This window comes from Sorlinia euscelidii, assembly GCF_036452135.1.
In the GTDB taxonomy this organism is placed as follows: domain Bacteria; phylum Pseudomonadota; class Alphaproteobacteria; order Acetobacterales; family Acetobacteraceae; genus Sorlinia; species Sorlinia euscelidii.
This window is the reverse complement of sequence record NZ_JAWJZZ010000001.1, coordinates 172,829-230,499: the sequence shown is the minus strand read 5'-3', so window position 1 is coordinate 230,499 and position 57,671 is coordinate 172,829. Positions and strand designations below refer to the sequence as shown.

Sequence of the window (57,671 nt, the reverse complement as noted above, 5' to 3'; positions counted from 1 at the left end):
ATCCTATCTCCGGCTACTCTGCCGCTGGCTTTGATAAGTGCTGCGACGAATGTTGTTCAGATCGCGCAGGGTGTCTGGAATGCGGTCGCGGGCAACACGGCCCCTTTAAGCGTGCGTGATGCGGCGGCACCAGCTTTGTCAACGCTCAATGAAGGGATCGCGATCCCGGCGCATAATAATGAGACGGAATTTGCGGATCGCCTGGCGACGCTTCTCGTTGATGTTCCCGCATCCATCGCCAGCTCGGTTTCAGGTAGTGGCCGCCCGGCGATTGCCTCGGCTGAGGAGGTCGTGGGTGAGACCAATAATGTGCTGGACGCACGGCAGGTCACGCCGCTTCTCATTTCAGCCGCGTCGGCCTTACGAGAGAAAAGCCGAACTGCTGAGAGTGCGGCGGCCGATGTCAATGCTGTGCGTGGCCTGTCACTTGTCAATGAAGCCATGCTCGCCGCCCAAATCGTGGCTGCGGCGGCGGCGCTGATCTACCAAAGCCAGGAAGATGCGATCACCTGGCGAGACCGTCTGGTTAAAATGCTGGACGAGATTGCCGCCGACATCGACCGCATAAACGCACGTTCATCGGCGACCGTCCCTACAAACGGCGTGGCACAGGCCATCAGTGATTTGAGGGCAGCGGTCACGGCCGATATTTCTGAAAGGCTCGGCCGCTTGCCTACTGTCTCTTCCGTGACTTTACCGCGCGCGATGAGCAGCTGGCTCATCGCTTACAGTGTGGGTGGGGACCGTCCAGAAAAAGTTGAGGATTTATGGCGGGATATGATTTCCCGCAATCATATCCGGCATCCGGCTCTATCGGGGCCGGGCAAATTGAAGCTGCTGCAAGAGGTAACGTCAGATGGCTGACGCTTTGGCTTCAGCTCCAGCCTCATCAACGATCCATGTGTCTGGCGCAGGCATGGTGGCATTCATCAATGGCAAGCGTCTGAAGAGTGCAGAGGCCATCGAAGCCGGGCGCGATCTGGCGGAGATCGCAGGGGCCTTCCGCATCTCCTATCTCGATACGGCACGCGCCTTTGATGCGCTGGGCGGCGACAAGCCGGAATTCGCCATGATTAAAGAGCATGATCACGCGGAAATCCGCATCGGGGATGAGACGGTGCTCAAGGGCTTCGTGGATGCTGTCCAATTGCGTATCGCCGATGGACAGGTTGAGGCCATCATTTCAGGCCGTGATGTCACGGGTGATCTCGTTGATTGCTGCGCCAATCCTCTGGGACCGGGTGAATACCGCCAGGTCGATCTGACGACGATTGTCGGACGATTGACCAAGCCTTTCGGGATACCGGTGAAGTCCGATATCGATCCCGGCGCACCTTTCACACTGGTTGCGGTTGAGCCGAGCGATCGGGTTTTAAGTGCTGTGGAGAAGCTCTCACGTCAGCGTGGCGCGCTCGTCGTGTCCGACGGTGTCGGAGGACTGCGATTGACGCGTGCGGGAACGACCCGCGCACCGGGTGCGCTGCGCGTCGGCGACAACATAATCGAGGCGGAAACGCAGATCGACGCGCGTGGGCATTTCTCTGACATCTACGTTAAGGGCGCGTTCAAAAGTGTTTTGCGGCCGCCAAAAGCCCCGCTTCATGCGGGTATGAAACCGGGCAAAAGCAATCCCGCACCATCATCCACCTTGAGTGCGAGTGAGATCGAACGCCGTGCCGTGCTGCGTTACGGCCACGCGATTGACCCGTCATTGAATCGCTATCGCCCCGCCGTCTTTCTCGCCGCCACGCAATCAGGCGGCTCGGAACCGACTCAGATGGCGCAGGACGTCAAGCTCGATTCAACGGCGGAGGGCCTCAGCGCGCATTATGGTCCTGCGCCTAAAGCCTATCACGGGCAAAAACGCCATAAGAAACGCAAAGCGCGCCCGCCGCGTCAGCCGAGCAGTCCCTGGACATTACAGGATCAAGCCGACTGGCGCATGCGCACCACCCGCGCCCATGGCACGATCCGCCTCTACACTGTGCAGGGCTACGGCGTGCATGGCGTGCTCTGGCGGCCGAACACGATTGTCTATGTTAGTGACCCCTATGCCGGTATCGACCAGGACATGCTAATTGGCGCAGTCACCTATGTGGCAGATGCGAGCGGATATCGGACCCGCATCAGCGTCGTGCCCCTCGACACATATGATTTGACTGGCGCGCAGGATCGCGTGCAGCGCGGTATGCGCCGAAGCGGCAAGATCAGGGCGCGGGCGCGATGAGCGATGATTTGACAGGTTTAGTAATGGGGCTGCGCGGCTTATTTGCGCGTGCGGTGATCCATGACCTTGATGATGAGGCAGGGGACCAGACGCTCACGCTCGCCACGCATCTCGGCCATGTAAAAAGCAGGGTGCCGGTGCATTATCCTTTTGGCTTCACCAGCCACGCTCCGATTGATGGTGCCGTGACGATGGTGCTGCACGCGGGAGGTGATCACGCGGACCCGGTCGCCCTGCCGCCTGCGAACCCGATGACGGCCCGCATGGGCGGATTGAAGGAAGGCGAAACGGCGCTTTACGACGCGGCGGGGCAAAAACTTCATTTCCGCGACGGTCGCCTGGTGCAGGTCGATGCGCTGGAAGAGCTAAACGTCGCCATTGCCGGAAAGACCGTTTTGCGTGTTACGGAAGGCAAAGTGTCAATTGACGGTGTGCTGCACGTTAATGGGGATGTTGAAGTGCAGGGTGACGCGAGACTTGACGGCACGTTGACGGCACAGCAGGATGTCAAATCTGCCGGGATCAGCCTGAAAAACCACGCGCATCTTTCAGCGCAGCCTGGTCAACCGACGAGCCCCCCGCAGGAATAATTCCCCCTCCGCGTTGAAATCATGCAGCCTGAATATAAGTGCTGCGTAAGAGCATCATGGTCGCATGGATATTACCTCGACCCTTTTGATGCGGCCGGATCAGGATGGTCTTCTGGACCTCATCATATCGCCCACGCGTGCGGGTCGCGGCACGCTGGCAGTCGATAAAACCCTCGCAACTTCGGCGCTGATCGCATTTCAAAGTGATCGACGCGCCCAAGAGGATGACGAACTTCCGAACTCTTTGGATGGTTTGCTGAGCCAGGTGGATGCGCTGCGCGCCAGGCGGGGTTGGGTCGGTGATGTCCTGCTGGACGGCACGCGGCTGGGCTCACGGCTTTGGCTTTTGTCGCGCGGCAAATATGATGAGCTCGACCGTCGCCTTGGTGCTGCTTACGCAGAAGAGGCGCTTGACCCGATCTGTGATTGGCACGGCGTCGATAAAAGCGTGTCCGCCTCGCTTGAGAACGGCAACCGCCTAAGTGTCAGAGCGGTGATCGGCCGAGTGACGCTTTCCTACCATTTGGGGGGCGGCGTATGAGCTGGCCGATCCCGTCGCCCTCAACACTTGCACAACGCATTGCCGCCGCCATGTTGACGCAGCAATTCACGGCGTCTGACGGTTCAACCGTGCGGCTCGACCCCAATGCGCCCCAGACGCTGGAGCAGGTTTTGAGCACGGTCTGGGCTCTGGCATTGAGCGAGGTATACGGCCACATCCGAGACTCACTGCTCGAAATGATGGTCACGACCGCCACGGAAAACGGCCTGCTGCCCGAACATGCGGAAATGTGGTCAACGCCGCGCCGCCCTGCCGCTGCCGCAATAGGCAATGTGCTTGTGACAGCGTCAGATACAGTGACACTGCCGATCAACATGGCCTTTGTTTCAGACGGTGCCGTCCAATGGCTTGTAACAAAATCGACCACGCTGGCGCCAGACAGTGCGACCGCCGTGCCGGTCAAGGCTTCCGTGACGGGAACGGCCGGTAATCTCGCAGGCGGCGTCGCTTTGACACTCGTCTCACCCGTTTCGTCGGTGAAGAGCGCCGTCACGGATCATGAGGGCATCGCAGGCGGCGCGGAGGTGGAAGCGGTTGAGGCGTGGCGCGCGCGCATTATCACCGCGATCCGCGCGCCAATCGGCGGCGGGACAGCATCCGATTACACGCGTTGGGCGCAGGATGCCGGAGCGGCCTATGTCAATGTGATTCCCAGATGGATGGGTGATGGCACTGTAGGTGTCATCGTTGCAATGCCAGGTGCGGTAATTCCGTCACCCGCGCAGGTTCAGCAGATACAGGCAGAGATCGATCTGAAACGGCCGATCCGCGGCAATGTGACCGTGGCTGCGGCATCGGTCGCGCCTCAAAACCTCATTATCGCGCTCAATCCAGATACGACGCAGGCGCGGCAGCAGATCACGGCTGAATTGAAAGCCTATTTCCCGTCCAAATCGATCGGGGGGAAAATCCATGCAGCGGAGATCGCTGCTGTGATCAGCACGATCAACGGCACGGCCAATGATCTCATTGAGCCGCGGGCTGACATTCAACTCGCTCCGACCGAGGTTGCCGTGCTCGGCGCGATACAATGGCAGGGCGCGTCATGAGTCGGTCTGCCGAACAGATCCGCGACGAGTGGGTCACCGACCTGCTGCCGACAGGGAAGTGGGCGCGCGGGGAGGGCAGCAACCTCTCACGTTTTCTCCTCGCATTTGCCGTGCCTTTGGCGGGGCTGGAGGAGGATATCGAAGGGCTTCGCGCCGAGATTTCTCCGCGTGATGCGTCAGCGCTCTTATCGGATTACGAGGCCGTTCTCGGGCCGGACCCGTGTGGGCGGGATGTTGGCGATCTTTCAATCGCCCAACGCCGGTCGCTCGCATTTCAGCGCTGGGTCGCGTCCTCCGGCGTGAGCCGTGCTTTTTTCAAGCGCCTCGCGGAGGCGGCCGGTGTGACGATTGAGATCGTTGAGCCGGAACTGCCGGTGCACGGGCCGAGCCGCTGCGGCGTGCAACGATGCGGCACGACTTCACTCCGCTTCACCTGGATCGTCCGATTACCCAATCACAGCACCGGGCTGGAATGCCCGATGCGTCGTCTCGCCCCGGCCGATACGACGCTCGTTTTTGACTATGAGGATGACGCCTGATGGTGGATTACACCCAAGCTTCCGGCCATATCGTGGATGCGGAAGGTCGTCGGCAGTACATTGATCAGGATCCTACGAAAGGCGTGCAGGGCACGGTCCTGGAAGCGGCTGACCATAATGAAATGCGTAACGAACTGGTCTACCTTGTCCGTAAAGCGGGGCTCGATCCGTCTAATGATGTGCTGACGCAGGTCTATGACGCGATCAGAAAAATCGTTGACGCCGCGGCCACGTCCGTAGATGTCGGCTTCACGCCCATCGAGCAAGGCGGCGTGGACGGCCAGACGACTGACAAAATCAACATTGGCAATGGGCCGACCGGTGTTTCACTCTACGTCAACGGCCGGAAAATCGGTGAGATTGCCTACACCAACACCTACCTGCCTCTGACAGGCGGGACGGTCCAATATCTTATCGCCAAGGATGATATCACGGCCGGGGCAAGTTCGACGCCTTATGGCGGTACAGGGCCGGACGCAGCACCGCAGAAAAACGACATTGTTCATTTTCCCGGCCTTAAGGCGCTGGGATACGGGAAAATGGCGCTCTCGCTCGAAATCACCGATGCAGTTCAGGTCGGCGGGGATAAAACAGCGGCGCGGCTGGTTTTCACGGATTATGGCGGTGTCGATCATGTGTGGTATTTCGGCGCGCGCAATCGCGTGCTGGACCCATCGGGATGCTATCTTGACGCGCTTCCGCGCGGTGCGATCATCATCTGGTACGGTGAGAAAAATGCTGTCCCGCTTGGATGGGTGATTTGTGACGGCACGAACGGCACGCCGGACCTGCGGGACCAGGTCGTGGTGGGTGCAGGCAATAATCCGATCGGCAAGCGCGCGGGGGATTGGACGACATCCGCCTCGACGGATGTCCAAGGCAATCACGTGCATGGTGGAAACACGCTTGGGCATCAATTGACGATTGAAGAAATGCCGAGTCACAGCCACGAATTTCGTTATCACAACGTCGATTATGAGGGCCATAAAGGCCAGGCGATGAGCCCCATCGCGCAGGATAACGATAAATTCCCGATGAGGACTGAGGCGGTCGGCAATAATCTCCCGCATACCCATGGTCTCAGTTTCGATGGAAAGCATTCCCATTCGGTGCAGGTGAGCACGCAGCAGCCCAGCGTTTATCTTCACTATATTATGAAAACGGGGCAGTGAGATGGCAGACTTCGTCCTCAAGCGCGGCGCGTCTTTCGCGCTCACCTGCCGAAATCTAAACGCGGATGGATCGCCGCGAGACTGTCACGGCGTAAAAATCGCGGCGCAATTGAAGGATACGAGAGGCGCGCTCATTGCCGATCTCGACGTTGGTAAAATTGAAAATGACCCGGCAGGCTTTACCCTGAGTTTCCCGGGCTCGACGGCCTCCTGGCCGGTCGGGCTCATGCAGGTCGATGTCAGATTCACCGAGGCAGATGGCCTCGTCTCCTACTCGGAGACGTTACGCATCGCCTGCGTCGAGCGCGTGACGGATTAATGACGGTGGCAGTGGACCCTGCCCGTTCAAACGGGCGACGCAACATCCTGATCAGCGCCACCGCACCAGGCGCGGAGGGTCAGCCGGGACCGCAGGGGGTCGGGCTCGAAAAGATATCCATCACGAAGGATGGAGCCACGCTCGAATTAACGCTCTCTGACCGATCTATCCAATCCGTGCCGCTCGCACCCTTATTGGCTCTCGTGCTTGCGCACGCCAAAGGCGTTGTCGCGACTGAAACGGCAGATTTGCAGGAGCAGATTGGACAAAAACTCGGCGTCGATCAGATTTATGAGGACGCTTCCGGCCGGTTGAGGCCCGTTAAATCGCGAGGCGTCCTGCCCGAGGATTTCACACGAAATGGTCCGGTATTTATCGCGGGCGACGCTTATGTGTCGCGCGCCAAACCCATGCCTGCCGGGCTCTATCTCATCAGCTCAAGCCCCGTCGTGATGACGGATGGCTCGGTCCATTACCCTTACACCATCAGTAATTCCGGCCTGCTCGTGGCCGAGGGAGGCAACCTATGACTGACATTCCGTATCCGGCAGCGCCTAAGGGCCTCGTCCTGGATGACTGCACTGTTTCTGGCGATGGTGGTCGGACTCGGCCGACCCTGGCAGATTTTGTTGCAGACACGTCAGGCTTCGGTGGGAGTGTCGCGTCTGCCGTGCAAGCCGCTGCCGAAGCCATTCAGAAAGCGCAGGAAGCCTTTAATGGAGCATTGGATGCGGCGAAAGCGGCCGAGGCTGCGCAGAGTGCAGCCAGTGGTGCTGTCGCTAAAACGGATGTTGCGCTGCCGGATTTTGACCAGGTCGCGGGGATGAGGAAAGGTGTCCTTGCAGCGGCTTCCGCCTCTTACTCCGGTGCCCTGCTCGGTCAGGGCGCGCAGGTGAGTTGGAATGACCCACCCGGAAGTGCCGGGACGAGCTTCACCAACATCTCGCCGCCCGGCACGATCGGTGGGCATAAATTTTTCAATGTTTATTCCGGGACGACGGCACTTGATAGCAACCGATGGGGCTTTAGGCTCTATACGGATTGGGGATTTTCTAATCTCGGTTTGCCGGGTAGCACGGCTTGTCAATGGATCGGGCGGCCGGATAGTGGCAACTGGCAATTCCTCAATTTCTTCTGCGCCGCGAAGTCCTACATCATCAATGAGAACGATGCTACAAACGTCAATTCAGCGGACGCATCCATCATCGCGCGCGGGGGCACCGGCAATGGCTACGATGCGGAGATAAGCATCCGAGCGGCATATCTCGATTCTGAGCAGGATGGCGTCACAAATCTGGGCGGCGCAGGAAATCGGTTCAACAATCTATTCCTCGCAGGCACCGTCAACCAGGTCTCGGACGCCAACGAGAAGGACGTTTTACAGGCGCTGCTGGAGCCGGAATACGCGGATCGCGCGAAGCTCCTCGCATTTTATGACGCCCTCAGTCCCGTTTTATATCGATATAAGACGGCCGTGTCGGATAAGGCCGGAGATGCCCGGACGCATGTCGGCGTTATCGCGCAGGCTGTGGAAGCCGCATTGAAGGATTCAGGGCTCGACCCAGCAGACTGGTCGCTATGGTCTCAAGAGCCGCTGATGAAGAAAGATCAGATCGCCGTTGAGACCAATGAGGAAAAGAAGATTGTCGATCCGAAAACCGGTCTTGAGACGACGCTCAAAATTCCAAAAATCGACTATCGTTATGAGACAAAGCCGCTTCTGGATGAGAATGGTCAGCCACGTGTCCGCCAATCTCTTAATTATATCGAGCTGCTGATGCTGATGAGCACATGTCAGATGATGAAGCAGCGGGATTTCGAAACCCGTCTCGCAGCGCTGGAGGCGGCGCAACATGGCAGCTAAATGGGAGCATGGCGTCCCCGTTAAGACGCATCTGGCTGTTTCCGGTGTCTATTCTCTGCAACAGCCAATCTTCGGCGATATCATTTATCGCCTTTTGCTGGCTGACGATGCGATGATCGAAGTCGAAGTCGGCAAGGCGGCCGAGCGTCAATCCATGACGGTCGTCATCCAGCAGCCCCTGGACGGAGGATGCGAAGTGGCGTGGCCGTCCGGCGTGAAGTGGCAGGAGGGCCGCGCCCCTTTTGTCGATAGCCGCCCCGCAGCCATCACAGTCGCCACGTTCACGCGGATTGACGATTCTGACTTACTCTTCGGGAGGGTTGGATTTTGAGCAACGATGTCAAAATCCCGACGACGGGTTTTATCAATAATGGCGGCGTCCTGACGCTTGGCCCGAAAGCGGTCGAAGAATTCAAGACGGTCACAATTGATCGGCCGTCGCGCGTCATGCGCATCCTCATTGACGGGGAGCTGTCAAATCCGAGTGCATCAAACGTGTCGATCTCGGTCTCATTTTATGACGGAACAATGCCGCTTTTCAGCGCGGTGGGCGTACGCAACGTGCAGGGTCAATCAAGTCAGGGGGCACTGAAAAAGAATTATAATCTCAAGCTGCGGCGTCCCTCTGACGGCAAGAAGCTCTACGTGAAAATGGGGGATTGGTCGCCGACCTCGACGATCACGCTGAAGGGTTACGGCACGGATCGGACCCTTATTCGGGAGACAACGGCGACCGCACTGTGGCGGCAAATTCATGCCCACCCTGATGGGCTTCTGGCCCCAACGTCAGCCTACCGATATTGGGATAGACGTAACTGTGGGATGCATCTTCGTGCAGCCTTCAGCACGGACGGGCTGCCCTGCGAGTTGTGGTGGAACGGTGCATTTCAGGAACTCGTCGTGTGGCGCTCCCGCACGACCAATGACGACTACCTGATGGATGACAGCAACCGTGATCACATTCTGATCCAGGCGCAGCATACGTGGAACGTCTGGGATCGTGACTTCGACAGCCGTGACTGGACCGTCCAGTCCCCTGCGATTGACGGATACGAAGATCAGGAAGACATCTCGCAGAAAGCTGCTGACGTCCAGGCGGCGTGCGAGAGACTGTTTAAGTGGTTTCAAGCCTGTCGCGCCGATGAGACCCAATTGCGGAAGGGCATGCATCAATATCTGCACCTGCGGTCGTGGCTTGATTACCTGATCATGATCAACGTCACAGGTTCGTACGACTCGATGCAGAATAATTTATTCCTCGGCACGTGGGACGCTGAGCGGTGGAGTGTATGGCCGTTTGACCACGACCGGACGTTTGGCGTCACGGCCTGGCAGGATCGGGCCGCCGCCGCGCCGGATAAAATTGGCTGGATTACCCTGCGCGGCGGCACGGCGGACCAGGATCCGGGTATCTTCGACATCATTCAGCGGAACCTGCGGCCGGAGCTCCGGGCACGCTGGGCCGAGCTGAGGCAGGCAGGCGTGATTTCAGCCGAAAACCTCACCAGGATTATCCGGCGACAGATCGCGCTCATTGATGGCGCTTCCATGACAGACGACCTCGAAAACTGGAGTCGGGGCGGCGAGAATACAGTGCGGCCGGACCTGGCTTATGATGGGCGTTGGTCGATCTCTTACATTCAGGAATGGTTTCGCGGCCGGGTGGCGTGGATGGATCAGCAGTGGGGCTTCGATGCTGCTTTCTAACCTCGGTGCGCTCTGGCAATCTTACGGGTCGTTTGTGGGCGACCTGGTCGCGGGTGTAGCGGGCTGGTATGGGAAAGCCGCCGCCGCACGTGTGTCTGCCCGGCGCGACAGGCTTGAGGCAGGGGCACAGGCGCTTCGGCTCAATGAGGACCTCATGAGGCGGAATAAGGTCGTGGCTGATGAAAATGAGCAGCTTCGGCGACGGCAATGGCGGCTGATGGATTGCGTTCAAGACCTCTATGCCGAGGCGATTGCCGCGCGGCTCGTCGTGTTTGATAGAGATGCGACGGCGAGGAAGCGCCCAACACGGTTTCAACCTCTGCCGCCTTACCCGTTTCCGCTAGAGGTGGGGGAGGGGAAGGGGGCATTGAGTCGTTGAAAGCCAAAGATCGGGCGGTGATGATTTAGACGAAACTAAAAGTATCGAAAGCATGGACTCTCGTGTGGGAAGGCCTCACTGATCACGGAGATCAAGGGTCTGGCTGTTTTTGTTCTCAGAAAAAATCTCATCATCTCCAAGCTGATGGTCATGCCTCTTGAACGCCGTGGAGGAAGTCAAGATGCCTGATATTAGTCCCATCACATCTCTCGCGTTCTCCATTCGCTCCAAACCCGGAGCCTACGCTATGCTCCTTGGATCAGGAATTTCGAGTGCTGCCGGTATTCCAACCGGTTGGGGCGTCGTCATCGAACTCATCAAGCATTTAGCGGCTGCGGAAGGGCAAGACTGCGGTAATGAACCTGATGAGTGGTATAAATCAGCGTTCGGGAGTCCGCCGAGTTACTCCAAGCTTCTGGAAAAGCTCTTCAAAACAGAAATTGATCGTCAGCAATTTTTGAGAAGGCTTTTTGAGGCATCGCCAGAGGAGCGAAAACAAGGTAAAAAATTGCCGACTGACGCCCATCATGTCATCGCTAAACTTATGGAAAAAGGCCTCGTCAAGGTTGTCGTCACGACGAACTTTGATCGCCTCCTAGAGCAAGCCTTGGCGGCGAGAGGAGTGCCTCATGTCGTAATCGATAGTCCGAGTAAAGCGAAGGGAATGATGCCACTTCGTTTCGAAAGGAGCTGCATCATCAAAGTCCACGGTGATTATCTTGATCCGCGGATTCTCAATACCGAAGAAGAGTTGGGTTCTTATGATCCCGCGATGTTGGAACTGATCAAACAAGTTTTTGAGGATTACGGCGTGGTCGTGTGCGGTTGGTCGGCGACTTACGACACTGCTTTGCGAGAAGCCATATTTGCCACAGTGAATCGTCGCTTCTCCTGGTATTGGACGACGCTCGGACCTTTGAGTGAGGTTGCGCAATCCGTTATCGATGACAGAAGAGGTACGCTGATTACCATCGAGTCGGCGAATGAATTTTTCGCTGACCTCATGAGCCGTATCCATGGACTGGAGGAATTCGATCGACCGCATCCGCTTGACGTCACCGCCGCAGTAGGGGCCGCGAAACGGTATGTTGGTGACAATTCTAAACGGGTCCAATTATACGATCTTTATCATGACGCTCTGACCGATGCTTTGACGAAATGGTTCAACTGTCCTCCTCAAGAACCCGTAATACTTTCCCCGCAAACGATGTGCGATCGCATAAAAGCTTATGATGCTAGTGCTGAGACAATCGTTTCTCTGACTGCGACTGTGGGGCGATGGACTTCAGGAGAATTCGATTCCTTCCTGTTAGATGCGGTGAGCGAGTCCGTCCGGAACGAACCTTACCATTTCGACTCGCCTTATTCATCTTGGGCACGTGTATGCGAGTATCCGGCGCGACTTCTCTTTTATACCACCGGGATGGTAAGCCTTCTCAGCAACCGTCCTTCTCTCTTCGCCAAGCTAATGTTGACGCCCACGCCTTCAAAGCTTAAGTCGGATAGCGTTGCTGCTGAGCGTTTCGCATTGGTTTTGCAAACAGAACCGAAGATGTTTTCTCCCCTTTCCGAGAAAATAGGCCGAGCAGTCCCAATGAGCAATTGGTTGTATTCTCGGCTGAGAGAACCGTTTCGCTCTCTCGTCCGATTGGACGAACACTACGAACTCCTTTTCGACACATTTGAATTTTATCACGCAATCCTTCGTCGAGCTTTGAATCCATATAGCTCTTCGATAAGGCCACTCGGTAAGTGGTGCGTCGCTCAACAAGATCGCGAAGCTATGATCCATAGCTTAGGAGACGAGCCACCCAGATATGGCGGCAGAGCTTTCGTGCAAGAATGTATGAAAAATATGGGCACGACGCGGGATTTGGAGTTACTTCTTCATCAGGTTCAGAAGATTTGTAATGAAACGACATTCTAAATTTGGTCCTACTTTCAACGTCTTTTTCTTGTTTTGCTCCCTTCGGTTCAACCCGTCATCAACGATGACAGTTGGGTGATCGTTAGAGACGCGTGAACTAATCTTTTGGGAGCTACTTCGCCTCGAGACAAAACGGCTGATCGATCAGAAACTGGTCGAATGATATGTTTGACTTGAGGTTGATGACGCTTTTTTGCCAAAAACTTATGTGATGGTTTCGACGAACACGCTTTTTCAAGGGTGAAAAACGTCTTGCCGCGCATGAAAAAAGTGGTCGCCCGCTACAGCCCGAGATCCGAACGCACTGGGCCGAGCTACGGCAGGCAGGCGTTATTTCAGCCAAAAACCTCACCAGGATTATCCGGCGACAGATCGCGCTTGCGGGGCGATCCCGGGAGTTGCGCCTCTTATTACATGTCAAAGGCCGTAACCTGGCGGCCAATCGAGGCATTAATGACCTATTGGACCTCGGACAAGGTCGTATCCGCGACCACAATATCCTGTGTGAAAGCTATACTGAAGCTTCAATATAACGCTAAAACCATATTACGGATTTTTCATTTGCAGCAACACAAGTAAGAGTATAGAGTAAATAACTTCGGCACATCATTTGAAAAAAGTGCCGTTTTGCACATAAGGATATAACGCGTCTTAATTAAGTTATTCAAATAATAGATGCCGACTTTCGAGTTAAGAAAAAAGTAATAAATCAATTAGACTCTGAAAGAATTTTTTAAAATGAACGATATTACACAAATTAATCCTGATAAGCTTTTTGTTTATAAAACAGAAAGTGAGATTTTAGAATGCCTAAAGAAATATGATGGTTCGGGCGCCGTTCCTCGGTTGCCACTTTCGATTCTAGACAAGTATAAAATCACTCTGAAACAGGCAGCGCACCAATCTTATAAAATTCTGCAGAGAAATAGATATAATAAGATTGAATTGAAAAAAACGCATCGGGACAATCTTTCCGAAAGTTCTTGCGCAGAAGCCATCGTCATCGTCGCCGTCGATTGTATCGCTCTGGTTTTCGACGTTATGGGATTTCTTGATCATGATGTTGTCGATGAGGTCGCGCACAAAATAGTGGATCGACTGAGTGAAGATCAGATCCGCGGATTATACGAATATGTCGGCGCGATTTATGATGCTGATGGCGCTTTACAATCAGCTGAAGCCATCGTCGAATTAGTTCTGGTGCTGTTGAACCTCGTAGGTGGTCTGTCCTCTGTCATCTCAATCATCGAAGATTGCATGACTTTCTGGGATTGGGTTGAGTATGGCGTGATCGTCACATTGCAGCTTGCCGCTCTTATTTCTACCGGTGGAGCTTCCGAAATCGCGGAGGTTGCTCTTTTGGCAGCATCCTTGGTGGTTATCGCTGAAGACGCAGCAGATGCGATCGAGGCATGTCGGGCCGCAAAGGAATGCGCAAACAAATGAAATCGGTAAGTAGAGAGGTCAGCGCGACGTAAGGCTCTGACAATGTGGCCGTTTACGACGTGATGCGGGACGTGGAGGAAGAGCGCCGCGATTGTTATCGGAAGGCCGTAGAGCGTTGATGAAGTCGCGCTCTATCGCCGCCGGCGTGAGAAATCCGTGCAGGTCGAGGCTGCACAGCGTAAACGGTCGCCGTCATCTCGGATAAGCTGACGACAAAATTCAATGGCATTGGAAGGCTCTGCCTAATGGCGCGATGGCGCCGGGTCTTATTCCAGTTCGATAGGAGATGCAGGGTGTGCGATCTGTCGCGGACGCCGCGCATAAATTGCCCTTTCCCATATTAATGGCGCGCTCATTTCTGCCTGGTTGGTCACGCGCGCCGATGCGCGTTTGAAGATATGTTTGGAATGTGCCAATGTTTGACGCGTGCTTCGGCTGCGGGATGGCCGCGCAGCTCATCGAATGAGATGACGCGCGGCGCAGGAAGGAAGAGGGAGGGGTCATTATGGGGCGCGTGTATGCGAGTATCCGGCGCGACTTCTCTTTTATACCACCGGGATGGTAAGCCTTCTCACCAACCGTCCTTCTCTCTTCGCCAAGCTAATGTTGACGCCCACGCCTTTGAAGCTTAAGTCGGATAGCGTTGCTGCTGAGCGTTTCGCATTGGTTTTGCAAACAGAACCGAAGATGTTTTCTCCCCTTTCCGAGAAAATAGGCCGAGCAGTCCCAATGAGCAATTGGTTGTATTCTCGGCTGAGAGAACCGTTTCGCTCTCTCGTCCGATTGGACGAACACTACGAACTCCTTTTCGACACATTTGAATTTTATCACGCAATCCTTCGTCGAGCTTTGAATCCATATAGCTCTTCGATAAGGCCACTCGGTAAGTGGTGCGTCGCTCAACAAGATCGCGAAGCTATGATCCATAGCTTAGGAGACGAGCCACCCAGATATGGCGGCAGAGCTTTCGTGCAGGAGTGCATGAAAAATATGGGCAAGACGTGGAACTTGGAGTTTCTTCTCGAACGGATTCAGAACATTTGTGCTCAAATAAATTTCTGAATTTGATCCTACTTTCAACGTCTTTTCTTTTTTTGCTCCCTTCGGTTCAGCCCGTCATCAACGATGACAGTTGGGTGCTCGTTAGAGACGCGTGAACTAACCTTTTGGGAGCTACTTCGCCTCGAGACAAAACGGCTGATCGATCAGAAACTGGTCGAATGATATGTTTGACTTGAGGTTGATGACGCTTTTTTGCCAAAAACTTATGTGATGGTTTCGACGAACACGCTTTTTCAAGGGTGAAAAACGTCTTGCCGCGCATGAAAAAAGTGGTCGCCCGCTACACTGAAGATGATCCCGGGTGATCATCCCGCAAACCGGATTAGAAAAGACAATGCGACCAGCCCGCCAAATATGAAGGCGGAGATAAAGGCTATGCGACTGCGAAGAAAAGCGTCCATGGTAACCCTCCTGAACTCATCGGGCTTGCGCCCGACGCCCTCATTTTAAAGAATTATAAATCGTTGTGATGACGTCACCATCTAAGGCGATGATCGTAACTGGAACCTCAATCGCTTCCGTTCGGGCTTGCGCCTGCTTAAGAGCCGTGTCCTAACACTGATAATCAATCAAAGGAAAGGGGTGCTTGTCACAGCGGCTCTGTTCGCAAAATTCTGGATGATCTGCCCGCGAGGATAACGGATGACAAGCTCAGCTCCGAAGCGCGGCAGATCAACGTGCCTTACCCCTCAACGCGCAACACCGTGCGCGTGCGAGCACGATGGCTAACAGTCAATCACAATTCAGAATGAAACACGCACCCGAAGCAATTCAACAAGGTTGAAGGGGTGGCGGTGGGGAGAGGCCAGTTATTGCCGGGTTGTTCTGTGTCGACGTTTGTCATGCTTGCGCCTAACGTTCGGATAGGGCCACTTGTGATCGGATATTGGCCCGCCGACGGGTAGGGGTCATCATTTGAATGCGTGTCACCAGGCACGTAGCGATCATTATCCATCGTGGTTTCATGGATGACGCCGTCGACCCGTGTGTAAATCGTTACAGACTGAATTTGCTCGGGCGGAATGTGGTGGGGCACAAACCATTCCTGTTCCCGCGCCATGGTGGCTCTCATCTGGTCGGAAACACGCCGCGGCGGCGTCGCGTGCTCGTAAATATTATAGATCGACGTCGATGCTGAGTAAAAATTCGCGTCAGGCCGGATATTATAAATGTAACTTGTCGCGCCAGATGCGACATTCAGCAGATCAATGGCAAATCTATGGGCAATATCGGGGTTGGAGGTCGTGGGGATGAAGGCTGAATCGCGACTGCCCCGCCCGCCACTCAACCCCAATACATGTGCATTGACATTGATATTATCGCCCCAGGAGGTGAAGCCTGAAGCGAATACGTCAGAAGGCGGTCTCGACTCAGCGCGAAACACTTTTTTGACCGGCAACGCGTTCGCGCAGGAGAAGCTGAAAAAGACCAGTGCGGCGATGATGAGCCGGTTGATGAATAATGTGCGGCTCATGCGTGTTCTCTCGACGGGGTCGACTCGGATAACCTGATGCCGACAAGCTCATCAATACTCGGGTCGAGCGTGCTTGTGGCGACGCAGATATCGGTTTTGACACCTGTCAGATATGCCATTTTCGCGACGTCATAAGTCCAGGGATCATCATTTTTGACGGTATAATGCCAGTAATTCGTGCCGAGATCGCCGCCGCCTATTTTAAATGTCGCTCCCCAACTCGGGCCGAGTTTTGCGCCAATGACGTCGGTGACGTTTGTGCCCTTATATAAAGTGGTTTGCCCGTGATCATGTTTTCCAGATAACGCAGCGCATAATTGTTCAAGATCATCGCCGGCATGAGCGGAAGAAGAGATCGCGCACACGCACATCGTGACCGCCATTATGATTTTCATGAATTTATGCCTTGTTATTATTGTTCTGTAATCTTATAATTCGCTAACTATACCGTAAATATCAGTAAATAGCAAGTTTATGAGGGGAGTTATGTTATAAAAAAACGGTCACGTAACCCTTAATGCGTCAGGCTTTTCCGACTTGTGCCGCTTATGCGGGGGAGGGGGCAGGTTTCAAGTGGCTCAGCGCAATGGGGGCTCATGCCTAGCAAAAAGGAAAAAAGCACGGACGAGATGCGCATTCCTGAAGGTGCGAAAATTTTGTCCATCTATAAGTCACCCCTCTTTAAAAGCGGCTCCGAAACGTTTTGCCTCAGGGCCGCAAGCGATATGACTGTTACGCGGAGTTCAGATTTTGCTCACAAAAACGGAAATCGCCATAGAGACTGCATCTCAAACCGAGATTGAGGGTGACATCCTCCCGTCAAAAACTTGGCATACTGAGGTGACTTCGGCCCTTGACCGCCAAACGTACCTGGCCGGCACCATGATTCGCACCCTTTCAGGTGAGAAACGCATTGAGGATATCCTGATTGGGGACAGGATCGCAGCGCTCGTCGAAGGAAGAATGACCGGTTGCGACGTCATAAATACAGGTCATTACACGGTGACCGCCAGTCCCGGGGTAGATGACGATTTTTCACGTTTCCCGATCCGGATCCTGCGCGGTGCTATTGCTGATAACGTCCCTTGCTGTGACCTACTTGTCGGGGCGGCGCATTTTATAGCTTTCGGCGACTATCTTGTACCGACTCACAGGCTTGAGAATGGCGCGACCATTTATTACGATCACGGCATTTCCCTGAGCACGCATCATCATTTTGCAACGGTTGAAAATGCCGTTATCTGGGCTAATAATTTGCCATGCCGATCGGCCATTTCGTCAGACAAGGCAATATTTAGCGTTTCCGAAGTCTCGGATGGGAGCGCACCGCCGTACGGGTTGCAGCATACAGCGACGACGCCGTTGCAAATCGCGTCCTCGGATTTTATTGAGCCAATTGCGCGCGGCATTCTGGCGCGCGCGGCGCATATGGGCTTCCGGCAGGAGGGTGAGCTCGACATGAAGCCATCACAGGAAGTCAGTTGCCAGGTGGTGGACGCACGCGGGAGGGCCGTCGCGCCGATCCGGCATCATGGCAGAACCTTACTGTTTAACGTCGAAACGCTCCAAGGACTTATATCCATCCGGAGTCCTGCCGCGAGGCCATGTGATGTTGTTGGCCCCTTCATTGATGACCGGCGAAATCTGGGCCTATTGATCGGCGAGATCACGGTCATCTTCCCGGATCACGTGGAGACGGTGACCCGACATCTTTCGGAGCCGAATCTTTTTGGCTGGCATGGCGTTGAGGCGGGCCAGGCAATGCGATGGACAGCAGGGCAGGCCGTGCTACCGATGGCGGAGTTATTGGACGGTCAGGCACGCATCCTGGCGATTGAGATCAAAGCGTTTGGTCCCTATGTCGTGGAGGATGATATTGAGTCGACCCTGGCGCAGCTGATGCTTCGGATTGATCAGTCAAAATAGTGGACGCACTGATATCACCGCTCGCTGGGGCCATCAGGTGAACGGCGCCGATAAGATCGATGACAGGTGCACGGCATGATCTCCATCCTCGCGACAAAAAAGGCGCCTGGTGGGGCGCCTTGATGATGTCGTGCTTGCAGCGCGTTTCAGGCATTCCCTTCCGTCTGCGGAAATTGCTGCGCGCGTTTGCTCTGCCAGAGTCCAACGAAATCGATGGGATGCAAAACAACCGGTGCAAAGCCGCCATCCCGCGTGACGTCAGTGATAATACTGCGTACGAAGGGGAAGAGAAGGCGTGGCACTTCGATCAGAAGAATAGGTTCAATCGCCTCTTCCGGCACGTCGGCGATGGTCACGACGGATGCGTAGGTCAGTTCAAGGATGAAAATCGGTTTACCTGCCATGCCGCTTTCTTTTTCCGGGGCTTCCTGCGCCTCGGCCTTAACGGTAATCGCGACTTCATAGACGGGTTGTTTCTCATCGAGTTTATGCGCCTGCACATCGATATTGACGCCGATTTGCGGTGCCGCCTTAATCGAGGCGAAGGTCGCCGCACCGCCCGGAATCTCGAAGGATAGATCTTTAATGAATTGAACATTGACAGAGAGCGAAGAGGCCGATGGCGCTGCGCCTGAATTCTCGTTCTGTTCGTTGCTTGCTTTAGTCATTCTCAATTCCCGGGCTTTGGTCTGATCACTGTCGTCGTCATGACGGTGATTGATCGGTTGATCTTAGCACGGGGGAGGGGCCGGGGCCTAGACTCTCCTGCTGGTTTCACGGCGTTTAGCGTCAATTTTATCCGTGCCTGAGCGCTGAATGACGGCACAATAAGACGAGATTTATTGACGGGTCGGCGCCGCCTAAAATATTGCTTAACCTGTCTCATCCCGGCCTCTGCCGCGTTAAGCCTTGGGGATGGGGGTTGAAAACACGTCTCAAAGCGCCATTTTTCCGGGTAACGTCAGGATTGACGCCGTGACGGCCGGGGGGAGGATGATCTCATTTCGGCAGGGAGGGGGAGATTGCGTATTTAAAGGTTGTTCCTGTCCGGTAAGCGATCTAATTTTACGTTTCCACTTTTGTGAAAGAGATTAACCGCCTATGTCAGGCTTGCCTATCCCGCTCGATATCGTTTTCTTTGTGCTGGTTGCCCTGGTTCTGGGTTGGCGGCTTTTTGTCGTACTCGGTCGGCGCGTCAGGGTGGAAGCCGTCGTGACATTCCAGAAGAAACCCCTGCCGTCGAGCAAGCTGGCGTCCGGCCTTGATATGGGTGAGGTCAAGGCGGCGACACGCTGCGACATCCCGCAGCCTAATACGCGCGTCGGCCAGGTTCTGCAGGAAATCGGGCGTCGCATCAGTAAGTTTGAACCGACAAGCTTTGTGGAAGAGGCTCAGCAGACATTTCGGGATGTCGTGACGGCCTTTGCAGCCGGCGATATCGTTCGCTTGAAAGCCTGCCTCACTGAGGATGCTTTCAATACGTTCAACGCTGTCATTGAGGCCCGCCAGAAAGATCAGACAACCCAGAAGGCGGAGATCAAGGCGATTGACGAGGTTGCGCTTGAGGACGCTGCGATATCGGGCGCCGAGGCGCAAGCAGGTCTGGCGTCCATTGATGTCAAATTTGTCTCAAGGCAGATCAGCGCTGTCTATAATGCCGACAAGGATTTCGTCTCCGGGACGGAATCTGTTACGGAATTTTCTGAACTTTGGCGCTTTATCAAGCCGACCGGGCCAGATAACACGCAGGAAAAGTGGCAGGTCGCTGCGATCAGAGCGGCATAAGCTGACTGAAATGCACTTAACGGGCTGCCGGATATCGGCGCTGTGCCAGACTGACAAAAGCATCAAGGCTGATGATCAATGAAAATAAATCGTGCAGGGCGTTTTGTTGTTTTAGTGGTGGCCCTGATCATCAATGGGTGCGCGCCCCAGCTCCCGTCCGGTCAGGGATCCCACCAACCTGTCCCTTACGGTTCCCTGCGCAGCTGGGGGAATGAGTCTTTCAGCCAGATCGCCCCGATCGTCCAGGAAGAATGCCGCCGCATCCTGACTCTGCCTGGCGATGCACGCATCAGCGGTGGAACGCCGCTTCCTTCCGGAAATTTCGCGCGTGAATGGCAGCCTGCCTGTCGCGCCTTCAGCGCGGCGCCTCCGGCGGATGACCGGTCGATGCAGTCTTTCTTCGAAAAATGGTTTACGCCTTATTACGTGAATGGTGATGACCTCATTGAAGGTTTCAGTGAAATCATCGTCCCGGCATCGCTTCACGAAACATCAAATTATCACATCCCAGTCTATGCCAGACCTCAGGACCTCGTTCGCGCACAACGTGGCGGCGGCAGTTGGGTCACAGGGCGCTGGATCGGGACGCGCTTCGTTCCGTTTTATACAAGGGCGGAAATTGATGCGGGTGCTTTGAAAGGTAAAGGGCTTGAAATCGCCTGGGTGCAAAGCCCGGCCGATCTTTTCATGCTGCAATTCCAGGGGGCGGGGCGGCTTCGCCTCCCGGATGGCCATGTACTCCATATCGCCTATGCAGCACGGAATGGACGCCCTTACACGCCGATCGGCCGCATCCTGCGGGACAGAAATTATATTTTGGATGGGAACATCACAATCGCAGCCATTCGTGACTGGATGAAACATTACCCCCAACAGGCGCGTCAGTTAATGGCGCAAAATCAGGACTATGTGTTTTTCAAGCTTCTGCCGTCGCAATCTCTTTCGTCAGGCTCACCCGGCGCGATGGGGATCGGCCTAACGCCTTACCGCGCCCTGCGTGCCAATGCGAAATCCATTCCGTTCGGCGCACCGGTCTGGGTTGAGACATCCATGAAGCTGCCGAATGGGGGGTCCCAGTCATGGCGCCACCTGGCATTCATGCAGGATGCGAATCTGGCGGCGCCGCTGGGCCATGTCGCACTCTTCACAGGTTGGGGCCCGGATGCGGATCACGTCGCCGCGGACCAGCATGAGACAGGTCGCCTCTTTATTTTGTTGCCGCGTGCGACGCCGGAATGACGGTGCCGAAGCGCCGCGCGCGGCGTGAGAAATTAGGGCGACATGTGCTGATCAACGGGGACGCGATGACCGTCCTCCGGCGCATGAAGGCGGCCTCTATCGATGTGATTGTGACCTCGCCACCTTATAATATCGGTCTGCCCTATAATTCATATAAAGATGCGATGGCGGATGCTGATTATCTCGACTGGATGATGCGGATCTGCCAGCAATTAAAACGTGTCCTGCGTCCTGAGGGGTCGTTCTTCCTCAATATTTCCGGCACGTCGCGTCGACCCTGGCTGCCTTTCGAACTCGCGATGAAATTACAGCCCCTGTTTTCATTACAGAACCACATTATCTGGGTGAAATCTCTCGCAATCGGGGACGTGACTCACGGACATTTCAAGCCGCTTAATTCGACCCGTTTCCTCAATCACAATCATGAGCACGTGTTTCACTTTACGCATGAGGGGGCCGTTGTCATTGATCGCCTCGCCATCGGTGTGCCCTTTAAGGATAAGAGCAATATAGCGCGCCGCAACCACGCGCGGGACATACGCTGCCGCGGCAACACCTGGTATATTCCTTACGAGACCGTGCGCACGAAGCGGCAGAAATTCATGCATCCCGGTACCTTTCCTGTCGGGTTGCCTGGCGACTGCCTGGCTCTGCATGGCGTTGATGAAAAATCGATTGTGCTTGACCCTTTTCTTGGTTCCGGCTCCACGTTGGTCGCCGCGGAAGAAGCCGGTGCAAACGGGATCGGTATCGAGCTGGACCCGACTTATTTCCGCACGGCGCGCGCCCGGCTTCGCGCCGTGATGCCGATCGGTGAGGGGGAAATGCACATTCATGACGGTATCTTCATTGTGTAAAATCACTTTTACCTTCACATCATCTCTTGCTATACAGCCCGCGCCGGACAAAGGGAGTTATGATGTCGGTCAAACAAGGTAAAGCGCGACTTATTCGCCAAGTCGTCATTATTGCGGGAGTCATCGGGCTGGGCGCTTATGGCGTGACCATCGCCTGGCTGACGCATTTTGACCGCTCATCCGCACCACCATTATCCGCCGCAAGCCCCACGCGCAAAGATCCGATTGCTCTTGTAGCATTTAACGCACTGAGGGGCGCGCGATGCGATTATTGTCATACAGAAAACGCGCAACTGCCATTTTACTTCAAAATTCCGGTCGCCAGGCAATTAATGGCGAAGGATCTCCGTCAGGGCCTCCGTCATTTCCGTTATGAGCCGGTCTTGAAGGCGTTCGATGCCGGGTTGCCCCCTTCGGTGGAGCAATTATCACGTATTGAGGAAGTGGTGACGCAGAACCGCATGCCGCCCTCGCTTTTCCTGCTGATGCATTGGCACGCTTACCTTATGCCTTCAGAACGTGCGGCGATCCTGACCTGGATACGTCAGACACGCCGCAATTATTACGCCACGCCGGATGTCGCCCCGCAACATGCGGAGGAGGTCATCCAGCCGATCCCTGAGGAAATACAAGTCAATTGGGATCGCGCGGCGCTCGGCAAAAAGCTGTTTTTTGAACGGCGTCTCTCCGGCGATGGGAAATTGAATTGCGCCAGCTGCCACGGTCTCGATAAAGCGGGTGTTGATAATCTGAAGACAGCGACAGGTATTCATGGGCAGAAAGGCCCGATCAATTCACCAACCGTTTATAATGCGGTTTTCAATATCGCGCAGTTCTGGGATGGGCGCGCGGTGGATCTCGCGGCGCAGGCGGCAGGGCCTGTGACCAATCCGCTTGAGATGGGCGCGCATGATTGGGACACGGTCGTCGCTACTCTTAAAAGCGATCCGGAATATGTCGCGGATTTTCAACGTGTTTACGGATCAGATGCCCTGACGAAGGAAAATATCACCAATGCGATCGCGGAATATGAGCGCACCCTCATTACGCCCGATAGTCCGTTTGACCTCTATCTAAAAGGTGATGATAACGCGATCACGACGCAGGAAAAACATGGTTACGCGTTGTTCAAGCAGGTCGGATGTTCCGGTTGTCACAGTGGTGTTGCCCTTGGTGGGGACGCTTATGAGGTGATGGGGCTGGAGGGGCCTTATTTCTCAGACCGCAACACGCCTTTGACCCAGGCGGATATTGGTCGGCAGTCTTTTACCAAAGCATTAAGTGACTTTCATCGTTTCAAGGTGCCAAATCTTCGGAATGTCGCTTTGACGGCCCCTTATTTTCATGATGGCAGCGCGCCGACGCTGGATGACGCTGTCAAAAAAATGGTGCGATACCAGACGCCTGCTGGCACCTTGTCGCAGGGAGATATTGATGACATTGTCGCTTTCCTGAAAACCCTGACAGGGAAATTTCAAGGTGTGCCGCTGCAGGAAACACCGGAAAACCCGCCCCTCCGCAGTCCCGCGGATTCAGATGTCGATGAACATTGACGCGCACTGAACGTTTCACCATCAGTCTGACAATTTTGGGGCGATTGAGGAAAGGCGAGCTGTTACATGCGGCGACGAGAGCTCGCGCCCGATGAGCGCACATTATGGGACATGTTCACCCGGGACATTGCGCCTCTCAAGTCATTAAGTCGCAGGCCGCGCAAAAAGCCGATCATTCCTGCGTCGCAGCTTGAGGGCGCTTTACACGCTGACATGCGCGCCCCGCGAGAACCGCGTCTGAAGGCTGCGCCCCGTCAGGATATGACGCCCCGCCGCGTGACCGCGCCCTCGCCGAAAATTGAGATCGGCGCGCGTTTGCCGGGGCTGGATAATAGCTCCTGGCGCGCATTGCTTCGGGGGAAAAAGGCGGCGCAACGGAAATTGGATCTGCACGGTTTCCCCGCGCAGAATGCCTACCACGCACTTCATGATTTCCTCATCCAGTCGCATCGGGATGAGATTCGCTATGTCGAGGTCATCACCGGCCTTGGCGGAGGTGGGGAAGGCGGTGTTCTGCGCCGTGAACTGCCGCACTGGCTTGAAGGGCGTCAGCTTCGGCCGTTGATCCTCGGCGTTGTTTACACAAATCGGGCCAATAAAGGGGCTGTTCGCATTTTACTGCGTGCGGCGCGCCGAGGACGCGCAACGCCGTAACCGGGTGTATCCAAATGCTGAAACGCGCCGCTAGAAAGACCGCTTTGTTTCCTGACCAAGTCGCCAGCGCGGAAGATTAATATTCAGCCAGCGTCTGAGCGCCAATAACGCGGATAATTCAGGCGTGAAACGCGCCATGACGCCGGAGGCGGCAACGCCCGTGCTGGGGTGAAGCGCATGCGCAGCAAGCCACGATTTGACCTGTTCATTATCCATAACGGACCCGATCGCATATCGCCAGCGCGCGACGGAAACGGGCGATGTCAACATGGGCAGTGCGATCAGGATCGGCGTCGCGGCCGCTGCGCTTAAAGCGCGCCAGCCCGCATAAAGCGCGGACCCCGGTGCCCGGCTGAAAGCCTGCCGAAACGTCTCTTCAAAACTGGGCACGCCGGCCGCGTCGGCGCCGACGTAAAAGAGGGGGGCCGTTCCTTCAGGGAGTTGATGCAGAATGGAGAGATCATCTTTATGTGTCAGGGTCAGCTGGATCGCGTCAACCTCATTATTGGCAAGCGCGGCGAGCGCCTTTTTCGGGCTGACAATGCCGGAAACGGGCAGGGGGTGCAGACCGAGTACGGAAAGCCCGAGCACAGTGGCGAGTTCAACGCCGATAGGCTGTGCAACAGCCACGCGCGAGGGTTTATCGTGCAAAAACCCCGAGACCCGCGCGCGGAATGAGCGATGAAGCTCCGCCCGCGCAATGGTCATGACCGTTTGCTGCGCCGCCAGAACGCTGATCCAGCGCGAGTAATCGAAATGCACGCGGGCATCATCACATAATGATGCGATTACGGCTGAGCCCTTCGAGACCAGCGCCATTTCACGATTATCTTCCGGCGGGTTTCGGTCAAAAAGATTGGCGGCCGTGACGCCGTCATGCCCAAGGTCGAAGGCGAGATCGAGGTCGCTCTGCATTCCCAGCCCGCTGGAAAGGGACGGGGCGATGAGGCGCGCAAAAGCACCGCTCTCAGACGTTTCATTGCCGCTGACGATCAGTCGGGTTGGGGGAACTGAAGGGTTAGGCGCGCCGGTCAAAGGCGTCTGTCCCATCACGCGTGAAGACGCGAAACAAGCAGACCCTAAAATTGCGGAGAGAAGCCGACGTCGAGAGAGTACGGCGTGATTTCTGGCGCTTTCACTCATATAATTTTATTATACACATCCATGCCGTCCATGTCCTTAAACTTTAACGGTGGCACGGAGTTCCACGGGGAAATTTGACCTGAATCAAGAAGATGAGGCCCTATCCTCAGAAGCGCAACTTCAGGGCCATTTCACCTCCGGCGGCATACTCATCAAAATAGCCTCAGTGTTGCCGCCCGTTTTGAGGCCAAAAATCGTCCCCCGATCATGGATCAGATTGAACTCGACGTAACGCCCCCGACGGATCAGCTGCGCGTCGCGGTCCTGATCCGTCCAGGGCGTCATCATGCGTTTACGAACGATGGAAGGGTAGATCCCGGCGAAGGCCGTGCCGACATCCCGCGTGAAGGCAAAATCATCTTCCGGATTTTCCGTGCGATGATGATCAAAAAAAATCCCCCCGAGCCCGCGCGGTTCATTTCGGTGCGGAAGAAAGAAATACTGGTCACACCACGCCTTGAAGCGCGGATAATAAGTGTCGTCATGCGCGTCACAGGCTCTTCTGAGCGCTTCATGGAAGGTCGCGGCATCCTCCTGTGCGGCTTCGCTTTGCGGAAACATGGGCGTGATGTCGCCGCCTCCGCCAAACCATCCTTTGCTGGTGATAATGAGCCGCGTATTGAAGTGCGCAGCGGGAACATGCGGATTACAGGGATGCGCCACGAGGGAGATGCCTGTCGCAAAAAATCGCGGATCAGAATCCGCGCCGGGAATGGCACGTCGAAATTCCGGTGAGAATTCACCCCAGACGGCGGAAATGTTGACCCCGACTTTTTCAAAAACCCGGCCCCGCATGACGGACACAACGCCGCCGCCATTCAAGGAGGCGCCCTCACTGACATGCCGCTTCCAGGCCTCCCGATGGAATCTGCCCGCTTGGACGCGGTCGCCCAGAACGGGACTTCCCGCGGTGACAGCGTCGGCCTCAATCGCTTCGTAGGACGCACAGATCTGGTCCCGCAACGCTTTAAACCACGTTTGCGCCCGCTCCTTGAAAGAATCATGTACGATATCGGGCCGTAAAACCTCATTGAAAAATTCAGGTCGAGATAGATCTTTATCGGTGCGGCTCATCTCAAAGTCTCCGAGAGCGCAGGGCCAGCGCTCTTGAGGGTAAGGTTTGACCTGTGACATATAGTCGGCGGCACCCTCTTATATCGATGAGGGGCAGATTCAGGCAGGTCGCCGCGCAGAACGGCAACGCGGTTGTCCGGACTTACAACATTTTCTGGAAGGCTGCATTGATCCATGTCTTCATCTCAAATGATTCAACCGGTTATCGGTATCATAGGTGGTTCCGGCCTTTACGATATTGACGGGCTTGAAAACAAAAACTGGTGCGAGGTCGAAACACCTTGGGGCCAACCTTCCGACGCCTTATTATGCGGTGAACTGGGCGGCGTGCGGTGCGTCTTCCTGCCGCGCCATGGGCGTGATCACCGTATACCACCATCAGAATTGAACTTCAGAGCCAATATCGACGCGCTCAAGCGCCTTGGCGTGACCGATGTGCTCTCACTTTCGGCGGTGGGTTCACTGCGGGAGGTTTTGTCTCCAGGCACGTTCGTTATCGTGGATCAGTTCATAGACCGGACACTCGCCCGGAAGAAAAGTTTCTTCAGCACGGGTTGTGTCGCCCATGTCGGGATGGGCCACCCGACGGCGCAGCGCATCAATGATGTGATTGAGACGGAAGCTGCGGCTTTGCAATTACCCATCACCCGCGGCGGCACATATCTTGTCATGGAGGGGCCACAATTCTCCACTCACGCGGAAAGCAGGCTTTATCAGTCCTGGGGCTGTGATGTGATCGGCATGACCAACATGCCGGAGGCCAAGCTTATTCGTGAAGCTGAAATGTGCTATGCCAGCATCGCCATGGTGACGGATTATGATTGCTGGCATGAGGACCATGACTCTGTCACGGTGACAGATGTCGTGAAAGTGATGAAAAACAACGCCGCCGCCGCCCGCACCTTGTTGCAACGGGTCATCCCGAAACTTGGTGAGAAGCGGGGCCTGTGTCCCTCCGGCGCCGAGCGTGCGCTGGATCACGCGATCATCACGCCGCATCAAAAGCGCGACCCGGAACTTGTGCGCAAGCTCGATGCGGTTGCCGGACGGGTTCTACGCGCGGAAACCGCGTCCTGACGTTTTTTGGGCAGTCATCGACACACCCTCCCGTGGCGAATATGAGGGGGGCGGTGCGTCAGATGTTTTGGCTAAGGAAATCAACTGAACGTTGCCATGCCAGGCTGGCCGCGTCCTCATTGTAGCTGCTGCGATCAAAGCAGCCGAAACCGTGACCAGCCTGGTCATAGACGAAAAGCTCAAGATCAGGTTGGTTCTGGCGAATTGTCAGTATATCCGTATGCGGGATATGCGTATCCTGCCCCCCGAAATGGAGCTGCACAGGGCAATGTGGTGCCGCGTGGCTTTCTGCTGCTATGCCGCCGCCATACCATGAGACGGCCGCCTGTAATTTCTGCGTTTGAGTCGCCATGCGCCAGGAGAGGAGGCCGCCCCAGCAAAAGCCGATTGCGCCCACGCGCTTATGCCCGGCCTGCTGGAGATAATCCGCGGCGGCTGAGACATCCAGCAGGGCGTCAGCCTGATCACATGAGGCGTATGTCTCAATGCCTTTTTTATACGCCTCTCCCTCATAGCCGAAGATGAGGTCCCGCTTGACGCGGTCATAGAGCGCGGGGGCGACGGCGTGATAGCCCAGTTCCGCCAGCCGATCGCAGACGGTTCGAATATAAGGGGTGACGCCAAAAGCCTCCTGAATGACGACGATGGCGCGCTCCGCACCCGCATCACCCGCAATATAGGCGCTGAGATGATGGCCGTCCGACGCCGTTAACGTTTCAATTCTGCTCATAAACTGTCTCCCTTGATGTGGCCTTTTTAGACCCTTGTCGCGGGAAGCGTCCAGCGGCAATCCGCTTGTGACCCTTTGTTGATCACGGTGTTTTGACCTCTGACGGGCAAAAAAAACAAGGGCGGGAACATGTCTGGACAGGAGGCCCGAACAGGGGAGAAACGCGGCATTTCAGTGGGTCGTTGCGGCGCCTCTGACATTCAGTTCACGGGTGATTAACCGCCTTCTTACGTGCTCTTGACGGAAAAAAAATTAAACCTTATCTAGTTTGGCACTCCCGATAAGAGAGTGCTAACGCGCTGCGGCTTTGCGGGCGCGCAAACCGGTTGTGCTGCTTATCAATCGAGGGCACGACCCCTAATTTTGGAGCGATCCATGGTAAATAATTTCAGACCTTTACATGACCGTGTGGTGGTCGAGCGTCTTAATGGTGAAGAAAAAACCGCTGGCGGCATCATCATCCCCGACACGGCGAAGGAAAAACCGATGGAAGGCGTGGTGATCTCGGTCGGTCCGGGCGCGCGCAATGAGCAGGGGCAGATCGTCGCCCTGGACGTCAAGAAGGGTGATCGCGTCCTCTTCGGAAAATGGTCCGGGACGGAAGTAAAGATTGACGGTAAAGAGCTGCTGATCATGAAAGAAAGCGACATCATGGGCGTGATCAGCTGAGCGGCCTCATCTGACTGAACCTGACTGTAAAACTGGAGATTTATTATGGCTGCCAAAGACGTTAAATTCGGCGGTGAAGCGCGTGAGCGCCTGCTTCGTGGTGTTGATATTCTTGCCAATGCCGTCAAGGTGACTTTGGGCCCCAAAGGCCGCAACGTTGTTCTTGATAAGAGCTTCGGCGCACCGCGCATCACGAAGGACGGTGTCTCTGTCGCGAAAGATATCGAGCTTGCGGACAAGTTCGAGAATATGGGCGCGCAGATGGTGCGTGAAGTCGCTTCCAAGACCAATGACATTGCGGGTGACGGCACGACGACGGCAACAGTGCTGGCGCAGGCCATTATCAAAAATGGCGCCAAGGCTGTCGCCGCGGGCATGAACCCGATGGACCTCAAGCGCGGTATCGACAAGGCGGTCGAAGCTGTCGTTGAAGAGCTGAAGCAGAAAAGCAGCAAGATCTCTTCCAAGGAAGAGACCGCACAGGTCGGCAAGATTTCTGCAAATGGTGAGGGCGAAATCGGAGAGATGATCTCCGACGCGATGCAGAAAGTCGGCTCTACCGGTGTCATCACCGTGGAAGAGGCAAAAGGCCTGCATACGGAGCTGGATGTCGTTGAAGGCATGCAGTTCGATCGCGGTTACATCTCCCCCTACTTCGTGACAAATCCGGAGAAGATGACGGCGGATCTCGAAAATCCGTATATCCTGATCCATGAAAAGAAAATCTCCTCACTTCAGCCGATGCTGCCCCTCCTTGAAAAGGTCGTGCAGTCCGGTCGTCCGCTGTTGATCATTGCCGAGGATGTTGATGGGGAAGCTTTGGCGACCCTCGTCGTTAACAAGCTTCGTGGTGGCCTCAAGATCGCCGCTGTCAAGGCTCCTGGCTTCGGTGACCGCCGTCGCGCCATGCTTGAGGACATCGCGACACTGACAAACGCTGAGGTGATCAGCGAAGATCTCGGCATCAAGCTGGAAGCGGTTGAGATTTCATCGCTCGGGACCGCGAAGAAAGTCCATATCGATAAAGAGAACACCACGATCGTCGAAGGTGTCGGCGAGAAGGTGAAAATTGAGAAGCGTTGCCTGCAACTGAAGAGCCAGATTTCTGAAACGTCTTCTGACTACGACAAAGAGAAACTGCAGGAGCGTCTCGCGAAGCTCTCGGGCGGTGTCGCGGTCATCCGCGTCGGTGGAAGCACCGAAGTCGAGGTCAAGGAGCGCAAGGATCGCGTGGAAGACGCGTTGCATGCGACACGCGCCGCGGTCGAGGAAGGTATTGTTCCTGGTGGTGGCACGGCTCTCGCGCGTGCGGCTTCGGTCCTTGAGCACATCAAGCTTGAGAATGAAGACCAGAAAGCCGGTGTCAAAGTTGTGCATGACGCCCTGAAAGTGCCTCTGAAGCAGATCGCGGAAAATGCGGGCCATGATGGTGGCGTCATTGCTGGCAAGGTTCTTGAGAATTCCCATTACACGCATGGTTTCGATGCGCAGACGGGTGAATTCAAGGATCTCGTTAAGGCGGGTATTGTCGACCCGACAAAGGTCGTCCGTGCGGCGCTTCAGGATGCGGCCTCCATCGCCGGTCTTCTGATCACGACGGAAGCCATGGTGGCTGAACGTCCCGAGAAGAAAGCAGCCCCTGCGGGTGGCCCGGGTATGGGTGGCATGGGCGACATGGACTTCTAAGTCCACGTCATTCAGCGTTTCAAGAAGACTGCCTCGCTTTTGCGGGGCAGTTTTTTTTTGGATCGGCTGTGTCGGCCCCGCAAGCCCTCAGCATCTCACGAAAGCCGTCAATCAGTCCCTTCCGCCAGAAAAGCACTGACCCGGGCGGTGACATCCCGCAAACCGAGGCGCTCAACCACCACACCCTCCGGGAATGCCGAGAGCAGACGCGACGGGAACTGGCGGTCAAGCGTTACAAAAACGCCCTTATCGGCGCTTGAGCGTATAAGGCGCCCGAAACCCTGCCGGATGCGCATTCGGGTCAGGCGATCATCATAATCATCCAAACCTGTTTCCACCGCATGGCGACGCCTTTCACGATGCAAAATATCGGGGCGCGGCCACGGGGTCTTTTCAAACACGACGAGGCGAAGGGCATTTCCTTTAATGTCGATCCCGTCCCGCATGGCATCCGTCCCCAGAAGGCAGCTATCGATTTCCGTCCGGAAAATATCAACGAGGGTCGCATTATCCATCTGGTCGACATGCTGTGCGTAAAGGGGAAGGCGTAGCGCTTCCAGCCGCGGTGCGAGATATTTATAGACACTGCGAAGGCGGTTGATCGCCGTAAAAAGACCGAGTGCGCCGCCGCGGGACGCCGTGAACAGGGCCTCGAAAGCGGCTGCGAGTTGCGCGATTTCACGATGAGAGACATCCGTCACAATATAAGCGCGCGTCTGATTCCGGTAATCATAAGGGCTCATCATCGCGGCGCGCATCGCGGGTTTCAGGAAGTGGCTCGCGCCCATCATATGCTCCGCCGCGCGCCAGGAAGCCTCCGCGTCCGAGGGGCGTGCAGCGCGGCCGGCGAGGGAGATATCTTGCCGGGACGGATCACCGCCCGAGATGTCATGTTCGCAAATCTCCGTCATGCCGGGCTGGTCCCGCAACGTCGCGGATGTCACGAGGATGCCATGCGCCGAGGCCTGCATGACGGTGGCATAAGGAATGGTGGGGTCGCGCCAATGACGGTGAATGCCGATATCGTAGCGGGTGCCGCTGAAACGTCGATGGGAAATGGCCTCACTGCGAATAACGTCGATAAAACGATCATCGTCTGAAGGCGCTTTCTCTGGCGCGATGGCGGTCAGCAGGTCAATCCATGCGTCCAGTCTGAAAATCGCGCGCCTTTTCAGGGCGCGCGCGGCCGCTTCCAATCGGATACGCTGGGGCGCTTCCAATATATCATCCGGGTCCGATAATTGCGCCATGAAAGCCCCAACCAGGCCTTCAAGCGGCTTTTTAAGGGCGCATAAAGCCGCGCGAAGGCGTGGCGCCAGAAGATCAAGACGTGGGTCAACCGGTTGCAGGTCACATTCAAGCTGGTCATGGCGCGGGTGAAGCTGCGTGCGGGCACGCAATTGCTGGTGAAGCGCCTGGAGAAAGGCCTCCGAAGGGTTGACCTCCAAAGACAGTTCCGTCGCCTCCGCAGCTTCAATCGGGGCCTGCGGTTCGGACTGAAGGCGATCCAGCCATCCAGGGGAGGGGAGCGCCTGCGCGGCGGCGATCACTTGCACGATGTGCCTTTCCAGAGACGCATCCTGTGCGATGAGATCTTCCAACCGGCGGCGCAATCCACGCGCGCGGGAGCGTCCCCCTTCAGCCCCTAAAAGCCAGCGCCGCAGTTCCGACGCTTCCAGCCCGGATAAAGCGACGGAAAAAGCGCTGTCCGCCGCATCGGGAAGGTGATGTCCTTCATCGAAAACATAATGTGTCGGAGGCTGATCTTCATCCGGTAATGTTTCCTCATCATGGAGCGCCCATGCGGATTGCGACATGACGAGGGCATGATTGGCCACCACGATTTCCGCTGATTTGGCGCGGCGGATGGAGTGCTCGACAAAGCAACTCTGATAATGCGGGCAGGCGCTGTAAATGCACTCCCCGCGTCGGTCCGCCATGCTCAGCAACGTCGCGCGGTCATAAAAATCAAAGAACCAACCGGGGAGATCCCCGCCAATAAGGTCTCCATCCTCCGTCATTGATGCCCACCGCGCCACCAGGGCGAGCAATATGCCCATGGGCGCGGCCGATCTATCCGGTCGGGCGGCGAAAACATTGACGCTGTCTTCGTAGTTGAGAAGGCAAAGATAATTTTCCCGGCCTTTGCGAATGACGATTTTTCGCCGACGCGTGACACGATCAGGGAAAAGCGCATGCAGCTCACGCTCAATCTGCTTCTGAAGATGGCGCGTATAGGTTGAGACCCATACCGTGCCGCCATTTTTCTCCGCCCAGACGGATGCCGGGGCGAGATAGCCTGCTGTTTTGCCGGTGCCCGTGCCGGCCTCAGCCAATACCAGCCCCGGCATACCGGGCGCCTCACGCGGTTGAAAAGCCTCACACGCGACGGACGTGAAATCACGCTGCGCCGGACGTGTCTCCGCACCCTCGCCGATGATATCAGCGAGGCGGCCCAGCGCCGCATCACGTGAGACGGGCCGTGCGCCTGCCGGTGGGGGCGGGGCCTCATCCTCCCATTTCGGGAGGCGACGCCAGATTTTGAGGGGAAGCGTGTCCTCCACGGTTGAAGGGGCGACATCACCCAGTAAATGTTGCAGGTCATGCCGCCAGGGCCAGTGATGACGGTGTAAAACCTGTAAAAGCCCACCGATCTCCCTTCGGCCCGGCGCCTGGAGCAGGCGGGCAAGCTGCGCTTCCAGCCGCGCGGTGATCGACAGAAGAATGCGCGCATCGAAACCGGCTTCAAGCGGGATATCCAGCGCATCGCAAACCCCTTTCAGCGTCGGGGCGATGCTGGTCGTGGGATGAACGAACAGAAAAAGCTCCAGCACATCACGCCAGGGATGAGGGGGTAGGGCGGCGCGCAAACCCAGTCGCCTGGCCGTGGCCGCACCGTTGATAACAACGGGTGACGGGACGCGCGCCCACAAATCCCGCGCTTCAGTAAGGGACAGCGCAAGCAGCGTGCCTTCCTGCGTCAATATTGAAGCACCATCCAACGTGATGAGAAAAGCCGGACCGTGCGTCAGAAAGGCGGGGGAGGGTTGTGACATTGGTGATACAGTAGCGTAGCTTGCGTCATGCGCCCAGCAATGTTTCATGTGTCCGCTTGACCGCTGCGACGAGTGTTTCTAGGTTTCGCACGGTAACCAGCACTGTATCGCGACCTCATATGCAAAATTCCGATTTTCATCCTGATCTCAAAACATGGCCGTGTGAAGAGGCCCGCAAACTCGTCAAACATCTGCAAAACGTCCCTGCGGATAAACCGGCTTTGCTGGAAACAGGTTACGGGCCGTCCGGCCTGCCGCATATTGGGACATTCGGGGAAGTGGCGCGGACAAGTTGGGTAAAGCTCGCTTACGAGTTCATGACCGGCCGACAGGCAAAAATCCTGACCTTTTCGGACGATATGGATGCGTTGCGCAAAGTGCCGGGCAATGTTCCGCAGCAGGAAATGCTCCAGGCGCATCTGGGCCTGCCCCTTTCCCGCATTCCTGATCCCTTCGGGAAATATGAGAGTTTTGCCGCGCATAATAATGCGATGCTCTGCGCCTTTCTGGATCGTTTCGGTTTTGAATATGAGTTCGCCTCCGCGACCACATATTATACGGAGGGCCGTTTCGATGCGGCTTTGCGCCGAATGCTGGAAGTGCATGATGAGGTCGTCGCGACGATCGCGCCGACATTGGGACAGGAGCGGCGCGCAACCTATTCCCCTGTTCTGCCAATCCATCCTGAGACCGGGCATGTGATGCAGGTGCCCATACTCGGCGTTAATGCGGATGCCGCCTCAGTGACATGGAAAGACCCTGAAACGGGCCGGAATTTCGAGACCTCCGTGCTGCGTGGCGGGGCGAAAATGCAGTGGAAGGCCGATTGGGCCATGCGTTGGTATGCGCTCGGCGTGGATTATGAAATGTCCGGGAAGGACCTGATCGACAGCGTCAAACTTTCCAGCAAGATCTGCCGCATTCTTGGCCGCCAGCCGCCTCAGACACTGACTTACGAACTGTTTCTGGATCAAAACGCCCAGAAAATCAGCAAATCCAAAGGGAATGGCCTGTCAATCGAGGAATGGCTGCGTTACGCCCCGCCGGAAAGCCTCTCACAATATATGTTCAACCAGCCCACCCGTGCGAAACGCCTGTTTTTCGACGTGATCCCGAGGGCGATGGATGAGTATCTCGCCAATGCCGAGAAATTGCTGGATCAACCGGAAGAGATGCGCCCCGCCAACCCGGCATGGTTTATCCAGAAGGGCAAAGCGGGCCAGGAAACGCTCAGCCCCTTATCTTTCGCGGCATTGCTCAATCTTGCTTCCGTCGCCAATGTTGACGCGCCAGCACCGCTCTGGAAATTCATTCAGCGTTACGATGCCACGCTTTCTCCTGAAACGCATCCCTATGTTGACCGTTTAGTCGGCTATGCCCTGGCGTATTATCAGGACTTCGTAAAGCCGGATAAACGTTTCAGGCAACCGTCAGAGCAGGAGCGTCAGGCATTGCAGGATCTCGCAACCGAACTTGCAAAAGCAGACCCGGCCCTTTCCCCGGTTCAAGTCCAGGATATTGTCTTTGAGGTGGGCAAGCGTCATCATTTCACCCCGCTCAGAGCATGGTTCGGCTGTCTCTATGAAGTTCTCCTCGGCCAGAAGGAGGGACCGCGTTTCGGGATTTTTGCGGCCTTATTGGGGCTGAAAGAGACGGTCGCGCTGATAGAGGAGGCACTCGCGCGGCCCCCATCGGCTTCATCCGCCGTTCCGGACGCCTGAGGCCAGAGATCGCCGTTCCCATGCTGGATACGACGCGGCTTTCCCGATGATCAAACCCGCCCCATCACAAACGCTGATGAGAAGGACGTTGACACGGGCACCGGCTTTGATTGGCGCCCTTCTTCTCATCGCCTCCGTCATCGTGATCCAGCGGGAACTGAGAAGCCTGTCTTTCCAGGATATACGTCGCAGTATTGATGCAATCCCGATCCAGTCTCTTCTGCTCGCGGGTCTGGCGACGTTTCTCTCCTATTTTATTCTCTCTTTTTATGACTGGCTGGCCTGCGTCCATATCAAAATGCGGCAGAGCTTCCGGCGGGCGGCTTTCGCGGCCTTCTGCTCTTACGTCCTGTCACATAATCTGGGCCTGGCAGCGGTCTCCGGTGCGGCTGTCCGCTTCCGCCTTTATCGGAACTGGGGCATCCCGACCGGCGGCGTCGCCCATATCATCGCTTTCTGTTCGACAACCTATCTCCTGGGGGCGACGGCCCTTATTAGCGGCATTTTCATCTGGGAGCCGGATTACATCCCGATTTTGCGGCACCTGCCACCGATTGCGGCGCAGATCATCGGTGCGTGCGGTTGGCTTATCGTCCTCCTTTATATCGGCGTTTCCTTCCGCCTGCGTGAGATCCGGCTTTTCAATTTCTCAATCGAAATCCCACGGCCCGAAATTGCGGTCATGCAGGTTCTCGTCAGCGCAGCCGATATGACGGCCACAGCGCTGATCGCCTACGTGCTGCTGCCATCTGGTGGCGGGCCGGGGTTCGGCACGTTTCTATCAATTTATGTCGCTTCCTACACGCTCGGCCTGGCCGCCTCCGTTCCGGGCGGGCTGGGCGTTTTTGATGGCGCGATGCTTTATGCCCTGACGCGCTGGTTACCGCCTTCACAGGTGCTCGGGATCATTCTGGTATTCCGTCTGTTCTATTATATCGTGCCGCTTGTCCTTGCGGGGATCATGTTCGCCACGCATGAACTCTTCCTGCGCAGCGATGCGGCCCTGTTGACTCGGCGAAAGAAAAGTCTCGAAACCTGGCGCGTGCGTCGGCCCAGCCTGGCCATCAGGGAGTCGGAAGCCGATTTTTCAGTCGCGGTGTCGACCGGGCTTGTTTCAGGTACCGGCGTTGCCCTCCTTTTTTACACCGTCGCCGTGCCGGTTCATATTCTTGCACCGCGCTTCGGGCTGCTGACGCTACAATTTGCGGAAGTCGCGCTGAGCGTGATCGGCGTCTGCCTGATCGGGGTGGCGGTGGGGCTTGTCCAACGTGTGACCGTGGCCTGGAAGGCCGCCATCCTCCTCCTGACGATCACCCTGCCGCTCCTGGTCGTAAGAGAGGCGGCCATGCCTTTGCCCCTGGCCATCATGCTCATCATTTTATCGATCGCGCCTTTCCGGGCCTGTTACTACAGGCGTTCCCGCCTTGTGGTTGAGCCGCTTTCCCTTTCCCTCATCGGGCCGGTTTCCATCTGGATACTGAGTCTCGCCTTGATGGCCTCCATCGCGCTTCACCACACACTTGGCCATAATTGGTGGCAGCGCCTTATTTTTGACCCGGATGCGCGTCAGTTGCGCTGGATTGTCGCGATTTCAGCCCTGTTGGGGCTTTTTGCCGTCAGTCGTATCTTCAGCCGCACCCTGACGGTGGTCGCGCCGTGGTCACCCGATACCCACACAAGTTACGCCACATTTGAGCGTGCCTCCCGGCACATTGCGCATTGGCGTCCGCACGGCCTGCTCATCACGGAAGACCGGAAGGCGGCGCTGCCATTCTTTCAATCGCGTGAATTCGTGATCGGTGTCGGTGACCCGGCGGGAGACGTTGAAGCCGGCACCGCTGCCATATGGCGTTTGCGGGACCTGGCTTTTGAGCGGGCGTGTCAGCCCTGTTTTGTGGGCGTCACGGATCAGTTCCGCGCAATTTATGAAGATATCGGCCTGACAATTTTTGACGATGCCGGCGCCGAGGCGGGGTTATGCTGCAGTCCGCCTGAAAGCTGGCAATCCGCGCTGCATGAGATCATGTCGCATCACATGGCCCGTGCGCGCCGGCGTCCCTCAATGCGCAATTTTTTCCATGTTGAGACGCGGTTCACCCATAGTGGAAAACGGGACAATGCCACGCATCACACGCATGAGGATAATGGCGTTTCCTGAAATCGGGTAGCTATAAATAGGATGTTTTCCAGGCCGCCACCGGGGCGTGATAGTGGCTGAGCGGGTAATCCTCACATGTTTCCCACCATAGCTGACTGGCATCGCCGCGCATTTCAAGAAGGCAGAAGCGGTCAACATGCATCTTGCCGCAAATCTCGAGATTCATCTTTTGAGTCCAGAGAATGGTTTGGGCGCGGAGAGAGGTTTTCGCCTGGCCCAAACGCAGGCGCGGTCGATAACGGCGTTTCTCGAGCTTGTGCCCGCTGCGTCGGGTCGCATTCTCGATTTTAGTGCGAAAGTTCGTAAGGGGGTCGTCGGGCGCAACCTCGAGATAAATGGCGTCTGTCAATCCTTGTGGTTCAATCGTCAATCCGGTGAAATTGACTCCCAGGTCGCGCGGCGCAATGCGCAATAACTCGAGATCGAGCGCATCAAGCACGTCAATGTCTGTGATGGTGCCCAGTTCACGCACCGTGAGGAAGCACTGATTCGCCTCAACCCATTCAATATGTGGCGCGCTGGCGTGAAAGGATGAAAGGCTTCGCTGAAGCGCGGGATCTGCAGGGATTGCGACGGTCAGTCTCATTTGCCGTACTCTCTCTTCGCCGAGGTTGAGCGTAATTTTTCAGAAATGAAGGGGGGCGCATAATCAGTTTAAGCTTTCCATGGCGGAAGGACTTACAGCTGAGACTTGATTATTGCATGGAAGATGCCACATTCTAGTCTGATCAACCAGATGTGACTGGTTCCAGGAAAGGATATCATGGCTTTCATACCCAATGGATCCGGAGGCCCTGTATCAGGGGTTGGGGTCAGCAGCGCGGACGTGATGGATAACGGCCTCCGCGCCTATATGTTGCGTATTTACAATTGGATGGCACTCGGATTGCTGATTTCAGCCGCCGTCGCCTACCTTATCGCTGAAACGCCGCTACGCGATTATTTTTACGCAACCGCCATGCAGGTTGACGGGCAGATCGTCACCTCGCCGACACTTCTGGGGTGGGGCGTCGTCTTTCTGCCGCTCATCTTTGTTTTCGTGCTTTCTGCAGGCGTAAACCGATTCTCCCGTGAAACGGTCCAGACGCTCTTCATTATATACAGCGCCTCGATGGGCGCCTGTCTCTCGAGCATTCTGCTTCGATATGAGGGGGCTCGATCGCACGCGCGTTCGCAATCAGCGCTGCGACTTTCCTCGCCATGTCGCTATGGGGTTACACGACACGGCGCAGCCTGGCCTCAATGGGGTCATTTCTTTTTATGGGACTGATTGGTCTGATCCTCGCCTCCATTGCGCAGATCTTCATTCACAGTTCGGGCCTGAATTTCGGGATCAATGTCGCCGGTGTTCTGATCTTTACCTTGCTCACGGCTTACGATACCCAGCGCATTCGGGCGACCTACGCTTATTATACGCAATATTCCGGCACTGCTGATCTCGGTAAATATAGTGTTTACGACGCATTGTCGCTTTACCTTAATTTTGTGAACCTCTTTGTCTTTCTCTTACAATTCATCGGGGTGCGGCGGCAATAGATTGCAGCTGAATTAACATTCCGTAATATTTCTACAGCGGAGCGCGGCCGGAAACGGTCGCGTTTTTTTAAGTGGACGGATGCGGTCCGTTTATCGTTGCCGATTTACATGACAGGCCAAAAAAAATTCTACCATTTGATCTAAATCATCTTGAAAAATGTTAGAGAAATGCCGGAATTCAGCTTTCCGTTGACATTTGCGTGTGCAGGACACATTTTCGCCTTGTTTCGTAATGCTTGCAAAATCGAGCGTTACAGATTTAACACATAGCCGTAGCCAGGACACGAGGTCCGGCATGGCGGGACGTTATCCACCTTACCGGTGCGCTTTTCGGTAAGAGCGGGTAGGTCCTTCGAAGTGAAGCATTTTGGCAGGGGCTTTACGCCGCAAAGCGCAGTCTGGCCGTGAGACACGGTTGCCGATCCATCACGGTCCTTTAACGGGATCGCGGTTTTTCGGCACATTATCCGGGTTTCAGTCAGAGGCGGAAAAGCCGGTCGGGAAGAGAGCAGATCGATATGTCATTCTCTCAACGATGGGAATTTTTTGGTGAGTCGGGTTGCGATTTCCAAATAGTGCCTTGTCAGAATGTTAAGCGGTTTGACGGTCGCTTCAACAAACGGGGCAAACAATGACCAAGGAAATCTTGCTGAAATTCAAGCGGTTGATGCCGCTGGTTCCGGCGCTTTTGTTATCAGGCTGTACGCTTGATCTTCTCGACCCGCGAGGCCCTGTCGGCCGCGGGAACCGTGACGTCATGTTGCTAGAGATGGGTGTGATGCTCTGCATCATTATACCGGTCATCATCATGACACTCTTCTTCGCGTGGAAGTATCGCGAGTCGAACACCAAGGCAGAGTATCTACCGACCTGGGATCACTCAACGAAAATTGAATGTTTCGTCTGGGGCATTCCGGCGGTCGTGATCCTCATACTCGGTGTTGTCTGCGTCTGGAGCAGCTATTATTACGACCCGTATCGCAAGCTGACAGCCTCTGATCCCTCACGCAAACCGCTTAATGTTGAAGTCGTCGCGCTCGACTGGAAGTGGCTCTTCATTTACCCTGATCAAGGCGTTGCAGCCATTAATCAGCTTGCCATTCCGGTGGATCGGCCGATCAACTTCCTGATCACATCGGATGCCGTGATGACGTCATTCTTTATCCCGAGACTGGGGTCGCAGGTTTACGCCATGGCGGGCATGCAGACGCAGCTTCATCTTCTGGCCGATGCGCCGGGGGATTATCTCGGGCAGGCCTCCAATTATACGGGCGCGGGCTTCTCGGATATGCGTTTCCGCGCTCTCGCCATGAATGACGGTGACTTCGACGCCTGGGTCGAGAAGGTCAAGCAGTCTCCCAACGCGCTGGACAGCAGCACTTACCCGGATGTGGCCGCACCGCAGCAGGCTGCGCCGGTCACTTATTACGGGCGTGTGCAGCCAAGCCTCTTCGATGGCATCGTGGCCAAATATAATAACGGTTTGGTCATGAATAAATCGACAGGTCAGATGATGCACATGCAGCCCGCACCGTCTGAAGCGCAGATGAAGGAATAAGGGCTATGTTAGGAAAATTAAGCTTATCAGCAATACCCCTGGACGTGCCCATTCTGGTGGGCACGTTCGCGGGCGTTGTGATCGTCGGCGCGCTGGTGCTGGGTCTGATTACCTGGTTCGGCAAATGGGGGTATCTCTGGCGTGAATGGCTGACCTCGGTCGACCATAAACGTCTGGGCGTGATGTATATCGTCCTGGCCCTCGTCATGCTGTTCCGCGGTTTTGCGGATGCGGTGATGATGCGCTCCCAGCTCGCCCTGGCTTATAAGGGCAATCCGGGTTACCTCCCGCCACATCATTATGACCAGATTTTCACCGCGCACGGCACGATCATGATTTTTTTCATGGCGATGGCCTTCATGGTGGGGCTGGTCAATATCATCGTTCCGCTGCAGATTGGCGCGCGCGACGTGGCTTTCCCGTTCCTCAACTCGCTCAGTTTCTGGCTGACGACCATCAGTGCGGTGCTGATCAACATCTCATTGTTTATCGGTGAGTTTGCGCAATGTGGCTGGGTGATCTATCCCCCGCTCTCCGAGGCGCAGTTTAGCCCCGGGGTTGGTGTGGATTATTATATCTGGGCGATCCAGATATCCGGCGTGGCCACTTTGATGACGGGTGTGAATTTCTTCACCACCATCCTTAAAATGCGTGCGCCGGGCATGGGCATGATGCAGATGCCTGTCTTCACCTGGACGGTGCTGGTCACGATGATCCTCGTGCTTGCGACCTTCCCCGTGCTGACCGTTGCGATTGCCGAGCTCACGCTCGACCGCTATCTCGGCATGCATTTCTTCACCAATGACGGGGGCGGCAGTGCGCAGCTCTATGTCAGCCTGATCTGGACCTGGGGCCATCCTGAGGTTTACATCCTCGTTCTGCCCGCATTCGGTATTTATTCTGAAATCGTTTCGACCTTCTCGCGCAAGCCGCTCTTCGGTTATCGTGTGATGGTCTGGGCCACAGTTGCGATTGGCTTCCTGTCCCTCATTGTGTGGGTGCATCACTTCTTCACGATGGGTGCGGGGCCGAATGTCAACGCCTTCTTCGGCGTGGCAACGATGATCATTGCCGTGCCAACGGGTGTGAAGATCTTTAACTGGATGTTCACCATGTATAAGGGGCGCGTCCATTTCGATGTCACCATGTATTGGGTGCTGGGCTTTGTCGTCGTCTTCTCAATCGGTGGTATGACGGGTGTCATGCTCGCCATGCCGGCGGCGGATTTCATCCTGCATAACTCGCTCTTCCTGGTTGCGCATTTTCATAACGTGATCATTGGCGGTGTTTATTTCGGCTATGTTGCCGGAATGAATTTCTGGTTCCCGAAAGTATTCGGTTTCAAACTGAATGCCAGCTGGGGCAAGGCTGCATTCTGGTTCTGGTTCTTCGGGTTCTTCTTCGCCTTCGTGCCGCTTTATATTGCAGGCTTCGAGGGGATGACGCGCCGTCTGAACCATTATGACAATCCTGACTGGCATGTTCAGATGCTGATCGCCGCTTTCGGTGTGGCCCTGATCGCCTGTGGCGTTGTTTCCCAGCTTGTGCAGATTTACGTCTCCATACGTGACCGCAATAAGCCGGAGAACATCGATTATACGGGTGACCCATGGGGTGGACGTACGCTTGAGTGGTCCGTCTCATCTCCGCCGCCTGCCTATAACTTCGCGGTTGAGCCGGAAATTTACGGCATCGACACCTACCATGCTGAGAAGCAGAGCGGCCGTCGCAGCATTGAGCTCAAACCCATCGTCCCGATCCATATGCCGAAAAATACGGCTTCCGGCTTCGTTATCGGTGTATTTGCAGCGATCTTTGGCTTCGCCTTTGTCTGGAGCATCTTCTGGCTGGTTGCCGTCAGTCTGCTCGCCATCATTGTCACAGTGATCGTTCGCAGCTTCCAGACCGATGTGGATTACTATGTCCCTGTCAGCGAAATTGAACGTGATCAGGAAGCATATACCCGCTCGCTCACAGCAGCTCACGGGGAGAGTTAAATCATGTCATCTGAAATAGCTTCGCCGCACCACGCGGCGCATGAGCACGAAGGCCACAGCTCGCCTGTTGTCTTCGGGTTCTGGATCTACATCATGACGGATTGCGTGCTGTTCGGCACGCTCTTCGCCTCATTCGCGGTCATGCGGAACGCTTTTGCCGGGGGACCTACCGGGCATGAGCTTTTCGATCTGACCGGTGTAGGGATCGAGACGGCTCTCCTCCTGCTTAGCTCCATCACCTTCGGGTTCGGCGCCCTGTGTGCGCACGCCAAAAACCGTGCCGGGCTGGTTTCCTGGCTTATTGTCACGGCTCTTCTGGGTGCCGGGTTTATTTTCCTGGAAGTGCGTGAGTTCATGGAGCTGATTGCGAATGGCGCGGGTCCTGACCGCAGCGCGTTCCTCTCCGCATTCTTCACGCTTGTGGCGACCCATGGCCTGCATGTGACTGTCGGTCTGATCTGGATCATCGTGATGATCGTTCAGTCTTTCAGCGCGCAGGCCTTCACGACACGTTATCTTGGCAAGCTTCAGTGCCTGAGTCTCTTCTGGCACTTTCTCGACATTGTCTGGATCTGCGTATTCACCTTTGTCTATCTGATGAGTGTAGTCTGATGAGCAATGCACATATCCAAACGGCGGAAGGTGAGTCTCACGGTACTTTTGCCTCTTACATCGTGGGCTTTATCCTCGCCGCCATCCTGACCGTTGCGGCTTTCGCTGCGGTCATGATGCACCAATTATCGCCCGTCGCGACGGTAGCGATCATCGCCGCGCTCGCCGCCATTCAGGTTTTCGTCCATGTGGTGTTTTTCCTGCACATGAATGGCAGCTCAAGCCAGGCATGGAACACGGTCTCGTTTCTTTTCGCGATCATGTGCCTGATCTTCTTTATCGGTGGGACGATCTTCATCATGCATGACGTTGCTGTTAACATGATGTCGCGGTAACCGACCGAGATTTGCAGCATGTTCTCATGCTGTGAAAAATCAAAGCCGACGGTTCACGCCGTCGGCTTTTTTTTGCCTTGGCGGCTTTTTTCGCAGTTAACGTCGCACCGCATTTCGAGAGCGTTTCAGCGTGGTGGGCGCGGCAGGCATGTCGCACCCTCCCGACACTTTGATGCGCGCCCGATGTCACGTAAAAACAAAGCCCGCTGACAAGGCCGAAAAACAGCCGATATCAGCGGGCCTTCGAAGGAGTCCGGAAAGGAAACTCAGTCTTTATGCGGCTCGGGCGAGAGCATGTCGGCCTTGCCCAGTTTATTGTTCCACTCATCCGCATCCGGCATGGGCGCGATTTTACGCGTCATATTGGGCCAGAGTGCGGCATACTTGGTATTGATCTCAAGCCAGGCCGCCGCATTGCCATCACTATCAGGGACAATCGCCTCGGCAGGGCATTCGGGCTCACAGACGCCGCAATCGATACATTCATCGGGATTGATGACGAGAAAATTCTCGCCCGCGTAAAAGCAATCCACGGGACAGACTTCAACGCAATCCGTATATTTGCAGCGAATGCAGTTTTCAGTGACCACATAGGCCATAAACTTCTCCGATCAATGAGCCGAGCAGATCGCCTTGAGGCGATAGCGACGTTTGAACGTCGCAATCGGGCGGTAAATGTGATTTTCCATCAGGCAAATAATCGCTTCAATGACCGATATGCAAGAGCTGATCCGGTCATTTTACCGTTTTACAGCAAAACATGTGGCATTCCCGCCGCCATGTCGACACCAGCCTTCCGGCTTGAAAGCGCGATAAAAAGCCATTTCACGGCGTCTGAAGACAGTCGGTATTATGACCGCACGCCGTGACGGATCCGGTAATCTGACCGAATCACAGTCTTCCATCGTGAATTAACCTTTCGTCAGCATCACCGGATCATGGCGAAGCGCTGATGCGCCCCGACCCGTCATGTTTTTCGCCAATGACGTAAAGCTGCGAATGGTCCCGTTGGGTCACCATCCTCGATATGTTGCGGCCGGGCCCTTCCTCGAAGTGGCTTCATCGCGCGGCGTCGGCGTAAAATCAAGGGCGATGGTGGACCGTAGTGATCGGGTGCCAGCGCGTGCCCATTACGGAAAGCAAAGCGCCATGATTTGAGGATGGCGGGAATATCGCTGCTCTTCACGCCGAGCGCCTCGACCATTCCGACGGGAAGGGCAGCGTCCTTCACGCGGGTTGCGCGAGTCAGGCGCGCGATCCACTTCTCTGCGATGTCGATCCTTATAAGAACGGTCCCGGAGGGCAGAAATCCAACCTCCACACCTTGTGCAACAGCACCTTCAGCCCTCCGCACGGAGACGCGCTGGTAATCCCACCCTTGCAGGTCCCATCCATGATGCAGCGCCACCAGCATATAGCGCAGAGACGCCGCCTTCGGGCGCAGCATATCCCGCAGGAAGAGCGCGCGCGTGCCGGCCACCAGGCCCTTCACAGGCTGGTCACGTCGCAGGGCTGTCGCCAGTCCATGTGAAAGCGCGCTGGTGGGGATGATTCCGGCATGTTCTTCAAGCAGATGCGCCAAGGCCCGCTTTTCCGGGAAGGGGGCAAGGGCCTCCACCATATGATAAAGCGGCGCGAGATGATGCCGAAGATGAGCGTGAAGGGAGCGTTTCAGACGCGATAAAATACGCTCTTTCAAAATCTGCTCCTCAAGCTCGCCGGAAATAAGTCGGATCTCCGGCTTGAGAAGCGCGCTGCCTCGGGCGAGGCGGGCGATGATCTCACCACGCCAATGAAGCGTGGCTGCAGAGACATTGATCAAAAATGCTGCATCTTCGGAATTTTCAATTTCCTGCACCCGTGTCGGTAGATGGCGCATCACGGCGCGGCGTCCTGCCTTTTGAGCCAGATGGCGCGCTTCATGGGTCAGGTTCGCATCCAGCGTGAAGCCGAACCCGTGAAGTTGACCCACTTGATGACCCTCTATGACGAGGTTCCTGCCGGCAGTGATGGATGAAAGCGCGCGACCCGACGATGAGTCCCGTAAATGACGTGAGAAGGTCGCGGCTATGCGGTCGATATATTTCGCCCTGAGTTTGTCATGCAGAGCGTCTGAAAGGGCCGTTTCGACCGCGCGCGTCACTTTTTCCCATGGTTCGTTATGGGGATACCAGTCGCGTTTCGTTGCGACGTAGGCGCAAAGCCGTATGGCTGTCAGGCGATGCATCAAAGCATCAATATCCCCCTCTATATTATCAAGGCGCTTGATCTGCTTTGCGAACCAGTCATGCGGGACTCGCCCCTCCTTGGAGAGGGAGAGGAAAAGCTGTTCACATATCCGGGCGTGCGACATGTCTCCAAGTCGGTTGAAATCGGGGATCTGACAGACTTCCCAAAGACGTCGCACCTGCACGCGTGTCGTGGCCCATGACAGTACGGATGGTGATTGCGTCAGCGCATGGAGCGTGGTGACGTCACTGGCCTCACGCCCGCGGCGCATGACGCCATGCGGTGAAAGGCGCGCCAGAGAATGCTTCAAGCTGGCGATAGAGGTGAAATCAAGCGCGTCATTGCGCCAGACAATGTGTTTCAGCGGCGCAAAATGATGGTTTTCGATTTGCTGGACGAGATCCGGTGCGAGAGAGGGCGCGCTCTCCGTCGTACCGAACGTCCCATCCTTGAGGCCGCGCCCCGCACGCCCGAAGATCTGGGCCAGCTCATGCGGCGACAAGTTGCGGAAATGCGCCCCGTCAAATTTTTGCCGTGCGGCCAGAGCCACATGATCAACATCCATATTGAGGCCCATGCCGATAGCGTCTGTTGCGACAAGATAATCAACTTCGCGATTCTGAAACAACGCCACCTGTGCGTTGCGCGTCTGCGGAGAAAGCTGCCCCATGACAATGGCGCAGCCACCCCGGCGACGGCGCAACAGATCCGCAATGGCGTAAACCTCAGGCACGGAGAAAGCGACGATGGCGGATCGTGGCGGCAATTTGGTCAGGGATAAGTGCCCGATATGGCTCAAAGAAGAGAGGCGTGGCCTCATTTCGATTTTGATTTCGGGGAAAAGCGTTTTGAGAATGGGCCGTATTGTGTCGGCGCCGAGCAACAAAGTTTCCGTCGTGCCGCGGCAATTCAGGAGCCGATCGGTGAAAACATGTCCGCGCTCTGGATCAGCACAAAGTTGGATCTCATCAATCGCGACGAAGCTCATCCTGCGTTCACGCGGCATGGCCTCAACGGTGCAGGAGAACCAGCGTGCCTGGCGAGGGATGATTTTCTCCTCTCCCGTTACCAGCGCAACGTGCGCGACCCCTTTTGCCGCCACGAGCTTCTCGTAATTTTCGCGCGCGAGCAGGCGCAGCGGGAACCCGATCATTCCATCGGGATGAGCCATGAGGCGCTCCAGCGCGAACCAGGTTTTACCGGTATTCGTAGGTCCGAGGAGGGCGGTCAGGCCGCGTTCGGGGGGCTTGAGCCGCGCAAAAGCGAACATCCCTTGGCAAACTGAGCGCAGGAAGCCAGTTGAGAGACATGTGCGCCGAGTCAGGTTTTGTCGTCCGTGACGTTACGAATTCCGTCCGCTTCGCGCGTCACCTGGCGGTGCTGCAATTGAAGAGACATGATCGAAGCATCACGATAACCCTCTTTCTAACGCATTCAGGAAGAAAGAGGAATAATATGGCAGATTGAGGTCGCTCGAATGCGCCTGAAAAGCTGCGCGATGTTGAATCAAAGCGGGCGCTTTTATTTTCCGATACAAGACGACGTCACTGGCCGGTTAAAGGAGCGTGATTGGCGCAGAATTAGCAATTTGGAGATGTTTTATCATCATCTTTTTAACAGCACGGCCGTCGCAGCGCCTGTTTCAATCGATTTAATGAACGCGCCATCGCAATTGCCTCTTGCTGCGGCAATATCAACCCCGAAATCTGACGGCTCATACCGCATCGCGGCGCCGGAAGGGCAGCCAGCCCGGTCATTGCGACAAGCTGGCTGCCTTATTTACCCCGAAGACCGGCGGACATCCTACCGTTCGAAGGGTTCATTTACCCAATCGATTACGGATAATCTGAAGATGATCTGCCGAGAGTTGATCGTACCGCCAGATGAACAGACCCCCAATGTTGAGATCAATGACCTGATCCAGAAAATAATTCAGATTCCAGTCAGTCAGGCCTCTCGATGTCAGCGCCAGGATGACTTTCTCCTTTTCAATCCCGAAAGCGAGGCTCCGCTCCAGCGCCTGCCGAACATTGCCGAGGATGTCATCCTTGTTCCACATCGCGGCCGCGTAACAATAGTGGATGAGGCGGTTGCACTGGCCTGATGCGATGATAGAGGCAACTTTCTGATTCAGCTTTTTACCGCTGGTCGTATTGGGATGGTTGTAACTATATCCCGCAATAAAGCCGAAACTGGTTTCTTTTTTATGTTCTTTCAGTCGCTTCATCGTTTCGATGACGAGGCACATATTCATGTTGCACTCATCATCAAAATCAACGCCATCCCAGTTTTTATCAAGCGTTGCGGCCACAATGCGGTCAACATCCTTGATATCGGAAGGTTTTTCCTGCGGGGAACAACCACCGCCACCATAAACCCACAAAGTCTGCCCCTTAAATCCGGGGGCACCTTGCGGTTTTGCCGATTTCTCAGGGCTCCAACCCGGACGACTGGCTGTGCCCGTCGTGAGTCCATCCAGGTTCGTCACCATACCGTACATCATGTAATCGAATTCATTGAGCGGATCGCGGGTCAGAGACATGCTCCAACCACCGAGAAGCTTACTCATTTGCACCTCTTTTGTTATTTTTATTGTCGCTCAATCGATTACCGAAGTTCGATTGGCGCGTTGTTGAAGGAGCTTTTTTAAGCGCTTCGATTATATCAATTTTCTCTAAAATTTTGTCTTAAAAAATGGAAGATGTTTTCGAAAGGGAACAGCGCGATGCGCGTTTCCGTATTGAGTTTCATCTTCAAGTTTGGACCTTGTCGCGCTCTATGATCGACAAATCTGGTGCGGTGGATTGGGGTTTAGCCTTTTTAGAGGGATGGAGAAAGCTTCTCCAACGCGCCCATGGGCGCATCGCGACCTTTCCGGGAAACGGACGCGATAGGACAGTTCAGAAGCCTGGTGCCGAGGTTGGTCGAGCCGTAAATTCAACTTTCCCCCGCAAAACTTCCTTCAAAGGCAGGCTGATAAAGAGATGGCGCTCTTAAAAGCGCAGCCAGTCCCGGTCTGACCGGAGACTGGCTGCTAACTGAGCACCCGTTATCTCATGGCGAGATAATCAACGAGATACATTATTTGCCCAATCTCTGTTTGATCATTTTGAGATGATCTCGCGAGATTTCATCGTAACGCCAAATGAACAGCCCACCAACATCGAGGTCAATAATCTGATCAATAAAATAATTTAGATTCCAGTCTGTCAGGCCATTTGTTGTCAGGGCGAGAATAATGCGACTTTTCTCCATTCCATTGGAAATGCTTCTTTGCAGAGATTGTCTGACATTGTCTCGAATGAGAGATTCATCCCACATCGCATTCGCATAACAATAATGGACAAGGCGGTCACATTGGCCGGACGCGGCGAAAGCCTGAACCGTTTCACTGATCTTCTTTCCACCACTCGTTTCCGGATGATTATACCACCAGCCAGCCGGGAATCCGTAACTTGTTTCCTTATTATTCTGCTTGAGTTGCCTCATGGCTTCAATGATGAGCGGGATATTCATGTTGCACTCATCATCGAAGTCTACGCCGTCCCAGTTTTTATTGATTGTCGCGGCAACGATGCGTGAGACATCTTCCGCATTTGCCGGCTTTTGCTCTGGTGAGCAAAGGCCTCCACCGTATGACCAAAGTGTCTTGCCGTTAAAGGTTGGGCTTGCCGAGGGTTTCGGTTCCCTCTCCGGACTCCATCCGGGGTAGGCGGCCGTGCCGGTCGTCAACCCGTCTAAGTTGGTCACCATTCCGTACATCATCGTGTCGAATTCATCGAACGGATTTAAAGTAAGAGATTGACTCCAGCCTCCGAGAATCTTGGTCATTGGTGCCTCTTTATTTTTATTGTTTCAATTATGTTGAGTTTCCAACTTATTGGTTATGTTATTAAACTCAACGAAACAATTATATCAATTTATTCAAATCATGAAATTTAAAAACTTCATTATGATATTAAACCGGTACTAATCGTCACATCGCGTCCAAGTTATTACAAGAAAAATTCGGACTTTGTTTAATTAACTAATTTCAAATCCTGAAAGCGGGTTAGTCAATATTTAAGCGTATCGTCACTCTCCCCTAACTTATGGTCCCTCAACTTCATCTTGCTCCAAGATCAGAGTGATGACGGTCCCCAGTGATAGCGCGTGCCATCCTTCGAAGATTTTACTTCGCGCGTAGCGAGATGATGCGGGTGCCTCTTGATTCAGGTGATGCGGTACGCCACGCACCTGTTCGATATTCTGTCACTCTCAAAATATGGAAGGCGACATCAATGCGCCATGATCTCAGTCTCTGCATCGCATCGCCGGAGGAAGCGGCGCGAATCATTTCCCTGATACCGCCGGGGTGTGATCCGGCAGATATTCTGGGTCGTCACTGGCCTTATCTGGAAGCGCAGCGTCAAGGGCAACGCCATGACCATATTGTTCTGATCCCGGCTGAAGACGGTGTGGCGCGCGCCGTATTTCTCTGTCCGGCGAAAATGGGTCCCGGCGCCGGTATGTTCGGGGCGCTCGCACATGGATTGCCGCCGGGCGCGTGGCGCCTTGATGCCAGCGCCTTTCCCGAAGCGGCGCGCCAGGACGTGCTCGGAAATGCATTTATCGGTTTTTGCATGGGGGCTTACAAAGCTTCCCTCCGCCCGAATGACCCGTCCCGCGCGCCGCGCATCGTGCTGGATGACGCCCTCAAAACCTGTCTTCCCCTCGCGGAGTCAATCTGGCTCGGGCGGGATCTTATTAACGCGCCCGCAAATCTCCTCGGTCCTACGGAACTCGCGGCGGCGGCCCGTGCCGCGTTGCAACCGCTCAATGCCCACGTCACCATTATGGATGGCGATGATCTGACGGAGAATTATCCGTGCCTGGCGGCTGTCGGTGCGGGCGCCAGCCGCGCGCCCCGCGTGGTGGTGGCCCGATGGGCTCACCCGGAGGCCACCGCGCAGACTCCTTTAGTTTCATTGGTCGGGAAAGGGGTTTGCTTCGATTCAGGCGGGTTGGACATTAAACCGTCGAGCGCCATGCGGCGCATGAAAAAAGATATGGGTGGTGCCGCCCTCATGCTGGCCCTCATGACATTGCTCATCCGAAAGGCGGTGCCCCTGCGCATCGAATTACGGTTGGGTTGCGTTGAGAACAGCGTGTCCGGAACCGCCATGCGGCCCGGTGATGTCCTCAGGACTCGCGCCGGTCTGCTCGTAGAAGTTGATAATACGGATGCGGAAGGTCGACTCGTCTTGAGCGATCTGCTGACAGAGGCCAGCGAATCATCGCCCGATTACCTCATTGATGCGGCGACACTGACCGGCGCCGCTCGTGTCGCTTTGGGGCCGGACCTGCCGGCGTTATTTGGCAATGATGATCCTTTCTGCGACGCATTGCTGGAGGCGGGGCGTGAATATGGGGATCCGATGTGGCGTCTCCCTCTCTGGCATGAGTATGATGCATGGCTGTCATCGGAAATTGCAGACTGTTCCAACGCGGCTTCCATCCCGATGGCCGGTGCGGTGACGGCGGCGCTCTTCCTTGAGAAATTCATCAAAACCCCCGTAAAATGGGCGCATATTGACAGTTATGCGTGGAATGACAGTGCCCGTCCCGGCCATCCTGCAGGCGGCGAAACGCGTGGTTTACGCGCTCTTTATCACGCGATCACGCGTCATTGCTGCGGCGGAGCGGGCGGGACAGGCTCCCGCAACCCTGTTCGGGCTAAAAACATTCCGATATAGTTATGATGTTGCGCTCGGATAGACTCTGCAAAAGCCTTCCCCAGCGCTTGACGGTGTCGTGACTGGGAAGTGACGGCATCACTGAAAATGCTTTTAATGGCCACCGTATCTCCAAGATGCGCGCGGGCCATTATGGGCTTCGCACCGTAACCGAGAGCAGGGGAGTGGAACTTGGCTCATCCGATTAACGACAACAAACTGCACCTCCTGAGGGACACGCTTGTGACGCTCGTCCGCAAGGATGGACCCGATCTGTCTGCACGCCAGCTCAGCGTGTTTCTGATCTGCTATCTTCGGGAAGGGGGCACACGGTGCGGGGTCTCGCGCATGAATTGAATGTCTCCAAACCGGCCATCACGCGCGCGCTTGACCGGCTGGCGGAGCTTGACCTGGCCCGCCGCAAGGTGGACCCGCTGGACCGGCGCTCCGTGCTCGTGCAGAGAACACTCAAAGGTTCCGCCTATCTCCGTGAGTTGCGCGCCGTCATGAATGATGTTTCCGAGCCCGAGGCGCGGCGGAAAAAAACGCGGTCCCGGGATGGCGTCTCTGTTATCCCGCTGCAACGCGCCACAGGCTGATACGCGCCCGATATGTTCTCGATAAGTGTGCGGGCCGGGACCGGGTTATGGCCCGGCCCTGCACTTTGAGGAAAGCGGCTATCAGCCTCACAGGGCCAGATGATGACCCCGCGCTCTTAGGATCACATAGCCCGCCCAGATAAATTGCGGGACCAATGCCAGGATAATCTGCGCCTTGAATCCGATAAAAGTGAGCCCGACAAGGCCACCCCAGAAAATGAACAACCAATGTACCAGCGTGATCAGGGGCTTAGACATCCCGGCGCGACCGGCAATTTGATAAAGATGGCCGCAATGGGCCTGCATCAGATTTTCGCCTTTAAGAGTCCGTCGGATGAGGGTGAAAGTGACGTCAAAGAGGATGCCCATCAACATCAGCGGCACGAGAAGCGACCATGTTCCGTTACGCATGAAGAGGAGCGCTCCCCAGCCCAGCAGGAGGCCGCAAGGCTGACTGCCGACATCACTCATGAAGATCCGCGCTTTGGGATAATTGAAGTACAGGAACGTCAGCGCCGCGATACCGAGTGAAAAGAAAAGGGCACTCTCAGAATTCTGCGCGGAGACGAGCAGCAGGGGCGTCAAAATCAGGCCGCAGCAGGCGATTGTTCCCACGGCGAGGCCATTGATCCCATCCATGAAATTTAGCGCATTTGTCACGTATATGACGAAACCCACCCCGCCAATGATTTTCAGGCCGGTCAGAAGCGTCAAGGGAAGCCCCCATAAAGCGCAGATCGTGACGATGACGGACGCGATCAGTTGCGCACGTAACTTCATGCTGGGCGGATATTGATGCACATCATCGCGCCAGGAAAACCAGGCAAGGCCGAGTGCCGCCGCCAGCACGATTCCCGTTTTCAGATATTCCGTGGCCGGAAAGGGATGAAAAATCACGATATAAACCGCGCCTGCCAGCAGGCTCATCATCATGGCGACGCCGCCACCTTTCGGAACGGGCCTTGCATGCGCGCTTCGGTTACCGGGGACATCCATGATGCCGACGCGAATCATGTATTGCGTCACCACCGTGCAGACGGTAACACCTAGAAGGGTCAGGATCAAAAAAGGGTGCATCGCATTGCCCGTTTCTTCAGCAAGGGAGGCGAGCGTCGCCCGATGACAGGCGTCAGACAACGACGTCAAAGGTAAGGCTATAAAGTCCGGGTGGAAGACGCGCAACAAAATCACCAAGCCAAGAGGTCGGTTTCTGAGGGAAACGCGCATCGATTTCGAGCGCAGCGTATCGCCGTCAATATTCTTCTGGATGCGCTCATATCCGGGCTTGCCGCACCGATTGCCGTCTATCTTGCGGCCCCGCGGTCGGGCATTCTGCACCCTTTATGGGCTGTCGCGGGCGGCGCGGTCGCCTTATTGCTCAGCGGGCTGCCACTGCGCGTACCGCAACAATATTGGCGCTTCTCCGGCATAACGGATCTCCGGAATATCGCGATTGCCTCCCTCGGTGGGGCCGCTTTGTTTTCCATCGCTGTCATCGTGCTGGGTTACCGCCTCCCTTCCGTGACGTTCCCGATCATTTACGCGCTTGTCCTCCTCGTCGGGTTAGGGGGTGGGCGCCTGATGGCACGGGCGGTGCATGGATTCCGGCAACGCGGGCGCGGTGCCTCATCCCGTGCGCTCCTCATCGGGTCGGATACAAGCTGCGACCTCTTCATCCGTGCCGTCTCCCGGCACCCGGCGGCGCGCTACGATATGATCGGCATCGTCACCCGCGCCGCGGATCAGATCGGCAGGCGCCTTCATGACACGCCCATTCTCGGCATCGTGGATGATGTGCCCGCCTTGCTTGACAGGCTCGCGCGGCAGGACCGCCTGCCCGAACATATCATCATCGCTGACCCGGATTGGCGTGGTGCCCTCGTTTCCGCCCTGCTTGACGCGGCGCAGGCGCATGGCGTGCCGGTGCAGCGCGCACCCTCCCTGATGCGCCTGACTCCGGCAGATACGATTGAACTCCGGCCCATCGCCCTCGAGGACCTTCTCAACCGCGCCCCTGTTTCGCTTGATATTGGAGGTATGGAGCGCCTCATGCGGGGGCGCGTCGTCATGGTGACGGGGGCGGGTGGTTCGATCGGGGGGAACTCGTGCGGCAGGTCGCGGGATTTGCACCGTCCTGCCTTCTACTCGTTGATAATAATGAATTCGCCTTGTGGCGCATTAATTTAGAACTCAGTGATCACTTCAGGGATGTGCCATGTCGCGTCCTCGTCGGCGATGTTCGGGATCGCTATCGCATGACGGCGATTTTCCAGCAATATCAGCCGGATATCGTGTTTCATGCGGCGGCGCTGAAGCATGTGCCAATCGTTGAGGAAAATCCCTGTGAAGGCATCCTCACCAATGTAATCGGCACGCGTATCGTCGTCGACGCCGCGCAGGCGCATGGCACGCAGGCGCTCGTGCTGATTTCAAGCGACAAGGCGGTTAATCCGACCGGCGTCATGGGCGCCACAAAACGCTGCGCGGAGATTTACTGTCAGGCCATTGACCTCGCGCGCCGCGCCGCGCCGGAATCAAGCGCCTTTCGCTGCGTCACGGTTCGTTTCGGAAATGTGCTCGGATCAACAGGTTCCGTGGTGCCGCTCTTCACGCGGCAATTACGTCAGGGCGGCCCTCTGACCGTCACCCATCCTGACGTGACGCGCTTCTTCATGACAATTTCCGAGGCTGTCTCCCTTGTTCTGCAGGCCAGTGTTCGCGGGACGGAGGCCCGGAAGCGGCGCGATGAGACGGATCGACGTCTCAATAAAGGCGGGATTTTCGTGCTCGATATGGGTGAGCCCGTTAAAATCCAGGAATTGGCGCGACAGATGATCAAACTGGCCGGCCTGAAGCCGGATCGGGACATCGCCATCCAATATACCGGCCTGCGCCCGGGGGAAAAACTCTACGAAGAATTATTCCATGTCGGCGAAACATCTCACATCACCGATATGCCCGGATTGCTGATCGCGACGCCGCGTGTTGCTGACCTGGGCGATGTCTGCGCCGTTCTCGACAGGCTTGAACAGCTCTGTCACGACAATGCGCAACAAGAGGCGATGACATTTCTACAGAAGCTTGTTCCGGAATTTGTGCATAATCCGAGTGGAGACGCCTGGGTCGCAAGATGATATCAGCATCATCATTGCGACACCCCCTCCCACAAGGACCCGACAATGACACCACGCAAAGAGATTGCTTTCCTTGACCTTCCCCGTCAAAGAGCGCGACTTGGTGAGGCGCTGACGCGACGCGTTGACGCGGTGATGGAACACTGCAAATTTGTCCTCGGCCCTGAAGTGAATGAGCTGGAGGAACGCCTCGCTGCTTATGCCGGCGCCCGCCATGCCATTGGCGTCTCCTCGGGGACAGATGCGCTTCTGGCTGTGCTGATGGGTGAAGGCGTCGGGCCGGGCGACGCCGTTTTCCTCCCGGCTTTTACTTATACCGCAACGGCGGAGATTGTTCTCCTCCTCGGCGCAATTCCCGTTTTTGTGGATGTCGATGCGCGGACATTCCAGATTGACCCCTCACATCTTGAAGCGCGGATCGCCGCCATTTTGCGGGAAGGGCAATGGCGGCCCCGGGCCATAATCGGCGTTGACTTATTTGGCCAGCCAGCCCCGTGGGATGAGCTGAAAATCATCGCCGACAGACATGAGCTGACACTCGTCGATGATTGTGCGCAGGCTTTTGGCGGCAGCTATAAGGGTCGGAAACTCGGGCGTGAGGCGCGCGCCACGACACTCTCATTTTTCCCGTCAAAGCCGTTAGGCGGTTATGGTGATGGCGGCGCCATTCTGACGGATGATGACGGGTTGGCGGCGCTTTACCGCTCCCTGCGCTCCCATGGTGAGGGGCAGAATCGTTACGACGTCCAGCGCATCGGCCTTAATGCCCGGCTGGATACGCTTCAGGCGGCTGTGCTGCTCGCCAAGCTCGATGCTTTCGATGCGGAACTGGCGCGGCGGGAGACGATCGCGCGGGCTTATGATGCGGGTCTGCCTGAAATCATTCAGACACCGCAACGCGTTGCCGGTGCGCTCAGCGCGTGGGCGATTTACAGCGTTCTTCTGCCGACGAAGTCATTGCGGGATTCCCTTCAGGAGTGGCTGAAATCGCACGGCATCCCGAGTGTCGTCTATTACCCCAAGCCGCTTCACCGGCAACCTGCTTATGCGGGTTACCACAGTAACGACATCACCCTGCCCGTATCCGAGAAGTTGGGCGAAATCATCCTCTCTTTGCCTCTCCATCCTGAACTAACCGATGATGAAGTGCGCTATATCATCGACACGACATTGGAGTGGTCAAAAGAGAGGAAGACTTGATGCGTAAGGAAACGATACTTGTCATTTGTTTCCTCGTGCTTGTCCTGACGACGACGGCAATTATCTGGTCATTTGCCGTCCCGGTTCTTAAACCCGTTCACATACCGATCATTGCAACGGCGATGATCGAGGAGGGGCCGGACCAGAAGCAACAGGACTTGACGCAGGATCAGATTACCGGCCTGAATAACTGGCTGAGGCAGAATCGCCGGGGTTGGGTGCCAATGACCAGCCCCCCATCTTCTGCCAGTGACCTCGTCATGCAGGCTGTGCCGGTCAGAGGCGAGCCTTTCCTGATCAAGATCTGGGGTGAAAATGCAGGGCCTGAATGGGCCCGGACGATCGCGGTGCGCCTCTCCACGAAAGTATCTTTTCGCGTCCGCTATTGTGACGATCAACAATGGACGTCATTGCGTGAAGTCCTCGCGCGGTTCGATAATCGCCAGATGAACGCCCATTGATCTGAGACGCCGCGCGGAAGCCGACGCACTTTGCCCCGGCGATAAATTATTCCCGACGCCAATAATCACCCTCACTGCGCATCCGACAGAGAGCGGACTTCCCGCCCTTATCCGCGACACGATAAGTCTGTCAGCGTCCGCGTCGCTGACGTGACTTTCTTACCGCGGTTTTGCTAACGCGTGACTGGGTGGCGGGTGGCTTTACGCCGCCTGGCTTCATGCGCATGTCGTCAGGCAGGGGGGCGGTGGCCCGGTCACCCACCGCCAGAAGCGCCGCGGTTGCCGGTGAGGCGAGGATCAGTCCGGGCACGCCAAGGATGGAGCCGAATACTGTCTGCGACAATATGGCGATGGCAGGCGGCATATGCACGGCGTGACGCTGGATAAGCGGTGCCAGAACATTGCCTTCGAGAAACTGAATAACGCAGTAAAGCCCGACCACCTCAAGCCCGGATTGGGTGCCAACGGAAAGCGCGATCAGCACAGCCGGGATTGCACCAAGAATAGCCCCGATATAGGGGATGAAATTGCACAGTCCCGCCACCACGCCGAGCGCCGTGGCCAGCGGGATACCGAGCAGATAAAGCCCCACACCGGAGGCAATCCCCACCACCAGCATGTCCAGCGCCTGCCCGATCGTCCATGACCAGA

The 57,671-nt window shown here is 55.9% G+C and carries 51 protein-coding genes and 2 pseudogenes (2 of these 53 running past the window's edge); 39 read left to right on the top strand and 14 right to left on the bottom strand.

The genetic code is table 11. The features are described 5' to 3' along the window. From CGLAMM_RS01060 to CGLAMM_RS00990, 15 genes are all read left to right on the top strand, one after another. On the top strand, positions 1-864 hold the 3' portion of the coding sequence (locus tag CGLAMM_RS01060; protein WP_394818675.1) for a DNA circularization N-terminal domain-containing protein. 552 nt of this gene lie to the left of the window's left edge; only the last 864 of its 1,416 coding nucleotides appear in the window; its start codon lies beyond the left edge, outside the window; it ends in the stop codon at positions 862-864. 52 nt (positions 865-916) lie between these two features. After that, complete coding sequence (locus tag CGLAMM_RS01055) at positions 917-2,227, top strand: phage baseplate assembly protein (protein WP_418115256.1); 1,311 nt, start codon at positions 917-919, stop codon at positions 2,225-2,227. After that, complete coding sequence (locus CGLAMM_RS01050; RefSeq protein ID WP_394818673.1) at positions 2,224-2,817, top strand: phage baseplate assembly protein V; 594 nt, start codon at positions 2,224-2,226, stop codon at positions 2,815-2,817. Before CGLAMM_RS01055 ends, CGLAMM_RS01050 begins: the two co-directional genes overlap by 4 nt. 64 nt (positions 2,818-2,881) lie before the next feature. Beyond that, a complete protein-coding gene (locus tag CGLAMM_RS01045) occupies positions 2,882-3,358 on the top strand; it encodes a phage GP46 family protein (protein WP_394820094.1) in 477 nt (158 codons plus the stop codon). Then, positions 3,355-4,428 carry a baseplate J/gp47 family protein gene (locus tag CGLAMM_RS01040; protein WP_394820093.1) on the top strand — a complete coding sequence of 358 codons (1,074 nt, stop codon included), beginning with the start codon at positions 3,355-3,357 and terminating at the stop codon, positions 4,426-4,428. Before CGLAMM_RS01045 ends, CGLAMM_RS01040 begins: the two co-directional genes overlap by 4 nt. Beyond that, positions 4,425-4,967 carry a putative phage tail protein gene (locus CGLAMM_RS01035; protein WP_394820092.1) on the top strand — a complete coding sequence of 181 codons (543 nt, stop codon included), beginning with the start codon at positions 4,425-4,427 and terminating at the stop codon, positions 4,965-4,967. Before CGLAMM_RS01040 ends, CGLAMM_RS01035 begins: the two co-directional genes overlap by 4 nt. After that, positions 4,967-6,139, top strand: a complete 1,173-nt coding sequence (locus tag CGLAMM_RS01030) for a hypothetical protein (protein WP_394820091.1) — start codon at positions 4,967-4,969, stop codon at positions 6,137-6,139. The genes CGLAMM_RS01035 and CGLAMM_RS01030 overlap by 1 nt, the downstream gene beginning before the upstream one ends. 1 nt (position 6,140) lies before the next feature. Continuing rightward, positions 6,141-6,458 carry a hypothetical protein gene (locus tag CGLAMM_RS01025; RefSeq protein ID WP_394820090.1) on the top strand — a complete coding sequence of 106 codons (318 nt, stop codon included), beginning with the start codon at positions 6,141-6,143 and terminating at the stop codon, positions 6,456-6,458. 5 nt (positions 6,459-6,463) lie between these two features. After that, positions 6,464-6,988: a hypothetical protein gene (locus tag CGLAMM_RS01020; protein WP_418115255.1), complete on the top strand. Its 525-nt coding sequence runs from the start codon at positions 6,464-6,466 to the stop codon at positions 6,986-6,988. After that, positions 6,985-8,322: a tail fiber domain-containing protein gene (locus tag CGLAMM_RS01015; RefSeq protein WP_394820088.1), complete on the top strand. Its 1,338-nt coding sequence runs from the start codon at positions 6,985-6,987 to the stop codon at positions 8,320-8,322. The genes CGLAMM_RS01020 and CGLAMM_RS01015 overlap by 4 nt, the downstream gene beginning before the upstream one ends. Further along, positions 8,312-8,653, top strand: a complete 342-nt coding sequence (locus CGLAMM_RS01010) for a hypothetical protein (protein WP_394820087.1) — start codon at positions 8,312-8,314, stop codon at positions 8,651-8,653. Before CGLAMM_RS01015 ends, CGLAMM_RS01010 begins: the two co-directional genes overlap by 11 nt. Continuing rightward, positions 8,650-10,029 (top strand): CotH kinase family protein, encoded by a 1,380-nt coding sequence (locus CGLAMM_RS01005; RefSeq protein ID WP_394820086.1) that lies wholly within the window; start codon positions 8,650-8,652, stop codon positions 10,027-10,029. Before CGLAMM_RS01010 ends, CGLAMM_RS01005 begins: the two co-directional genes overlap by 4 nt. Next, a complete protein-coding gene (locus tag CGLAMM_RS01000) occupies positions 10,016-10,408 on the top strand; it encodes a hypothetical protein (RefSeq protein ID WP_418115254.1) in 393 nt (130 codons plus the stop codon). The genes CGLAMM_RS01005 and CGLAMM_RS01000 overlap by 14 nt, the downstream gene beginning before the upstream one ends. A gap of 181 nt (positions 10,409-10,589) precedes the next feature. Then, the gene (locus CGLAMM_RS00995; RefSeq protein WP_394820084.1) at positions 10,590-12,335 is read left to right on the top strand and encodes an SIR2 family protein; all 1,746 of its coding nucleotides are present in this window, start codon (positions 10,590-10,592) and stop codon (positions 12,333-12,335) included. A 738-nt stretch (positions 12,336-13,073) separates the two neighbouring features. Next, on the top strand, positions 13,074-13,781 hold the full coding sequence (locus tag CGLAMM_RS00990; protein WP_394820083.1) for a hypothetical protein: 708 nt from the start codon (positions 13,074-13,076) through the stop codon (positions 13,779-13,781). 1,798 nt (positions 13,782-15,579) lie between these two features. Here the strand turns inward: CGLAMM_RS00990 and CGLAMM_RS00985 are convergent. Together CGLAMM_RS00985 and CGLAMM_RS00980 are read right to left on the bottom strand one after the other, a co-directional pair. Beyond that, entirely contained in the window at positions 15,580-16,317 is a 738-nt protein-coding gene (locus tag CGLAMM_RS00985; protein WP_394820082.1) for a hypothetical protein, read from the bottom strand. Beyond that, the gene (locus CGLAMM_RS00980; RefSeq protein WP_418115253.1) at positions 16,314-16,712 is read right to left on the bottom strand and encodes a hypothetical protein; all 399 of its coding nucleotides are present in this window, start codon (positions 16,710-16,712) and stop codon (positions 16,314-16,316) included. The genes CGLAMM_RS00985 and CGLAMM_RS00980 overlap by 4 nt, the downstream gene beginning before the upstream one ends. A 355-nt stretch (positions 16,713-17,067) precedes the next feature. On the opposite strand from CGLAMM_RS00980, the gene CGLAMM_RS00975 reads away from it, so the two are divergent. Further along, positions 17,068-18,243: a Hint domain-containing protein gene (locus tag CGLAMM_RS00975; protein ID WP_394820080.1), complete on the top strand. Its 1,176-nt coding sequence runs from the start codon at positions 17,068-17,070 to the stop codon at positions 18,241-18,243. A 146-nt stretch (positions 18,244-18,389) separates the two neighbouring features. Here CGLAMM_RS00975 and secB read toward each other — a convergent pair whose 3' ends face one another. Beyond that, the gene (secB, locus tag CGLAMM_RS00970; protein ID WP_394820079.1) at positions 18,390-18,911 is read right to left on the bottom strand and encodes a protein-export chaperone SecB; all 522 of its coding nucleotides are present in this window, start codon (positions 18,909-18,911) and stop codon (positions 18,390-18,392) included. 433 nt (positions 18,912-19,344) lie between these two features. Here secB and CGLAMM_RS00965 point away from each other — a divergent pair, with 433 nt between their 5' ends. The 5 genes from CGLAMM_RS00965 (at position 19,345) to CGLAMM_RS00945 (ending at position 24,331) form a co-directional block, all read left to right on the top strand. Further along, entirely contained in the window at positions 19,345-20,028 is a 684-nt protein-coding gene (locus CGLAMM_RS00965) for a Tim44/TimA family putative adaptor protein (protein WP_394820078.1), read from the top strand. Positions 20,029-20,106: 78 nt separating this feature from the next. Beyond that, positions 20,107-21,267 (top strand): murein transglycosylase A, encoded by a 1,161-nt coding sequence (gene mltA, locus CGLAMM_RS00960; RefSeq protein WP_394820077.1) that lies wholly within the window; start codon positions 20,107-20,109, stop codon positions 21,265-21,267. After that, positions 21,264-22,124, top strand: a complete 861-nt coding sequence (locus CGLAMM_RS00955) for a DNA-methyltransferase (RefSeq protein ID WP_418115252.1) — start codon at positions 21,264-21,266, stop codon at positions 22,122-22,124. Before mltA ends, CGLAMM_RS00955 begins: the two co-directional genes overlap by 4 nt. A gap of 62 nt (positions 22,125-22,186) precedes the next feature. After that, the gene (locus tag CGLAMM_RS00950) at positions 22,187-23,677 is read left to right on the top strand and encodes a cytochrome-c peroxidase (protein WP_394820075.1); all 1,491 of its coding nucleotides are present in this window, start codon (positions 22,187-22,189) and stop codon (positions 23,675-23,677) included. Positions 23,678-23,743: 66 nt separating this feature from the next. Beyond that, positions 23,744-24,331 (top strand): Smr/MutS family protein, encoded by a 588-nt coding sequence (locus CGLAMM_RS00945; protein WP_394820074.1) that lies wholly within the window; start codon positions 23,744-23,746, stop codon positions 24,329-24,331. A 30-nt stretch (positions 24,332-24,361) separates the two neighbouring features. Here the strand turns inward: CGLAMM_RS00945 and CGLAMM_RS00940 are convergent, their stop codons facing one another. Next, positions 24,362-25,381: a hypothetical protein gene (locus CGLAMM_RS00940; protein ID WP_418115251.1), complete on the bottom strand. Its 1,020-nt coding sequence runs from the start codon at positions 25,379-25,381 to the stop codon at positions 24,362-24,364. Positions 25,382-25,594: 213 nt separating this feature from the next. Beyond that, positions 25,595-26,548 (bottom strand): oxygen-dependent coproporphyrinogen oxidase, encoded by a 954-nt coding sequence (gene hemF, locus CGLAMM_RS00935; RefSeq protein ID WP_418115250.1) that lies wholly within the window; start codon positions 26,546-26,548, stop codon positions 25,595-25,597. Positions 26,549-26,722: 174 nt separating this feature from the next. On the opposite strand from hemF, the gene CGLAMM_RS00930 reads away from it, so the two are divergent. Next, on the top strand, positions 26,723-27,625 hold the full coding sequence (locus tag CGLAMM_RS00930; RefSeq protein WP_394820071.1) for an S-methyl-5'-thioadenosine phosphorylase: 903 nt from the start codon (positions 26,723-26,725) through the stop codon (positions 27,623-27,625). 58 nt (positions 27,626-27,683) lie between these two features. On the opposite strand, the gene CGLAMM_RS00925 is transcribed toward CGLAMM_RS00930, so the two are convergent. Then, a complete protein-coding gene (locus tag CGLAMM_RS00925) occupies positions 27,684-28,355 on the bottom strand; it encodes a dienelactone hydrolase family protein (protein WP_418115249.1) in 672 nt (223 codons plus the stop codon). Positions 28,356-28,730: 375 nt separating this feature from the next. On the opposite strand from CGLAMM_RS00925, the gene groES reads away from it, so the two are divergent. Continuing rightward, a complete protein-coding gene (gene groES / locus CGLAMM_RS00920; RefSeq protein ID WP_394820070.1) occupies positions 28,731-29,024 on the top strand; it encodes a co-chaperone GroES in 294 nt (97 codons plus the stop codon). Between the two features lie 45 nt (positions 29,025-29,069). Next, positions 29,070-30,710 carry a chaperonin GroEL gene (gene groL / locus CGLAMM_RS00915; protein WP_319807719.1) on the top strand — a complete coding sequence of 547 codons (1,641 nt, stop codon included), beginning with the start codon at positions 29,070-29,072 and terminating at the stop codon, positions 30,708-30,710. 107 nt (positions 30,711-30,817) lie between these two features. Here groL and CGLAMM_RS00910 read toward each other — a convergent pair whose 3' ends face one another. Further along, positions 30,818-33,766 carry an ATP-dependent DNA helicase gene (locus CGLAMM_RS00910; RefSeq protein WP_418115248.1) on the bottom strand — a complete coding sequence of 983 codons (2,949 nt, stop codon included), beginning with the start codon at positions 33,764-33,766 and terminating at the stop codon, positions 30,818-30,820. A 119-nt stretch (positions 33,767-33,885) separates the two neighbouring features. Here CGLAMM_RS00910 and CGLAMM_RS00905 point away from each other — a divergent pair, with 119 nt between their 5' ends. Then, on the top strand, positions 33,886-35,487 hold the full coding sequence (locus tag CGLAMM_RS00905) for a lysine--tRNA ligase (RefSeq protein ID WP_394820068.1): 1,602 nt from the start codon (positions 33,886-33,888) through the stop codon (positions 35,485-35,487). 88 nt (positions 35,488-35,575) lie between these two features. Next, entirely contained in the window at positions 35,576-37,645 is a 2,070-nt protein-coding gene (locus CGLAMM_RS00900) for a lysylphosphatidylglycerol synthase domain-containing protein (RefSeq protein ID WP_394820067.1), read from the top strand. Between the two features lie 10 nt (positions 37,646-37,655). On the opposite strand, the gene CGLAMM_RS00895 is transcribed toward CGLAMM_RS00900, so the two are convergent. After that, entirely contained in the window at positions 37,656-38,231 is a 576-nt protein-coding gene (locus CGLAMM_RS00895; protein WP_394820066.1) for a 2'-5' RNA ligase family protein, read from the bottom strand. A 177-nt stretch (positions 38,232-38,408) separates the two neighbouring features. On the opposite strand from CGLAMM_RS00895, the pseudogene CGLAMM_RS00890 reads away from it, so the two are divergent. From CGLAMM_RS00890 to cyoD, 5 genes and pseudogenes are all read left to right on the top strand, one after another. Beyond that, positions 38,409-39,181 (top strand): annotated as a pseudogene (locus tag CGLAMM_RS00890) (Bax inhibitor-1/YccA family protein). A gap of 631 nt (positions 39,182-39,812) precedes the next feature. Then, positions 39,813-40,739: a ubiquinol oxidase subunit II gene (cyoA, locus tag CGLAMM_RS00885; RefSeq protein ID WP_394820065.1), complete on the top strand. Its 927-nt coding sequence runs from the start codon at positions 39,813-39,815 to the stop codon at positions 40,737-40,739. Positions 40,740-40,744: 5 nt separating this feature from the next. Then, a complete protein-coding gene (cyoB, locus tag CGLAMM_RS00880) occupies positions 40,745-42,736 on the top strand; it encodes a cytochrome o ubiquinol oxidase subunit I (RefSeq protein WP_394820064.1) in 1,992 nt (663 codons plus the stop codon). A 3-nt stretch (positions 42,737-42,739) separates the two neighbouring features. Then, positions 42,740-43,348 carry a cytochrome o ubiquinol oxidase subunit III gene (cyoC, locus tag CGLAMM_RS00875; protein ID WP_394820063.1) on the top strand — a complete coding sequence of 203 codons (609 nt, stop codon included), beginning with the start codon at positions 42,740-42,742 and terminating at the stop codon, positions 43,346-43,348. Continuing rightward, complete coding sequence (gene cyoD / locus CGLAMM_RS00870; protein ID WP_394820062.1) at positions 43,348-43,683, top strand: cytochrome o ubiquinol oxidase subunit IV; 336 nt, start codon at positions 43,348-43,350, stop codon at positions 43,681-43,683. The genes cyoC and cyoD overlap by 1 nt, the downstream gene beginning before the upstream one ends. A 266-nt stretch (positions 43,684-43,949) precedes the next feature. Here the strand turns inward: cyoD and fdxA are convergent, their stop codons facing one another. Continuing rightward, complete coding sequence (gene fdxA, locus CGLAMM_RS00865; protein WP_394820061.1) at positions 43,950-44,282, bottom strand: ferredoxin FdxA; 333 nt, start codon at positions 44,280-44,282, stop codon at positions 43,950-43,952. A gap of 15 nt (positions 44,283-44,297) precedes the next feature. Between fdxA and CGLAMM_RS00860 the strand changes: the two genes are divergently transcribed. Beyond that, positions 44,298-44,552, top strand: coding sequence for a hypothetical protein (locus tag CGLAMM_RS00860; protein WP_394820060.1), 255 nt, complete (start codon positions 44,298-44,300; stop codon positions 44,550-44,552). A gap of 98 nt (positions 44,553-44,650) precedes the next feature. On the opposite strand, the gene CGLAMM_RS00855 is transcribed toward CGLAMM_RS00860, so the two are convergent. Both CGLAMM_RS00855 and CGLAMM_RS00850 read right to left on the bottom strand, forming a co-directional pair. Continuing rightward, positions 44,651-47,182 carry a helicase-related protein gene (locus CGLAMM_RS00855; RefSeq protein WP_418115247.1) on the bottom strand — a complete coding sequence of 844 codons (2,532 nt, stop codon included), beginning with the start codon at positions 47,180-47,182 and terminating at the stop codon, positions 44,651-44,653. Between the two features lie 549 nt (positions 47,183-47,731). After that, complete coding sequence (locus CGLAMM_RS00850) at positions 47,732-48,481, bottom strand: hypothetical protein (protein ID WP_394820057.1); 750 nt, start codon at positions 48,479-48,481, stop codon at positions 47,732-47,734. A 125-nt stretch (positions 48,482-48,606) separates the two neighbouring features. Here CGLAMM_RS00850 and CGLAMM_RS00845 point away from each other — a divergent pair, with 125 nt between their 5' ends. Then, on the top strand, positions 48,607-48,909 hold the full coding sequence (locus tag CGLAMM_RS00845) for a hypothetical protein (RefSeq protein ID WP_418115246.1): 303 nt from the start codon (positions 48,607-48,609) through the stop codon (positions 48,907-48,909). Between the two features lie 84 nt (positions 48,910-48,993). On the opposite strand, the gene CGLAMM_RS00840 is transcribed toward CGLAMM_RS00845, so the two are convergent. Continuing rightward, the gene (locus CGLAMM_RS00840; RefSeq protein ID WP_394820056.1) at positions 48,994-49,743 is read right to left on the bottom strand and encodes a hypothetical protein; all 750 of its coding nucleotides are present in this window, start codon (positions 49,741-49,743) and stop codon (positions 48,994-48,996) included. A gap of 449 nt (positions 49,744-50,192) precedes the next feature. Between CGLAMM_RS00840 and CGLAMM_RS00835 the strand changes: the two genes are divergently transcribed. Both CGLAMM_RS00835 and CGLAMM_RS00830 read left to right on the top strand, forming a co-directional pair. Next, complete coding sequence (locus CGLAMM_RS00835) at positions 50,193-51,647, top strand: leucyl aminopeptidase family protein (RefSeq protein ID WP_394820055.1); 1,455 nt, start codon at positions 50,193-50,195, stop codon at positions 51,645-51,647. Between the two features lie 171 nt (positions 51,648-51,818). After that, positions 51,819-52,225, top strand: a pseudogene (locus CGLAMM_RS00830) (MarR family transcriptional regulator). 87 nt (positions 52,226-52,312) lie between these two features. On the opposite strand, the gene CGLAMM_RS00825 reads toward CGLAMM_RS00830, so the two are convergent. Beyond that, positions 52,313-53,362, bottom strand: coding sequence for an MraY family glycosyltransferase (locus CGLAMM_RS00825; RefSeq protein ID WP_394820054.1), 1,050 nt, complete (start codon positions 53,360-53,362; stop codon positions 52,313-52,315). A gap of 30 nt (positions 53,363-53,392) precedes the next feature. On the opposite strand from CGLAMM_RS00825, the gene CGLAMM_RS00820 reads away from it, so the two are divergent. From CGLAMM_RS00820 to CGLAMM_RS00805, 4 genes are read left to right on the top strand one after another with little or no spacing between them, the layout of a single operon-like run. Further along, complete coding sequence (locus tag CGLAMM_RS00820) at positions 53,393-54,412, top strand: nucleoside-diphosphate sugar epimerase/dehydratase (protein ID WP_418115245.1); 1,020 nt, start codon at positions 53,393-53,395, stop codon at positions 54,410-54,412. Then, positions 54,331-55,359 carry a UDP-N-acetylglucosamine 4,6-dehydratase family protein gene (locus CGLAMM_RS00815; protein WP_394820052.1) on the top strand — a complete coding sequence of 343 codons (1,029 nt, stop codon included), beginning with the start codon at positions 54,331-54,333 and terminating at the stop codon, positions 55,357-55,359. Before CGLAMM_RS00820 ends, CGLAMM_RS00815 begins: the two co-directional genes overlap by 82 nt. A 45-nt stretch (positions 55,360-55,404) precedes the next feature. Next, complete coding sequence (locus tag CGLAMM_RS00810) at positions 55,405-56,559, top strand: DegT/DnrJ/EryC1/StrS family aminotransferase (RefSeq protein ID WP_394820051.1); 1,155 nt, start codon at positions 55,405-55,407, stop codon at positions 56,557-56,559. Further along, positions 56,559-57,020, top strand: coding sequence for a hypothetical protein (locus tag CGLAMM_RS00805; protein WP_394820050.1), 462 nt, complete (start codon positions 56,559-56,561; stop codon positions 57,018-57,020). Before CGLAMM_RS00810 ends, CGLAMM_RS00805 begins: the two co-directional genes overlap by 1 nt. Before the next feature lie 130 nt (positions 57,021-57,150). On the opposite strand, the gene CGLAMM_RS00800 is transcribed toward CGLAMM_RS00805, so the two are convergent. Continuing rightward, positions 57,151-57,671, bottom strand: partial view of an AI-2E family transporter gene (locus CGLAMM_RS00800; RefSeq protein WP_394820049.1) — the 3' portion only. 628 nt of this gene lie beyond the right edge of the window; 521 of the gene's 1,149 nt are visible here — the last part of the coding sequence; its start codon lies beyond the right edge, outside the window; its stop codon occupies positions 57,151-57,153.

Bases quoted from the DNA above. Each gene is read 5' to 3' on its own strand.
- CGLAMM_RS00980 (WP_418115253.1), bottom strand. From the start codon at position 16,712: ATGAAAATCATAATGGCGGTCACGATGTGCGTGTGCGCGATCTCTTCT.
- CGLAMM_RS01010 (WP_394820087.1), top strand. From the start codon at position 8,312: ATGGCAGCTAAATGGGAGCATGGCGTCCCCGTTAAGACGCATCTGGCT.
- groL (WP_319807719.1), top strand. From the start codon at position 29,070: ATGGCTGCCAAAGACGTTAAATTCGGCGGTGAAGCGCGTGAGCGCCTG.
- CGLAMM_RS01025 (WP_394820090.1), top strand. From the start codon at position 6,141: ATGGCAGACTTCGTCCTCAAGCGCGGCGCGTCTTTCGCGCTCACCTGC.
- cyoC (WP_394820063.1), top strand. From the start codon at position 42,740: ATGTCATCTGAAATAGCTTCGCCGCACCACGCGGCGCATGAGCACGAA.
- CGLAMM_RS01055 (WP_418115256.1), top strand. From the start codon at position 917: ATGGTGGCATTCATCAATGGCAAGCGTCTGAAGAGTGCAGAGGCCATC.
- CGLAMM_RS01000 (WP_418115254.1), top strand. From the start codon at position 10,016: ATGCTGCTTTCTAACCTCGGTGCGCTCTGGCAATCTTACGGGTCGTTT.
- secB (WP_394820079.1), bottom strand. From the start codon at position 18,911: ATGACTAAAGCAAGCAACGAACAGAACGAGAATTCAGGCGCAGCGCCA.
- fdxA (WP_394820061.1), bottom strand. From the start codon at position 44,282: ATGGCCTATGTGGTCACTGAAAACTGCATTCGCTGCAAATATACGGAT.
- CGLAMM_RS00990 (WP_394820083.1), top strand. From the start codon at position 13,074: ATGAACGATATTACACAAATTAATCCTGATAAGCTTTTTGTTTATAAA.
- CGLAMM_RS01015 (WP_394820088.1), top strand. From the start codon at position 6,985: ATGACTGACATTCCGTATCCGGCAGCGCCTAAGGGCCTCGTCCTGGAT.
- CGLAMM_RS00840 (WP_394820056.1), bottom strand. From the start codon at position 49,743: ATGACCAAGATTCTCGGAGGCTGGAGTCAATCTCTTACTTTAAATCCG.
- CGLAMM_RS00930 (WP_394820071.1), top strand. From the start codon at position 26,723: ATGTCTTCATCTCAAATGATTCAACCGGTTATCGGTATCATAGGTGGT.
- CGLAMM_RS00965 (WP_394820078.1), top strand. From the start codon at position 19,345: ATGTCAGGCTTGCCTATCCCGCTCGATATCGTTTTCTTTGTGCTGGTT.
- CGLAMM_RS00855 (WP_418115247.1), bottom strand. From the start codon at position 47,182: ATGTTCGCTTTTGCGCGGCTCAAGCCCCCCGAACGCGGCCTGACCGCC.
- CGLAMM_RS00955 (WP_418115252.1), top strand. From the start codon at position 21,264: ATGACGGTGCCGAAGCGCCGCGCGCGGCGTGAGAAATTAGGGCGACAT.
- CGLAMM_RS00805 (WP_394820050.1), top strand. From the start codon at position 56,559: ATGCGTAAGGAAACGATACTTGTCATTTGTTTCCTCGTGCTTGTCCTG.
- CGLAMM_RS01045 (WP_394820094.1), top strand. From the start codon at position 2,882: ATGGATATTACCTCGACCCTTTTGATGCGGCCGGATCAGGATGGTCTT.
- cyoD (WP_394820062.1), top strand. From the start codon at position 43,348: ATGAGCAATGCACATATCCAAACGGCGGAAGGTGAGTCTCACGGTACT.
- CGLAMM_RS01040 (WP_394820093.1), top strand. From the start codon at position 3,355: ATGAGCTGGCCGATCCCGTCGCCCTCAACACTTGCACAACGCATTGCC.
- CGLAMM_RS00810 (WP_394820051.1), top strand. From the start codon at position 55,405: ATGACACCACGCAAAGAGATTGCTTTCCTTGACCTTCCCCGTCAAAGA.
- CGLAMM_RS00925 (WP_418115249.1), bottom strand. From the start codon at position 28,355: ATGAGCAGAATTGAAACGTTAACGGCGTCGGACGGCCATCATCTCAGC.
- CGLAMM_RS00845 (WP_418115246.1), top strand. From the start codon at position 48,607: ATGGAAGATGTTTTCGAAAGGGAACAGCGCGATGCGCGTTTCCGTATT.
- CGLAMM_RS00895 (WP_394820066.1), bottom strand. From the start codon at position 38,231: ATGAGACTGACCGTCGCAATCCCTGCAGATCCCGCGCTTCAGCGAAGC.
- cyoA (WP_394820065.1), top strand. From the start codon at position 39,813: ATGACCAAGGAAATCTTGCTGAAATTCAAGCGGTTGATGCCGCTGGTT.
- CGLAMM_RS00910 (WP_418115248.1), bottom strand. From the start codon at position 33,766: ATGTCACAACCCTCCCCCGCCTTTCTGACGCACGGTCCGGCTTTTCTC.
- hemF (WP_418115250.1), bottom strand. From the start codon at position 26,548: ATGAGCCGCACCGATAAAGATCTATCTCGACCTGAATTTTTCAATGAG.
- CGLAMM_RS00950 (WP_394820075.1), top strand. From the start codon at position 22,187: ATGTCGGTCAAACAAGGTAAAGCGCGACTTATTCGCCAAGTCGTCATT.
- CGLAMM_RS01035 (WP_394820092.1), top strand. From the start codon at position 4,425: ATGAGTCGGTCTGCCGAACAGATCCGCGACGAGTGGGTCACCGACCTG.
- CGLAMM_RS00905 (WP_394820068.1), top strand. From the start codon at position 33,886: ATGCAAAATTCCGATTTTCATCCTGATCTCAAAACATGGCCGTGTGAA.
- CGLAMM_RS00835 (WP_394820055.1), top strand. From the start codon at position 50,193: ATGCGCCATGATCTCAGTCTCTGCATCGCATCGCCGGAGGAAGCGGCG.
- groES (WP_394820070.1), top strand. From the start codon at position 28,731: ATGGTAAATAATTTCAGACCTTTACATGACCGTGTGGTGGTCGAGCGT.
- CGLAMM_RS00860 (WP_394820060.1), top strand. From the start codon at position 44,298: ATGAGCCGAGCAGATCGCCTTGAGGCGATAGCGACGTTTGAACGTCGC.
- CGLAMM_RS00850 (WP_394820057.1), bottom strand. From the start codon at position 48,481: ATGAGTAAGCTTCTCGGTGGTTGGAGCATGTCTCTGACCCGCGATCCG.
- CGLAMM_RS00995 (WP_394820084.1), top strand. From the start codon at position 10,590: ATGCCTGATATTAGTCCCATCACATCTCTCGCGTTCTCCATTCGCTCC.
- cyoB (WP_394820064.1), top strand. From the start codon at position 40,745: ATGTTAGGAAAATTAAGCTTATCAGCAATACCCCTGGACGTGCCCATT.
- CGLAMM_RS00940 (WP_418115251.1), bottom strand. From the start codon at position 25,381: ATGGGACAGACGCCTTTGACCGGCGCGCCTAACCCTTCAGTTCCCCCA.
- CGLAMM_RS01050 (WP_394818673.1), top strand. From the start codon at position 2,224: ATGAGCGATGATTTGACAGGTTTAGTAATGGGGCTGCGCGGCTTATTT.
- CGLAMM_RS00945 (WP_394820074.1), top strand. From the start codon at position 23,744: ATGCGGCGACGAGAGCTCGCGCCCGATGAGCGCACATTATGGGACATG.
- CGLAMM_RS01030 (WP_394820091.1), top strand. From the start codon at position 4,967: ATGGTGGATTACACCCAAGCTTCCGGCCATATCGTGGATGCGGAAGGT.
- CGLAMM_RS00985 (WP_394820082.1), bottom strand. From the start codon at position 16,317: ATGAGCCGCACATTATTCATCAACCGGCTCATCATCGCCGCACTGGTC.
- mltA (WP_394820077.1), top strand. From the start codon at position 20,107: ATGAAAATAAATCGTGCAGGGCGTTTTGTTGTTTTAGTGGTGGCCCTG.